38 protein-coding genes (1 of these 38 running past the window's edge) are annotated in these 57,671 nt (G+C 55.2%); 15 read left to right on the top strand and 23 right to left on the bottom strand.

The annotated features are described in order from the left end of the window. Together SFX18_08320 and cimA are read right to left on the bottom strand one after the other, a co-directional pair. Positions 1-2,226, bottom strand: the 5' portion of a protein-coding gene (locus SFX18_08320) for a valine--tRNA ligase (protein ID MDX1963144.1). The gene continues 951 nt to the left of window position 1, outside the view; the window shows 2,226 of its 3,177 coding nt (coding positions 1-2,226); the start codon lies at positions 2,224-2,226; its stop codon lies off the left edge, out of view. 265 nt (positions 2,227-2,491) lie between these two features. Then, a complete protein-coding gene (gene cimA / locus SFX18_08315) occupies positions 2,492-4,057 on the bottom strand; it encodes a citramalate synthase (protein ID MDX1963143.1) in 1,566 nt (521 codons plus the stop codon). Between the two features lie 1,045 nt (positions 4,058-5,102). Between cimA and SFX18_08310 the strand changes: the two genes are divergently transcribed. Beyond that, entirely contained in the window at positions 5,103-8,288 is a 3,186-nt protein-coding gene (locus tag SFX18_08310) for a DNA translocase FtsK (GenBank protein MDX1963142.1), read from the top strand. Between the two features lie 264 nt (positions 8,289-8,552). Here SFX18_08310 and SFX18_08305 read toward each other — a convergent pair whose 3' ends face one another. From SFX18_08305 to SFX18_08260, 10 genes are all read right to left on the bottom strand, one after another. Continuing rightward, complete coding sequence (locus tag SFX18_08305; protein ID MDX1963141.1) at positions 8,553-9,689, bottom strand: hypothetical protein; 1,137 nt, start codon at positions 9,687-9,689, stop codon at positions 8,553-8,555. 142 nt (positions 9,690-9,831) lie between these two features. Further along, positions 9,832-10,755, bottom strand: coding sequence for a tRNA pseudouridine(55) synthase TruB (gene truB / locus SFX18_08300; GenBank protein ID MDX1963140.1), 924 nt, complete (start codon positions 10,753-10,755; stop codon positions 9,832-9,834). A gap of 301 nt (positions 10,756-11,056) precedes the next feature. Continuing rightward, complete coding sequence (locus SFX18_08295; protein ID MDX1963139.1) at positions 11,057-12,466, bottom strand: MmgE/PrpD family protein; 1,410 nt, start codon at positions 12,464-12,466, stop codon at positions 11,057-11,059. 371 nt (positions 12,467-12,837) lie between these two features. Next, complete coding sequence (locus SFX18_08290) at positions 12,838-13,839, bottom strand: potassium channel protein (protein ID MDX1963138.1); 1,002 nt, start codon at positions 13,837-13,839, stop codon at positions 12,838-12,840. A gap of 177 nt (positions 13,840-14,016) precedes the next feature. Continuing rightward, positions 14,017-14,760, bottom strand: coding sequence for a PIG-L family deacetylase (locus tag SFX18_08285; protein ID MDX1963137.1), 744 nt, complete (start codon positions 14,758-14,760; stop codon positions 14,017-14,019). Positions 14,761-14,944: 184 nt separating this feature from the next. Beyond that, positions 14,945-17,560, bottom strand: a complete 2,616-nt coding sequence (locus SFX18_08280) for an ATP-dependent helicase C-terminal domain-containing protein (GenBank protein ID MDX1963136.1) — start codon at positions 17,558-17,560, stop codon at positions 14,945-14,947. 135 nt (positions 17,561-17,695) lie between these two features. Further along, entirely contained in the window at positions 17,696-19,660 is a 1,965-nt protein-coding gene (locus SFX18_08275; protein MDX1963135.1) for a SulP family inorganic anion transporter, read from the bottom strand. 163 nt (positions 19,661-19,823) lie between these two features. After that, the gene (locus SFX18_08270; GenBank protein ID MDX1963134.1) at positions 19,824-20,441 is read right to left on the bottom strand and encodes an LUD domain-containing protein; all 618 of its coding nucleotides are present in this window, start codon (positions 20,439-20,441) and stop codon (positions 19,824-19,826) included. Between the two features lies 1 nt (position 20,442). Then, on the bottom strand, positions 20,443-21,906 hold the full coding sequence (locus tag SFX18_08265) for a lactate utilization protein B (protein ID MDX1963133.1): 1,464 nt from the start codon (positions 21,904-21,906) through the stop codon (positions 20,443-20,445). A 52-nt stretch (positions 21,907-21,958) separates the two neighbouring features. Further along, positions 21,959-22,708 carry a (Fe-S)-binding protein gene (locus SFX18_08260; protein ID MDX1963132.1) on the bottom strand — a complete coding sequence of 250 codons (750 nt, stop codon included), beginning with the start codon at positions 22,706-22,708 and terminating at the stop codon, positions 21,959-21,961. A gap of 195 nt (positions 22,709-22,903) precedes the next feature. Here SFX18_08260 and SFX18_08255 point away from each other — a divergent pair, with 195 nt between their 5' ends. Further along, positions 22,904-23,749 (top strand): glucose 1-dehydrogenase, encoded by an 846-nt coding sequence (locus tag SFX18_08255; protein MDX1963131.1) that lies wholly within the window; start codon positions 22,904-22,906, stop codon positions 23,747-23,749. Between the two features lie 522 nt (positions 23,750-24,271). Here SFX18_08255 and SFX18_08250 read toward each other — a convergent pair. The 4 genes from SFX18_08250 to SFX18_08235 all read right to left on the bottom strand — a co-directional run bounded on the left by SFX18_08250 (position 24,272) and on the right by SFX18_08235 (position 29,361). Beyond that, a complete protein-coding gene (locus tag SFX18_08250; protein MDX1963130.1) occupies positions 24,272-26,044 on the bottom strand; it encodes an aspartate kinase in 1,773 nt (590 codons plus the stop codon). Between the two features lie 65 nt (positions 26,045-26,109). Further along, on the bottom strand, positions 26,110-26,481 hold the full coding sequence (locus tag SFX18_08245) for a four helix bundle protein (GenBank protein MDX1963129.1): 372 nt from the start codon (positions 26,479-26,481) through the stop codon (positions 26,110-26,112). Between the two features lie 82 nt (positions 26,482-26,563). After that, the gene (locus SFX18_08240) at positions 26,564-27,829 is read right to left on the bottom strand and encodes a cofactor-independent phosphoglycerate mutase (GenBank protein MDX1963128.1); all 1,266 of its coding nucleotides are present in this window, start codon (positions 27,827-27,829) and stop codon (positions 26,564-26,566) included. Between the two features lie 236 nt (positions 27,830-28,065). After that, on the bottom strand, positions 28,066-29,361 hold the full coding sequence (locus SFX18_08235) for a homoserine dehydrogenase (protein MDX1963127.1): 1,296 nt from the start codon (positions 29,359-29,361) through the stop codon (positions 28,066-28,068). 204 nt (positions 29,362-29,565) lie between these two features. Between SFX18_08235 and SFX18_08230 the strand changes: the two genes are divergently transcribed. Then, the gene (locus SFX18_08230) at positions 29,566-30,624 is read left to right on the top strand and encodes a M42 family metallopeptidase (protein MDX1963126.1); all 1,059 of its coding nucleotides are present in this window, start codon (positions 29,566-29,568) and stop codon (positions 30,622-30,624) included. 431 nt (positions 30,625-31,055) lie between these two features. On the opposite strand, the gene SFX18_08225 is transcribed toward SFX18_08230, so the two are convergent. Beyond that, positions 31,056-32,885 carry a hypothetical protein gene (locus tag SFX18_08225; protein MDX1963125.1) on the bottom strand — a complete coding sequence of 610 codons (1,830 nt, stop codon included), beginning with the start codon at positions 32,883-32,885 and terminating at the stop codon, positions 31,056-31,058. Between the two features lie 360 nt (positions 32,886-33,245). Here SFX18_08225 and groL (SFX18_08220) point away from each other — a divergent pair, with 360 nt between their 5' ends. From groL (SFX18_08220) to yacG, 7 genes are all read left to right on the top strand, one after another. Further along, a complete protein-coding gene (gene groL, locus SFX18_08220) occupies positions 33,246-34,931 on the top strand; it encodes a chaperonin GroEL (protein MDX1963124.1) in 1,686 nt (561 codons plus the stop codon). Positions 34,932-35,141: 210 nt separating this feature from the next. Then, entirely contained in the window at positions 35,142-35,441 is a 300-nt protein-coding gene (gene groES / locus SFX18_08215; GenBank protein ID MDX1963123.1) for a co-chaperone GroES, read from the top strand. Positions 35,442-35,506: 65 nt separating this feature from the next. After that, a complete protein-coding gene (groL, locus tag SFX18_08210) occupies positions 35,507-37,126 on the top strand; it encodes a chaperonin GroEL (GenBank protein MDX1963122.1) in 1,620 nt (539 codons plus the stop codon). 327 nt (positions 37,127-37,453) lie between these two features. Next, complete coding sequence (dnaJ, locus tag SFX18_08205) at positions 37,454-38,593, top strand: molecular chaperone DnaJ (GenBank protein ID MDX1963121.1); 1,140 nt, start codon at positions 37,454-37,456, stop codon at positions 38,591-38,593. A 77-nt stretch (positions 38,594-38,670) separates the two neighbouring features. After that, on the top strand, positions 38,671-39,192 hold the full coding sequence (grpE, locus tag SFX18_08200; GenBank protein MDX1963120.1) for a nucleotide exchange factor GrpE: 522 nt from the start codon (positions 38,671-38,673) through the stop codon (positions 39,190-39,192). Positions 39,193-39,195: 3 nt separating this feature from the next. Next, positions 39,196-39,636, top strand: a complete 441-nt coding sequence (locus tag SFX18_08195) for a zinc ribbon domain-containing protein (protein ID MDX1963119.1) — start codon at positions 39,196-39,198, stop codon at positions 39,634-39,636. 62 nt (positions 39,637-39,698) lie between these two features. Beyond that, the gene (yacG, locus tag SFX18_08190; GenBank protein MDX1963118.1) at positions 39,699-39,887 is read left to right on the top strand and encodes a DNA gyrase inhibitor YacG; all 189 of its coding nucleotides are present in this window, start codon (positions 39,699-39,701) and stop codon (positions 39,885-39,887) included. Positions 39,888-40,945: 1,058 nt separating this feature from the next. Here the strand turns inward: yacG and SFX18_08185 are convergent. Together SFX18_08185 and SFX18_08180 are read right to left on the bottom strand one after the other, a co-directional pair. Beyond that, on the bottom strand, positions 40,946-41,893 hold the full coding sequence (locus SFX18_08185; protein MDX1963117.1) for a hypothetical protein: 948 nt from the start codon (positions 41,891-41,893) through the stop codon (positions 40,946-40,948). Positions 41,894-41,914: 21 nt separating this feature from the next. Further along, positions 41,915-44,824, bottom strand: a complete 2,910-nt coding sequence (locus SFX18_08180; GenBank protein ID MDX1963116.1) for a zinc-dependent metalloprotease — start codon at positions 44,822-44,824, stop codon at positions 41,915-41,917. Between the two features lie 298 nt (positions 44,825-45,122). On the opposite strand from SFX18_08180, the gene SFX18_08175 reads away from it, so the two are divergent. From SFX18_08175 to SFX18_08160, 4 genes are all read left to right on the top strand, one after another. After that, positions 45,123-46,229 (top strand): phosphotransferase, encoded by a 1,107-nt coding sequence (locus SFX18_08175; GenBank protein MDX1963115.1) that lies wholly within the window; start codon positions 45,123-45,125, stop codon positions 46,227-46,229. A 173-nt stretch (positions 46,230-46,402) separates the two neighbouring features. Then, on the top strand, positions 46,403-48,490 hold the full coding sequence (locus SFX18_08170) for a cytochrome c biogenesis protein CcdA (GenBank protein ID MDX1963114.1): 2,088 nt from the start codon (positions 46,403-46,405) through the stop codon (positions 48,488-48,490). A 214-nt stretch (positions 48,491-48,704) separates the two neighbouring features. Next, positions 48,705-49,022 carry a P-II family nitrogen regulator gene (locus SFX18_08165; GenBank protein ID MDX1963113.1) on the top strand — a complete coding sequence of 106 codons (318 nt, stop codon included), beginning with the start codon at positions 48,705-48,707 and terminating at the stop codon, positions 49,020-49,022. A 204-nt stretch (positions 49,023-49,226) separates the two neighbouring features. Next, complete coding sequence (locus tag SFX18_08160) at positions 49,227-49,616, top strand: hypothetical protein (GenBank protein MDX1963112.1); 390 nt, start codon at positions 49,227-49,229, stop codon at positions 49,614-49,616. On the opposite strand, the gene SFX18_08155 is transcribed toward SFX18_08160, so the two are convergent. From SFX18_08155 to SFX18_08140, 4 genes are all read right to left on the bottom strand, one after another. Beyond that, positions 49,613-50,803, bottom strand: coding sequence for a hypothetical protein (locus SFX18_08155; GenBank protein ID MDX1963111.1), 1,191 nt, complete (start codon positions 50,801-50,803; stop codon positions 49,613-49,615). The two genes, SFX18_08160 and SFX18_08155, sit on opposite strands and share 4 nt — an antisense overlap. Positions 50,804-51,019: 216 nt before the next feature. Beyond that, positions 51,020-52,570: an undecaprenyl-phosphate glucose phosphotransferase gene (locus tag SFX18_08150; GenBank protein MDX1963110.1), complete on the bottom strand. Its 1,551-nt coding sequence runs from the start codon at positions 52,568-52,570 to the stop codon at positions 51,020-51,022. 319 nt (positions 52,571-52,889) lie between these two features. Further along, positions 52,890-55,001: a glycogen debranching protein GlgX gene (glgX, locus tag SFX18_08145; protein ID MDX1963109.1), complete on the bottom strand. Its 2,112-nt coding sequence runs from the start codon at positions 54,999-55,001 to the stop codon at positions 52,890-52,892. 279 nt (positions 55,002-55,280) lie between these two features. After that, a complete protein-coding gene (locus SFX18_08140; GenBank protein ID MDX1963108.1) occupies positions 55,281-56,018 on the bottom strand; it encodes a hypothetical protein in 738 nt (245 codons plus the stop codon). Between the two features lie 358 nt (positions 56,019-56,376). Here SFX18_08140 and purM point away from each other — a divergent pair, with 358 nt between their 5' ends. After that, positions 56,377-57,417, top strand: a complete 1,041-nt coding sequence (gene purM / locus SFX18_08135) for a phosphoribosylformylglycinamidine cyclo-ligase (GenBank protein MDX1963107.1) — start codon at positions 56,377-56,379, stop codon at positions 57,415-57,417. Positions 57,418-57,671 lie beyond the last annotated feature (254 nt).

Raw genomic sequence — 57,671 nt, 5'->3', positions numbered from 1 at the left:
GCGTGCAACGGAAAAACGCTCGCTGGTGACGGACCCCCGCGGCAAAAGCGCGGCGTCCCCCTTCGCCCATTGGGTGCTAAATTCCCGCTGGCAGTGGGGGCAGGCGAGCTGCGGCAAAGTCCGGTTTTTGCTGGTTTGCTCGGTCGTTTTGCCACAATGCGGACAGACTAATTCGACCGGCATCCGCACATCCTGCGTTTCCGTGGCCAAATATGCCAAGCCAAAGCGCAGCGCATCGGCCCCATACAGGGCGATGACATCCAGCGGGTCGACGCCGTTCCCCTTGGACTTGGACATGGTCTCGCCATAGCCATCCAGAATCTTGGGGTGAATATAAACATGGCGGAACGGAACCTGGCCCACGTTGTACAGGCCGGTCAGAACCATCCGCGCGACCCAAAGGGTGATAATGTCGCGGCTGGTGATGAGCAGGCTGGTGGGATAAAAATACGCGAGCTCCGGCGTCGGTTCGGGCCAACCGAGCGTGCTGTGGGGCCACAAGGCGGAGCTGAACCAAGTGTCGAGGACGTCGGGGTCCTGGGAATAAAATATGGCAACAGTACTCATTAATTCCTGTTCCATTTTCTTTACTGTATCAGAGTCGGCAAGCTCTTTGACGGGTGGTAAATCTTTTGAATACAAACCGCCAATAGAGGACTTCCCGTTTTTTCGGCATTCCATTTCTGAGATGTGTTGTTCAGCCAATTCCGTGCGCGCACACAAGCTAATTATTGTAGGGCTTGTTTCGCTTTGCTGGATCGCATAGTCATTTTCCAACCCCAATATGCTAAAGTATTTTTTCAAAGCAGTAGAAAATTCCTGTTTGACCTTTTTCAGGCTATCTTTGAGTGACAATTCACTGCTGTATTTATCCGCTTGCAAGGTGATTTGCCACACCGGGATTCGGTGTCCCCACCATAACTGGCGGCTGATGCACCAGTCGCGCTTTTCTCCCAGCCAGTCAAGATAGCTTTTGGCAAACCGCTCGGGAAAAATTTGCACCGCGCTTTGCTTGACCGCGTCCATGGCCAGTTGTGCCAGCCCTGGTTGCTCGTCGTCAAAGTCACCCATTTTGACAAACCACTGGTCGCTCAGGTACGGCTCGATCGGTGTTTTGCTCCGGTCGCTGTATTTCAGCGGAATAACGCGATCCTCGGTCCCCTCGTACAGGCCCAGTTCTTCCATTTTGGCAATGACGGCCTTGCGGGCGCGATATCGTTCCAGCCCGGCAAATTCCCCCCCATTTTCGTTAATCTTGCCATCGGGATGGAGAATATTGATGATGCCAAACTCTGTTGGCTGGCCCAATTGCCGCTGCCAGCAGGCGTAGTCGTTGGGATCATGCGCGGGGGTCACTTTGACGCAACCTGTCCCCAGCGTGGGATCGGCCAAGAGCGCGTCGGCAATGATGGGGATTTCGCGCGGGACCAGGGGGAGGCGAATCTTGCGGCCGATGAGCCGCTGATACCGCTCGTCCTGCGGATGAACGCAAACGGCGGTGTCGCCCAGCATCGTTTCGGGTCGGGTGGTGCTAAAACGAATAAACGTGTCGCTGAGCTGGCCGGCATCGTCCAGCACGGGATATTTAAAAGTCCAAAAGCCTCCTTTGGTGTCTTCCGTGTAGGTTTCGTCATCCGCAACGGATGTTTGCAGGTGCGTATCCCAATTAACCAACCGTTTGCCGCGATAAATATAGCCATCGCGAAACATGCGAAAAAATGTTTCCCGGACCGCCCGCGCGCATTGCTCGTCCAGTGTAAAGCGGGTCCGTTGCCAGTCGCAGCTACAACCCAGTTGCCGCAATTGGCCCAGGATGCGCTCTTCGTATTCTTCCTTCCAGGACCAAATCCGCCGCACCAATTCCACCCGGCCTAGATCGTGGCGGGATTTTTTTTCTTCTTCAAAAATCCGCTTTTCGACAACCGCCTGGGTGGCGATTCCCGCGTGGTCGGTGCCGGGCATGTAGAGCGCGTTGTACCCCTGCATCCGTTTTTGCCGGATGAGAATATCCTGCAGCGTGTTATTGAGCGCGTGTCCCAGGTGCAGCGCGCCCGTGACATTGGGGGGGGGAATGACAATCGTGAACGGCCCGGTGGGATATTTTTTTCCTCCGGGGTCGGGTATGGCATGGGCAAAGCCCCGCTCCTCCCACACCCGGGTCCAACGCTCTTGCGCGGAGGTATGTTCGTATTGCTTGGGCAGTTCGTGGGGGGTTGAGTCGGTCATCAGTTTATGGAAGGGAAATAGGACGCGGATAACGGAGGTGATTCAGGACGCAGGTAAATAGGACGCGGATGAAGCGAAAGACGCGGAATATTAGAACGCAGATAAAACAGATCATGCGGATTTACACAGATCAGAATAAGCATAACCGATGCGCATTTGTTAATTGGTTGGATTCGCTGTTTTTCTGGCATTGTCATTAATCATTCTGCGAAGTGCGGCGTTCTAGTCTGGACGTTAATCCGCGTGCTATTCTGAAAATACTCTACTATCCCTTGCACAGCATGTACTCAAAGGAGTCCGTTAAAGCCAGCCAGCTCGCCTCGATGACGTTTTCGCTCACGCCCACGGTACCCCAGACGTCGCTATGGTCGCGGCTTTCGATAACGACCCGCACGCCGGCCGCGGTCCCCGCCTCGGAGTTGATCACCCGCACTTTGTAATCGACCAGTTGCATCTGGGCCAGTTGGGGGTAATCGCGCAGCAGAGCCTTGCGGAGGGCGGCGTCGAGGGCGTTTACCGGGCCGTCCCCTTCGGCCACTTCATGGCGAATCTCATCGCCGATGCGCAGCTTGACGGTCGCCTCGGTCTGGACATTTCCGGCCTGGTCGGATTCCACATCGACATGATAACTCAATCGCTCAAAATGGGGCTGGAACAGGCCCGCGGCCTTACGCACGAGCAGATCAAACGTCGCCTCCGCCGCTTCAAACTGATAGCCGCGATTTTCCAGTTTGACCACTTGCTCAAGAATATTATCCATGAGCGCCTTGTCGTCGTGGATATTGTATCGCTGCGTCAGGGCCTGGATATTGCTGCGGCCGGAAAGCTCGCTGACTAAGATGCGCCGCTCATTACCAACCAATTCGGGCCGAATATGTTCGTAGCTTTCGGTGGCGCGGGCGATGGCGTGGACGTGCATCCCCCCCTTGTGGGCGAAGGCGCTTTGGCCGACGAAAGCCTGATTCGGGCGAAAATTCATATTGGCCGTTTCATATACAAAGCGCGAAAGTTCCGTCAGATGTTGGACGCCGCTATTTGATAAAACCTCGTAGCCGGGTTGTTTGATCGCCAGATTGGCCACGACCGAGATCAAATCCGCGTTGCCACAACGCTCGCCAATGCCATTAATCGTTCCCTGAACCTGCACCGCCCCCGCCGCGACCGCGGAGAGTGAATTTGCCACCGCCAGGTCGCAGTCATTGTGCGTGTGAATGCCAACCGGCACATTTGTGGGACTAAGGGCAGCCAGGGCCGCGCGTGTGAATTCGGCAATTTCCCCCGGCATGCTGCCGCCGTTGGTATCGCATAGCGCGATCAATTTTGCCCCCGCGCGGGCGGCGGTGACGATCGTCTGTTGAGCGTATTCGGGATTCAGTTTCCACCCGTCAAAAAAGTGCTCCGCGTCATAGATGACCTGCCGTCCCTGGTCGATCAAATACCGCAAAGTCTCGTCAATCATGGCCAGATTTTCCTCCAGCGTGACGCGTAGGACCTCTGTCACATGAAAGGCCGAGGTTTTGCCGACGATGGTGATCGTGCTGGCGTGTGAATCCAAAAGTGCCCGCATGCCGGGGTCCTCCGCCGGTTTGATCCCTTTTCGGCGGGTCATCCCAAAGGCGCAGACCGTCGCGTGTCGCAATGGCAATTCGCGGACCTTCTGAAAGTATTGAGCGTCTTTTTCATTAGATAGGGGATACCCCCCCTCCACATAGTCAAAGCCCAATTCATCCAGGCGACGGGTGATAGCCAGTTTATCCTGGAGGGAAAAGATGACCCCTTCCCCCTGGCTGCCGTCGCGGAGGGACGTGTCATAAATTTGAATGCGTCGCATGCTGCTGCCTAGGTGGGTTGGGGGGAGTCTGGAAATGAAAGTGTAGCGGAATTCGCTAAAATTCAGGGTTTGATTGAAGAGGTCATTTAATCGGAACGTTGGCAAGTTCCGCTACGGTATGAGGCAAAACATCAAATAAAAAACCCCGCGTCCACTGGGACCGCGGGGTGAAGGTATGTCAGTCAAGTAGCGTCGGCAAACTCCCCGCGATTAAGCTGGAATGATAATAATTCGAATATCCACTACCACCTGTTGCGTGGAATTTGGGTGTGGAGGATTACTCAGATCGGTGAATTTGCCAATGAGTTGCATGAAAAATTCCATAATGTTGAATCTTAAAAAAGCATACCTTGCTTTCGCAAAACTGTCAACGAGCCTGCAATTTACGGGGTTTTTGGTGGTGTACTCGGGATTTCCGTAGCTATGGACAACGTTGATATGGTCCAGGTTCGCACGAATAGCGGATGGACTTTGTAACGAACTTGTTCGGCATTCTGGCAAATGCCGCTACGTCCAGAAATGCTGTTCCGTAGCGGAACTTGCAAAAGTTCCGCATTACGTGGTACTGGCTTTAGCCCGCTTCCCAAGGGACGGCATCGTAGTGGAACTTGCAAAAGTTCCTCAGGTGCTAAAAGATTGTTGGTCGCAACGGATGAATCGGGCCTGTGGCCCTGACAATTTTACTTTGCATTAGACCTAGGGCGACGCTGCGCTTGCCCTAGGCTGGGATCGGTCGGGCCTATGGCCCGCAGTGGCATTCTGGCGAATGCCGCTACGTCTCCCTTGCTGACGTTGCGGGCTGATAACGCAGCGGGCTAAAACACAGACGGCGGACCGGAACATTCCGGCCCGCATCTTTTTTATAGTGCCAATCATCATTCATGCCGGATTAACCAAACCTTGCTAAAAAAACCGGTTAGCCAGCTTTAGCCAAAATAGTTCCGCCCACAACTGGCGTACGACGATAACTTTGGTTGACACCACGGAATTTGCCCTGGGCAGGGACGCGCCCCCACCAAATCTGGTAATTTATACAGCGCGACCCATGATTTCCCCACGCAATCCCAAGCGGGACCTCTTTGCCCTGGCGCTCCTGGTCGTTTGCATCTTCTTGGGCTTGGCCATCTTTAGCTACTCCCCCACTGACCCCCCCCAGACCGCCACCTTCCCCCAATCCGCACAAATTCACAACGCCTGTGGCTGGGTGGGGGCCTACGCGGCGGACCGGTTGTTTACCAACTTTGGCCTGGGCGTCTATTTTTTGCTGTTGTCGCTAGTGGTGCTGGATTTGTTCCTCTTGGCCCGTTACGAAATCACCGAACCGTGGCTGCGGGCGATTGGCTGGACGCTGGCCCTGGCGGGCATTTGCACGCTCAGCGCGCTGGTTTCTCCCGCGTGGAACGGACCGTTGATTGGGCCGGGGGGAATTTTGGGGGCTGCCGGACGGGGTTGGCTGGAAAGCCACTTTGCCAGTGTCGGTTCGTATCTGTTTACCCTCAGCATGATTATAGCCGGACTGCTACTGTGCACCGATTATGTGCTGGTCCGCCTGGCGGCATTGATCATGGGGCCACCGGCCAAGGGGCTAGCCGTGGTGGGGCGAAAATCGTTGCAAGTTTCGGGAAATTTGACCAGTCGGATGCTGGCTAACAGGCCGAAGCGCCCCGCGACCGATGTGGAGCTGGCCGCGGAAGAACTAGCCGCGGCGTCTGGCGAGGCCCCCCCGCCAAAGGTCAATCTCAAATCGAAACCCGCGCGGGAACTTGATCCCGCCGTAACTCGGGAAGAGACCGAAATATCCGATCCGGCAATCAAAATCCGCGGCAAAGCGGTCAAACAGTCCCCGCCCGCTGTAGCAGAATTGACGGAAGAAGTGGAAAGCGAGGAATTGGAAGAAACCGCCGAGGAGTCAACCGACGAAGTCGATTCTACGGTGGCGACCACCGCTATTGCTCCCGCGACGGCTGGCAACACGCCCAAACCCTCCGCCGCGCCGGTCCCGATAAAAAACCTCAAAAACGCCGACCGTGACCGGGTGATCCAAGAGTTGGAGGCCGCCAGCCGCCAGACCAACGCGACCGAGTATGAACTGCCATCGATCGAACTGCTCTTGCCCAACGAAGCCGTTTATAAGGAAGAGCACGAAAAAGAAGTCCGCGTCAAGGCCAAGCAAATCGAAAAGACGTTTGCCGACTTTGGTTTTAACGTCAAAGTGGTCGAAATCGAGACTGGGCCGGTCATCGCCCAGTACGAGGTCGAGTTGGAAGCCGGGTTGCGTCTAGCCAAGATTACCAACCTGGCGGATGACCTGGCGATTGCCCTGCGCGTTCCCAGCGTGCGGATTGTCGCGCCGATCCCCGGCAAAAACACCGTGGGGATCGAGGTCCCCAATAACGAGCGGCAGTTGGTCCGTCTGCGCGAGGTCATCGAGGAGACCAACGGCAAATCCAAAAAGATGAAAATCCCGATCTTTTTAGGAAAGGACGTTGCGGGCAATCCGCTGACGGTTGATTTGACGACGTTGCCGCATTTGCTGATCGCGGGACGGACAGGCACGGGAAAAAGCGTCTGCCTGAATTCGATTATCGTTTCGATGCTGATGACCCGCCGCCCCGACGAGGTCAAAATGCTGATGATCGACCCTAAAATGGTCGAGCTCAGCCCGTACAAAAAACTGCCGCATCTGATGCATCCCGTCGTCACCGACATGCGCAAAGCCGAGGCGATCTTGGCTTGGGCGGTCGAGAAAATGGAGGAACGCTACGCGCTCTTGGCCCGCGCGGGGGTGCGGCATATTTCGGTCTATAATCAACTGGGGGATGAAGAACTTCGCGACCGCTTGCGTCCCGAAAATGAAGAGGAATGGGCCAGCATTCCCCGGACGCTGCCGTTTATTGTCATTGTGGCGGACGAAATGGCGGACCTGATGATGACCGCCGGCAAGGAAGTCGAACAGCATATCATCCGGCTGGCCCAAAAAAGCCGGGCGGTCGGCATCCATTTGATCTTGGCCACGCAAAAGCCGACCGTGGATGTCATCACGGGGCTTATTAAATCGAACTTGCCCGCGCGGATCGCCTTTCAGGTCGCTAGCCGGACGGATAGCCGCGTGGTGCTGGACGAAATGGGGGCGGATAAACTTCTGGGCAATGGTGACTTGCTGTTTTTGTGGCCCGGCACCAGCAATTTGTTGCGCGGACAGGGGACGTACCTGAGCGATGACGAAATTAATCGCGTGGTGGACTTTGTCGGCACCAGCGAGCCAGAGTTTGTGAAGGAACTGGTCCAACTCAAAAGCAAGGATCAGCAAACCGGCGACGTCCGCGAGCGAATCAAAAGCCGCGACGACTTGTACGAGTCAGCGGTTGAAATTGTCATTCGCGAAGGGCGCGGCAGCGTGTCGCTGTTGCAACGGGCGCTGGGAATCGGCTATGGCCGCGCGGCCCGCATGGTCGACTTTATGGCCGAAGACGGGGTCGTGGGCGAGTACAACGGCTCCAACGCCCGCGAGGTGCTGCTAACGATCGAACAGTGGAATGAACTGATGGGGAATGAAACTGAAACCCCTGCCACGGTTGCCCCTTCGCCAGTTGCCAAAACCACCGCTAACCCTCCCAAAGCGAATCGAATCCTCCCGGAACGCTTTTCTAATGGCGGAGCGGGTGGAGGGGATCATCCAGCAGACGGACGGGGCCAGAATGGTGGCGAGGGGGGAGGTCCGCGGGGCCCCATCCGCCAGGCGACTGTCATGCCCTTGCCAGGTTCCGCGCCGCGAGAAAACGCGCTCCCCCACGCGCGGCCAATTTCTCCACCCCCCCGTGAAACGGTATCCAACAGCGCTCTTGCCGGACCGGGAGGACGGAAATTCCAAATTCATTCCTCCCATCAATCGGCCGCGAGCGAACCATTGGGCACGCCCAAAGTGGCCGAACTGGCGGCACAGCCACTGGGCAGTATCAGCACGCGTGACCTAAATTGTAGTCGGACTAGCTATCAGCCAACCCCCTGGGAAGAACTGGATCCCGCCGGAGATTCATCCTTCACTGAGGAAGATGAAATGTTAGCTGACGACCCAGCCACAGCGGAAATTGCGGAAGAAAACAGCACCGATTACTACGACGAGACTGACAGCGAAGAGGATGACGACGTGGCTGAACAGGATGAGGCCGAAGAATGGGAAGAGGAGGAAGATTGTGATGAGGAAGATCTGGAAGAAGATGAGGAGGTATAGCGGCGTCGCGGTATTCGCCAGTAATTTTAATCGTAGCCACATTCGCCAGTATGCCGAGTATTGCGATTTCAAAGCCCAGGGAATTATTGCAAATTCCGCTATTGGTCGAATCGCACGGAACTTTTTGCAACTTGCGCAAAGTTGTAGCGGAACTTTTGCAAGTTCCGCTACGGTTTTAAATCGTGGAACTTTTGCAAGTTCCGCTACGGAGCCATCATGGCATTCGCCAGAATGCCGCTGCGGGCCAAAGGCCCGATTCATCCACTACTTATCGCCGCTGGTGGAGCTCTCGGGCTGAGTAGCGTCACCGGAGTCGGCGGGAGGAGCGGAACTTGAATCTGGCGGGGGAATTTCATTTGATTTGAAATCGCCCGGAGGTCCAAAATCACCAGGCGGCCCAAAGTTGCCCGGTGGGGGTCCAAAGTCCCCTGGAGGGCCGTTATCCGGACCAGCCCCGCCACCCATCAGGGGACCGGCCATCATCATGGCTTGGAACATGGCACCCTGCAGCGCACCATCAAATTCTTCTTGGGTTTTTGCCTTGGCAAAGGAATCGACCAATTGATTGGCGGATTCGATTTGGGTTAAGGCCATTTTCTTTTGATCCGGCTCAATTTTGATAGAACTAATTTGTTGCTTGGCATCGGCCATGCTTTTGTCCCAGTCCTTCATCATCGATTCGGGAAGCCACTTGCTTTCCACCTTGATCCAGGTGGATGTGGAGGGTTCCTGGCCTTCTTGTTCCACGACCACAGTCGCTTTGTCGGCGGTTTTATCCTTTACTGAGATTTTGGCGTTTTTCATGGCGGCCAGGGGATCCGCTTTGCCAGCTTGCGTTTGCAACTTTTGGATATTGGCAAACGAGGTGGTCATCCCCTTGCCAAAGTCATTCAGGAACGCCTCGGGGTCGAGGGTCTTTAACCCGGCAACAGTCTTCAAATCGCTGGTGGTGATCGATTCCAGCATTCCGGTGATCGCATCAAAAGCGGCACTAGCGTCTTTGGGATCGATTTTCCCTTGCTTCAGCATCGAGCTATTCAGGATAAAGTCCTTTTTGTCCTTGGCCGTGGCAACCAATTTACCCACCAGCGCCATCCCCTTGTCGTACAATTCGGGATCGGCCTTGTCGGCAAACAATTTGATCACTTCCTTGACTTCCCCCTGGTGTTTGGCGGGGAGAGCCTGCCAAAAGACCTCTAGATCTCCATCAGCCGTGGAGTCCATCAGCAATTTGACGGTCCCTTCAGGTGAATCGGGAAAGCTAGCCTTTACCGGTGTTCCCCCGCCCCCCGCTTTACCACCACCGCCGCCACAACCCACGGCCAGCGTCATCACGCATCCGAGCGCCAGACTTACCAACCACGACTGACGCAACCATTGAATACCGTTGTTCTGTTTCATCACACACTCCTAATGAGGAATCAAAGTGTAAGCCACGCTTCCATGTGGTAGCGAAATTGATGGCGTTATGTTACCGCTAATTTCCCTTTTGATAACGCATCCCGCCCGCTTTGCCTAGGGAAAAGGGCTCTGCCGTGAAATTTTATTTTTCTCCCCTGGCCGACAGAGGCAGCATCTCGGCGGGGGGAAAAACCATTTTTACGGTGAAAATTCCACCCTCTTGTCGTAAAATTGCAAACAACCGCCCCTGGTCATCCTCCGCCATGATGGTCGCGGCGGGGGTTGGAGGTGTCAGCGAATTTTGTAATTGGCACAGCGATTGCCCATCCAAGATTTGTCGCATTTCCGCGGCTGTCAGTGTTACGCGTGGCGACTTTGGCAGGGCCGTTTGCGCTGGTAACAGGACTTGGTGAATGTTTTGGCAGGTTAAATTGTCAGGTAATATGCTGCCGCTCAGGTGGTAGGGGCCGATGGCCGACCGTATCAGCGCGGACATGACGGCCGAGGTTCCCGCCGCCGCCGCCAAGTCCCGGCCCAAGGCCCGCACATACGTGCCGGACCCGCACTGTATTTCCAATTGCAACCGCGGAAATTCATAATGCGTGATTCGTAGTTGATGAATCATGATGGGCCGCGCCGTCAATTTGACAACACGACCTTTGCGGGCGATTTTATAAGCGCGGCGGCCGTTCACTTTGATGGCGGAATATTGCGGCGGTGTTTGCAAAATTTCCCCCACAAACCGGGGCAGCAATTCCGCTAATTCCGCTGGCGTTGGCCGCGCGGCGTTTTCGAGCTTGGTCACCTGGGTCTCGATATCATCAGACTCGCTGTGACAGCCCAGCAAAAAGTCGGCCAGGTAGGTCTTGGGCATATTCTGCACCGCTTCGATCAGGCGCGTGGCCTGGCCGACACAAGCCACCAGCACGCCGGTGGCCAGGGGATCGAGCGTCCCCGCGTGGCCGACCTTGGCTGGCTGAAACAGCCGCGTCACACGATCCAGCGCCTGCCGCGAGGTCTGCCCCGCGGGCTTGTGTAAATTCAGAATGCCAAAAGGGGGAGACATGCTGGTGACTATCAGGTAATGGATTTCCAGTCACAATCTGGTTAAGCCACAAAGGCACTGAGGATGCGGAGGAATTCACAGACAAGAATAAGGTTGAACAACTCTACATAGTTTGTCCTATTAAATTCGAATAGTCATTCACACCTAAAATAAATCTCAATTCCCATAACTCAAATCTGGGATTTTAGATTTCAAATGACAATGAAAGTTCCTGGTTGATTTTAGCTCCCCGCGTGTATCTCTTGTATTCTCGGTGAAACCCTCTGTGGTCTTTGTGCCTCGGTGGCTTTGAACAGGCAGCTTACTCCATGCCATGAATGCGAAAGTCATACAGCGCCCGCACATCTGTCGAGGATTTTCCGGCGATGTTTCCCAGCCGCGCGATCAACTCTCCGGGCTGGCCGGATGCCATGCTGGCCAACGCGTGGAACTTGTAAGCCAACAAATCCGCCAGCGGCGCTGCGGTGTTCCGCGCATGGCCGGTCGGAAACATGACCAACTCGCTTTGCAGTGTTCCTAATAACCGATGCGCGATCGCCACTCGCGTGGGAATCCCTTCGGGATAGCGGCGGTCAAATTCTGCCCCGCCATGCTCCAGCTTGACGCGCTCCATCAACGCGCGGGTCACGGGGTGCCCTAGAGCCACGGTCGAGTAATCCTCTGGCAAGAGCATCAGGGTTTGCCAATCCGCCGTTCGCTGTTCCAGCGCTTTTCGCAGTAATGTGGCAATGATATACGGCAAGGAATGATCCGCGCTTTGCCGCGTGGCGGGACGCCATTTGTAGGGATCGCAAATAATGTGATAAGCGGGTTCGTAAATCGTCACGCAAATTTCGCTGATCGCGTCCGCGCTGTCCAGCAACCCTGGTTCCGCCGCCAACAGATCTAAGACTCCTTGAATCGCTCCCGCCGATTGGTGCTCGTACAGGCCCAGCTTAAAGTGCATGCCAGCGATGGCAAAATCGTCGCCGCTCAAGGCTAATTCCAAGTCAAACGGGCTTTCTCCCTGCCGCGCTGGCCGTTCAAACAGGCAAAAGATCGCCTCGGGATTACGAAAGATATCCGCCGGACCCACAAATCCCCGCTGCGCGCGGTGCACCGCCTGGATGGCCAATTCCGTGCTAATCGCCGCGGAGGCCCCCTTGCTGTCGGATAGCTGCTGGCCGTGGCGGATTGCCCGAAACGGGATCGCATGGGCGATAAACAGGCCCACCGCCGACTCTATCTGGTCCACGGTGCAACCCAAGGCCGCGCCATAGACCACGGCGGAGGCGATTGCCCCGTGGACCACATGGTCGATTTTATGGGATTTCAGGGAAAAAACCTCCGCGAGGCGGCCACGGATTTCATCCAGAGCCAGCATTCCCCGTAATAATTGAGGGCCGTTCCAGCCACATTGTTGGGCGGCAGCGACCACAACGGGATAAAAGTCATTATGACCAAATTCTCCCGCGGTATTTCCCCGCGCGGGGTCATAGCCAAAGTTAGTGCCATTGCTGTCCCATTCTCGCACGGCGGCACAGTTTGCCAGGACAGCCTTTTCTGGATGCACGAGGGTGCTAGAACCAAACAGGGTTGCCCCCCGCGCGGGATTGAGGGCGGGATAATCAAGAGCTTCGGCCCGCAAAATCGTGGGAGCATTGGTCCCCGCCGCCAAGGCCGACACACCGCACAGCAGACTGTCGAGGAAGAATTTTTCGACCAAGTCCAAGACACGGCGCGAAGGACCGTTGTCAGGAGAATCAGTTATTGAAAAAGAAGCGGGAGGCCCCTCACCCCGGCCCTCTCTTGGAGGGAGAGGGAGAGCTGTGGAACCCTCACCCCGGCCCACTCCCGGGGGGAGAGGGAGATGCAGAAAGTCTATGGCGTATTGGGCGAGGCCGCGTACCTGGTTGGTGTTACGCGGCAAGAAACGCGTTTGTGACATCGATTGACTCAATTCTATCTTTCTTGGAAACCTGCAAGCGTATAGGGGCCACGAATCAAAACCGCCCGGATTTCAAATCGCCGTGAAAATCAGCGCGTAGCAGAATCCACGACGGCAAAATCCCGCAATTGGCAAAGAAACGATTTTTGGAGGGACTAAATCAATTCCTGGCGAAATTTTTGGATATCCTCCGTCCGGCCCATGACAATCGCGACATCTTCCGGCTGAAATACATAATCAGAGTCCGGGTTAAAGATGAGCGCGCCGACTTTGCGTTTGACGGCAACCATGAGCAGGCCATACTGTCGGCGGGTGCCGGACTCTCCCAGCGTTTTTCCCACGAGCGGGCTATTGGGTGAGATGACAAATTCATCCAGTTCCACGTCCAGGACGCTGCGATCGGCGACTAACTCTAAAAACTCGACGGTCGAAGGGCGCGAGATCATCGCCGCCATGCGCTGAGCGCCGATGGTAGCTGGCATCACCACACGATTGGCCCCGGCTTGCAAGAGTTTTTTGTAGGTGGTTGGCTGTTCGGCGCGGGCGATAATTTGCAGGTCGCGGTTCAGATTGCGTGCGGTCAACGTGATAAACACGTTTTCCGCGTCATGCGGCAGGGCGGAAACCAGGCTTTTGGCCCGTTGCACGCCAGCCTGTAGCAGGATTTCCTCCAACGTGGCGTCCCCGGCGACGGTCAGACATTTGTGGCTGCGCAGTTCTTGCAACCGCTGGGGATCCCGGTCAATAACGACAAAATCGTCATCATGCCGGGCTAGCTCTTCCGCAAGCAGTTCCCCCACGCGACCACCGCCGCAAATGATCACATGTCCGTTGAGTTTTTGGAGTTCCCTCGTCATGCGCATGTGGCCCAAGGCCCGTTGAAGTTCCCCCGCGGTCACAATTTGGACAAAGCTGCCAAAGATGTACGCGACAGCGGTCACGCTGGTAAGTATGACCACGATAGTAAATAATTTTTCGGCGTCCGGGGCATCGCTATGTTCTCCATAACCGACTGTCCCGGCGGTGATCGCGACCATGTACAGGCAGTCGAGCCAGCTGTCGTCGGGGCGGAGCAATTTGTATCCGACGGTGGCGAAAAATAGCAAGACTGCCAGGGCAATCGCTCCGTTTCGCAAACGCCGCCAGGGATTTTTCATAGGGTGAATGGCAAAATTACGAAATACAATTACGAATTGTGACCACGTTCCGCTGAACGTTGCGGCTAACCAAAATTACCGCATCCCGCATCCTAGACCGCCGATACCATCGGCGGCTTTGTTATTCCTACACTCGTTCCCCACTCTCCTTCCCCCTAACCCCTCTCCCCTAACCCCTTACCCCTCCCCCTTGCTCCCGCCAAACAGCAGTCCCATCAGGTCATTGGTCGCCAGCATTCGCGGGCAGAGCAGTAATTCTCCGGCGGGTACGCCCGCGGTGTGTCCTTGCTGCACGGCATGGGCCCGGACCCGTTCGATAATTCCCGGCTTGTGCGAAAACTGCGTCTGATAGCACTGGATGGCCCGCAGTTTGGTATCCAGGGTGTCGGCAATATCCACGACAATTTGCCCCCCCGCGCCGACTAACGGGACCGTGCCAAAGGTCAGGGAATAATACATGTACGCCGGGACGTGAAAGACCGGCAGGCCGTCAAATGCCTCATCCCATTTGGACAGCCGCGAATAAAAAATCGCCGCGTCGGTGATTTGCACCGCCTGATAATGGTCGGGGGAGGCGAGCGGCGTCTTGTCAAACATCCCTAGGACCAGCCGGGGTTGATAACGGCGAAAAATCTTGGCCAATGCCACCCGCGCCTCAAAGCAGTCGAATAACCGACGATTAGGCAGGTTGAGTTGGATCCGCACCTGCACGCCTAGGGTCTCGGCGGCAATTTTGGCCTCCGCCAGACGGGCATCCGGCCCCGGCGAGTGCGGTGTCGGCTCGCCATCGGTCAAATCGACGATGCCCACGCGGTACCCTTGTAGGGCTAGTTTGGCCAGCGTGCCGCCGCAGGCAATCTCCACATCGTCGGGGTGCGCCCCCACGGCCAGGCAATCGAGCGGTGCATCCACGGGTGTCATAGGCAAATCCAAGTTGTGGGGGATGTTTTTATCATCCTACCGTTCGGCAAGAGTTGCGAAAAGGCAGGCTTAAAGTGTTTATGTAAAATGGTTTAGATAATGTTGCTGGAGTAGTAGGTCCCCGTCCGCCGGACGGGACAAGTAGTGTAGGTCCCCGTCCGCCGGACGAGGATGGCTGGGGTGTCTACCACCCCCGACCACCACCCTTGCGTTCTGGCGTCGCCGTCAGCGGATCATCGGGCCAGGAATGTTTGGGATAACGCCGCTTAAGCTCTTTTTTGACTTCGGGATACGTGTTTTTCCAAAAGCTGGCCAGATCGCCCGTCACCTGCTGGGGGCGAAAGTTTGGCCCTAACAGATGCAACAGCACCGGCAACCGCCCACCGGCGATGCGGGGAGTTTCCCGCAGGCCAAACAGTTCCTGAATGCGCACTGCTAAAATCGGGGGTTGTTCGGCGGAATATTCCAGTGTTATTCGGCTGCCGGAGGGGACCGTCAGTTTTTCCGGGGCTTCGCGGTCAAGCAGCACGCATTTATCATAACCCAAGTGCTGGCGTAAACGGTCCAAGAGGGGCAATTGGCGCAATTCCGCAAAGCTGCTCAGGCCCATGCATAGTTCCGGCAGCAGAATTTGCCAAAAAGAGTCGTCGATCGCGGGTAAATTCAGTTCCGGCATGGCCCGGCGCAAGGTTGCCAATCGCAGTTCAAACGTCGTCAGATTTTCCGTGGCGGCCAGGACTTGGCGGGGATCTAGTCGGGCCTGTGCTGCTAATAACTCGGACGCGGCAGGGCGCAATTCCTCTGGAATGCTAGTCGGGGCGGCGGCAAGCGGCAGGTCCAGGTAGCGGCGTTCCCGCAGCGCGATCACTCGTTCGCGGGTGGCATCAAAGGAGAGAATTGTTGACTCGCTCAAAAGAGAATTATCCAACCACGATTCTTCGATGGCCGAAGCTTGCCGCACGAGCGCTTCGCTGCCGCCGGTCTCTTGCATATCCACGCAGACAAAGAGCTCCGCATCTTGCACCGCGCTGCTGGAAAGTAATTTGACTCCCCGCCCGCCAACTAAAAGCGCGCGGCTGTCGCGGGGTCCGCGCCGCCGGGCGACACGGTCGGGAAACGCCGTCAAAATTAGCCGCAACAGCGCTTCTTCCTCATCCGTGACGGGTGCGCCCGTGGGCGTGTCGATTTCCGCTAGATCGTCTAGTTGCCGTTGTAATTGCTCGCTGGCGCGAATGATTGCTTTTGCCGCTTGGGGGTTGATTTGTCCTTGCCAAAAATCGCCGCCGGATTGACGTTGTGCCCAAGCCCGCAGTTCCTCATACCGGTCCAACACATCCGAGCGGGAAACATGGCCACTACGCGCGGGCTGGCGGAGTGGTCGGATGTTGGACTGCCCAGTTGTTTCTCCCGGACGGCCACTGTTCATGGCAAAGGGATCTCGCTCGGCCAACAATGCCGCCAATAATGCCGCGGGTTGATTCATTCCCCATTCTTTCCCGGCCAGGAGCAATCGCGCCAGACGGGGTTGCAGCGGCAAACGTGACATTTGCCAGCCCAGCGGCGTCAGCCGTTGCCCCATCTCGAGAGCGCCCAAAGCCCGTAAGAGTTGCAACGCTTGCTCTATTTTGGCCGCGGGTGGGGGGCTAAACCACGGAAAAGCCTGGGCGTCGTTTTCTCCCCAGGCCAAGACCTGCAGTACGGCCCCGCTCAGTTCCACACGCTCGATTTCCGGCGTGTCAAATTCGGCCAGCCCCCGTTGTTCGGATTCGCTCCACAGGCGGATACATACCCCTGGTCCGGTTCGACCGGCACGTCCAGCGCGTTGGGTGGCGGAGGCGGCGCTGATTCGTTCGAGCTGAAGTTGATTGATGCCGCTGGCGGGGTTTTGCCGCAGCACGCGCGCCAGGCCGCGGTCAATAACGGCGGTGACGCCATCGATCGTGAGCGAGGTTTCGGCCACATTGGTGGAAAGAATGATTTTTTGCCGGTCGGCGGGAGCCAAAACCGTCGCTTGTCGTTCCAGCGGCAAGTCGCCATACAATGGCAAAAGCAGGCGATTCTCCGCTTCCGCCCAGCTTCGCAGTTCGCGCTGGCAAGCTAGAATTTCCCCCACCCCAGGCAAAAACACCAGCACATGGCCAGGGGTCCGGACGGCGGTATCTCGGACCGTGGCACAAATCGCTGTTTGCCACTGGCGGGAATCGACTAAACGTTGGTGATGAATTTCCACGGGGAATGTCCGTCCCGCGGATTGGCGGATGGCGCAATTTGGCAAAAACGCCGCCACGGGCGCGACATCCAACGTGGCCGACATGACCACAATCCGCAGGTCGGGGCGATACTCGGCTTGGACGCGGCGGCACAGGGCTAAGGCCAGGTCGATATTCAGGCTGCGCTCGTGAAATTCGTCCAAGAGCACCGCGCCGACCCCTTCTAGCCAGGGATTGTCGGCCAGATACCGCAGGAACATTCCGTCCGTCTGCACGATGAGCCGCGTGGAGCGTTGCGCGCGGCGTTCAAAGCGCACGTGGTAGCCAACTTCCTCCCCCAGCCGCCATTGCTGTTCTGTGGCGATGCGATCGGCCAAACCCCGCGCGGCCAACCGCCGTGGTTGCAGAAGTAGCAGCTTATCAGTTGCATTGAGCACATGGTGGAGAATAGCTGGCGGGACGCGCGTGGACTTGCCGGCTCCGGGGGGAGCGGCCAGGGCCAGATTAGGGACACGCCGTAAATCCGCCAGGACATCCGGCAGGATGTCGTCAATCGGCAAAGGGAAAAGCGTGGTCGGCGTTGCGGACATGCACTTGTTATAGCAGACGCGGATTAATTTTTCTTTTTGGCTTTATGCAATTCTTAAAGTTCTTACGGCAAATCTATTTTTGCCTCTGCTGTTGCTTCTTAAAGTAAAACTGTCTTTGCAGCTTCTTGTGCTTCCTTAGCTAGCGTTGCCGTTGGGGATTGGCGCGCGGGGGGCAAAGTCCGCCGCCAGCCGGTCCCAATCCAACACCAGGTGCCCCCCCTGCCCCACATGCTGCTTATGCCAATTGATCAATAGTTCAAAGCAAGCATGATCAATCTCTGAGAGTCCATCAATATCGACATGCAAGGTTGTGTTCCCCGGCACTTTCTCCAAAATCGCCGCCAGTTGGGGCAACTTGAGAAACGTCGCCGCCCCGTGCAATTCCAGTTCCGCCGTGTGGTCGTCTAGCTGTCGATATTGGGGTGTAAACGAATTGAATTTTAGAAGTTGTTTGGTTGCGGACAATCCCATCCCCACCAAGACTCCCGTGAGCAAATCCACAAACACGACCAAGAGAACCGTGATAATATAAATCGCGACTTCTCCCCAGCCAAATTTGGCCAGTTCCTTAACGACCTTAAAGTTCATCAGCTTATAACCGGTGTAAACCAAGATCGCGGCCAGCGCGGATGTGGGAATCAATTGCAGCACGTTGCTCAGGAAAGCGACAAAGACCAAGATCCAAACCCCATGCAAAATCGCCGAAAAGCGCGTTTTACCCCCCGCCTGCACATTCGCCGCGCTGCGGACAATCACGCCCGTCATGGGCAAGGCCGATAACAGACCGCAGATGGTGTTCCCCACCCCCTGGGCCATCAGTTCGCGGTCATAGTTTGTCCGGGGGCCGGTATGCATTTGGTCGACGGCGGTGGCACAAAGCAACGTCTCGGCGCTGGCCACGATCGCAATGGTGATCGTCGCCTGAATCAATTCATAGCCATCCAGTTCCGTAAAGCCCGTCCAGTCGGGCAAGCGAATTCCCGCCAACATATTTTCAGGAATCGTGACATACTGGACGGGAAGTTGCCAGATGTACGCCACCGCCACCGCCGCCACCACCGAAATCAACTGCCCCGGGATGATCCCTAGCGGTGTCTTTTTTAATAGGCCCCAACCCAACATGATTAAAATGGTGAGCACGCCAATCTTTCCCGCCCAGGGGTGGTTCTTGAGGGATGCGGCGGTGCCGCGCAGCGCGGTCAGCGCGGCGTATTGGGTGCGTAAGAGGTCCTCCGGCACGGGCTGTGCCGCTGCCAGAGCCGCCTGGGACTCATGGGTGGCGGCCAGCGCGGCGGCAAGTTGTGTATTAAAGTCGGTTTTATCGGTTTGGGGGATGAATTTTTGTTCGGCGGCCAGATTTTGGATTTGCTCGAGCGGCTTGATCAGAGATTCTTGTCGTGCGCGCAACTCGGCTAGTTGCTCAGCTTGACGGGCCGGATCTTCAGCGGTATGAGAGGGAGATGTCAGAGCCGCCAGTCGGTCCTGCACTTGCTTTTCGACCAGGCGTAACAGTGTTTGTTGCTCATCACGCAGTTTGGCGACTTGTGACAAGATCGACGCCTGCAAGCGGGATTGGGCCGGATCCCCCGTGGTAGAGGGAAGGGACCACCCCTTAAGCACCGCCTGGGGAATGGCCAGCAAATTTTGCAGACCCGTGCCAGGGGGCGTATCATCAATCATCACATGGAATTGACTGGCAAATATAAGAATACCAATACCGGAGAGCATTCCCTGGATCACCGCCGGAGCAACCGCGCGGAACCATCGCCCGGTGCCTAAGACTCCCGCCACAATCTGCACCAGACCCGCGGCCAACACTGCAAAGGCCAACAGCTCTAGCCCGCTTTTTTGAATGATTTCGAGCACGATCACCGACAGCCCCGCGGCGGGGCCGCTCACTTGCAACGGCGATCCGGCCAGCGAACCAACCACAATTCCCCCCACGATGCCGGTGATCAGTCCCGCTTGAATCGGCGCGCCCGAGGCGATCGCAATCCCCATGCAGAGCGGGAGCGCAACTAAAAAGACGACCAGCGACGGCAGCAAATCACCCCGTAATTGCCGCCACAAGTTTTGAGCCGATACGTTCAATTCCGCCATAGAAATACGTCCGTCGATATCCGCAAAGTGTCAAAAAAATCTACCGTAGATGATAATTAACAGAATTTGGCATCTTTCACAACCTAAGAATAACCAAGTCGCGGACTCGCCAGCCTTCAACGCTATGGCCACGAAAATCTTTTCGCTGAAAGGCAACGCCGACTCAAACCAAAAAAACCGTCAATGATCGCGCGCCATGGGCCCCGATGACAAGGGATTGCTCGATATCGGCGGTCTTAGACGGACCGGCCAAAAATAGCCCAAATTCGGCCTGGCCCCATGCTAACCGCTCGTACGCTTGATGCATGTTATGCACGATTTGTTCCCGCGGAACAACCAGCGCCAAATGCTGGGTGATAAAGTACAACACTCGATGCCGCAAGTGACGGGTGACGCACCAGACGGCGCCGTTCTCGGCAACGGCAAATTCCCCCGGCATGATCGCCAAATCCACATCGACCAGATGATGGGGATCGGCAATTTCCTGTTCTTTTAAGAGGTGTTCGGCGGGCAAGTTCACATGTGGCACAAGATTGACGATCTGCCGGGCGGTTGTGAACGCGGGTAAATGCCGTAATTTCTCGTTCAGTTCCGCCGTATCGGCCACTGTTTCGCACGTACCGCCAATGCTGGCCAGTACGATGGCGAATTGTGCCGCGGGATCGGGATAAGTAATCCATTCCGACCGCTGCAACGGAGGCAACGGCGCGGGAGGAATATTAATCGCCCGGATCGCCCCCAAGATGGCGTTTTTAGCAGAATTCGTATCCGGCAGGCCCATGTCAATTTACTTTAGACGACGCGCTATAAACGCTGGGAGGGGAATGAGGAGACGGTTGGGGTGTTACGGAACCCCCGTTTGCTTGCTGTTTTTGCCGCTGGGCATACAGTTCGCGAAAGCTCTGGGGGGGCGCGGAGGGAAGTTCACGCTGCTTGCCCCAGGGGTTAAGACCATGATAGAGCATAAACCGGGGCATCCACGGCAAAGTCCACCGCGCCATTTTTCCCAGGGTGGAATACAACCAAGGATGCTGAAACACCCAGCCGGTGAGTTGCATCCCCAGCCGTTTAGACCATTTTAGTTGCTTTCGCGCGGCAATTTCCTTTCGCCAGGTAAGCAACTGCTGGTGAATGTCGATCTTGACCGGACAGACGTCGCTACACGATCCGCACAGACTGCAAGCATGGGGCAAGGTGGCGTACTTGGCCGAATCGCGCGCCGGGGCCAGGATCGAGCCGATCGGTCCCGGAACGGTGGCTTCGTAACTATGGCCCCCGCTGCGTCGATAAATGGGGCAGGTGTTCATGCACGCTCCACAGCGGATACAGTTGAGTGAGCGGCGAAAATCGGGATTGGCCGCGATATCCGTCCTCCCGTTGTCCACCAGGACAATGTGCAGTTCCCCCCCCGGCAGGGGGCCATGAAAATGCGAGCTGTAGGTGGTGATCGGCTGGCCGGTCGCGGACCGGGCCAACAATCGCAAAAACACGCCTAAATCCGCCGCGCGGGGGAGCAGTTTTTCGATCCCCAGGCAGGCGATATGCAGTTTTGGCAGGGAGACGCCCAGATCGGCGTTTCCCTCGTTGGTGCAGACGACAAAGCCGCCGGTCTCGGCTATGGCAAAGTTTACGCCGGTGATGCCCGCGTCCGCGCCGCAAAATTTTTCCCGCAGATGCTGGCGGGCCGCTTCCGCCAGGTATTTGGGGTCTTTGGCCCCTTTGTCTGTTCCCAGATGCTCGTGAAAGAGTTCGCCGATTTCTTCCTTTTTATAATGAATACAGGGGAGCACGATATGGCTGGGAGGCTCCTTGGCTAGTTGGACAATCCGCTCTCCCAGGTCGGTGTCGATTACCTCGATGCCGTGTCGTTCGAGGTAGGGATTGAGGTGGCATTCCTCGGTCAACATCGATTTGGATTTAACGATTTTTTGAGCGCCGCGGCTTTGCAAGATATTTAGCACGATGGCGTTATGCTCGGCCGCGTCGCGGGCCCAATGGACCACGGCCCCCAGCTTGGTCGCTTCGTTGGCGAATTGCTCTAAATAATCGGCCAGATTCGCCACGACATTGGCTTTGATTTGCGATGCCGTTTCGCGCAGCAGTTCCCATTCCGGCAGCGAAGCGGCTTGCTTGTCGCGCTTGATCCGCACGTACCAAAGTGATTGGTCATGCCAATGCGCGCGATCGATATCCGCCACAAACGCGGCGGCTTTCTTTGGATGATCGACGATGGCGAGCGATGTCATGCTGGAGGGGTAGGAGTGGAGTTTGGAGGAGTGGAGTAATGACAATTCGTAATTACACTGGTTGATATCCGGCCAGAATTTCCGCCACGTGCATGACATGCATGGGCTTTTTTTGCCGACGCAATAATCCCTGCAAATGCATGAGGCACGACATGTCCCCGGCGGTCAGCACCTCCGTCCCATGGCTGAGATGATCATGAAGTCGGTCGTTCCCCATCATGCAGCTCACGGCTTCCTCGCTGACGGCAAAGGTCCCCCCAAAGCCGCAACATTCATCCGGACGCTCTAACTGGGTAAAGCTGATCCCCGTCATGCCCGCCAGCAGTTGCCGGGCCTTGTTATAGGGGAGGCTCATGACTTCACTGGAAGATGACAACCGCAACTCGCGCTGGCCGTGACAACTGGAATGCAATCCCACTTGATAGGGAAAATTGCCCGGCAAGGACGTTATTCCCAGCACATCAACAAAAAATTCGCATAGTTCAAACGTTTTTTTCTTGATGGCTTCATACGCCGGGTCCCCCTGAAAATAGTCTTTGTAGTGATGCCGAACCATGGCCACGCAACTGCCCGATGGGCCGACCACGTAATCGTACGGTGAAAATATTTCGACAAATTTTTTGGCCAGGGGGGCGGCCGATTCAGTACAACCAGTGTTGGCCATCGGCTGGCCGCAACAGGTTTGTGCCGGGGGAAAATCCACGCTCAGGCCCTGTCGTTCTAACAATTCCAGGGTTGCCAGCCCCACCCGCGGGTAAAACTGGTCGATGTAACACGGTATAAACAACCCGACGCGCGGCATATACTTGGCGAAACAAGTGGGATGGGCACCAGCGGCAATGTCGACCTACTGACATTTGCCACGTTTCCTGCGAATTTAGTATAGTCCAGGGGGAAACAGATGGTACAGGGCATAGCCAAGGGATTCTGGCGGGATTAAAATGCGTCCCAGCGAAATAGCTAATTTATCCTCAAAGAATCATTTTTGTTGACAGACATGAGCACCGCGCAGTTTCCCGTTTTAGTACCCCAGCAACCCGCGCCCCCGATTTTGACCGGTCAAACGGCTATCGTGACTGGCGCCTCTTCGGGTGTGGGCCAGGGAATCGCCATCACCCTCGCCCAGGCCGGTGCGGATGTGGTGGTTAACTTTAATAGCAGCGAAAAAGGGGCCATTGCCACGGCGGAGGCCATTACCAAACTGGGGCGCCGAGCCGTCATTTGCCAGGCCAATGTCACGCAAGAGCCAGACGTGGAAAAATTATTTGCCAAGGCCCTGGCCGAGTTTGGCCGGCTGGATATTTTGGTCAATAACGCCGGCAAGCAAAACGACGCCATGCTGGACGAAATGACTCTTGCCCAGTGGAATGACGTCCTGGCCGTCAATTTGACCAGCATGTTTTTGTGCTCGCGGGAGGCGGTCAAAATCTTTAAACGCCAAGGGATTAATCCCGCTATTTCCGTGGCCGCCGGAAAAATTGTGTGTATTAGCAGCATTCACGACCTGATCCCCTGGGCGGGCCATGTGAATTATGCCGCCTCCAAAGGGGGAGCGCTGCTATTTTTAAAGAGCTTGGCCCAAGAGGTGGCGATCCACCGCATACGGGTGAACGGAATTTCGCCGGGGGCCATTCGCACGCCAATCAACACGCCCGCGTGGAGTACGCCCGCGGCCTATGATGAACTGAAAAAGCTGATACTTTACAAGCGCATCGGCGAACCGGAAGAAGTGGGGCGCTGCGCCGCGTGGCTGGCCAGTGATCAATCGGATTATTTGATCGGTCAAACGATCTATCTGGACGGAGGGATGGCGCTTTATCCCGGATTCGAATCGGGAGGGTAAAATTCAACTTATCGGTGTTATTGTGAACGCTGCTACGTCGTCGGCATCGTCCCGATGCCGCAACGCAATTCTAATTGATTTTTTAAGTCTTTTTGGCAGAGTCTGTGCTTACGGCAATGCATTTCCGCATGGGGACCATGCGGGCTACGATAAACCATGCGAGTAATGTCGTCGGCATCGTCCCGATGCCGGAACGCAGCTCTAACCGATCTCCTAAGTCATTTAGGCACAGGGGCAGTGCTGACTGCAAGGCGTTTCCGCATGGGGACCATGCGGGCTACGATAAACCATGCTGCTACGTCGTCGGCATCGTCCCGATGCCGCAACGCAGCTCTAATCGATTTGTTAAGTCTTTTTGGCAGAGTCTGTGCTTACGGCAATGCATTTCCGCATGGGGACCATGCGGGCTACAATAGACCATGCGGGCTACGATGCCAGTCGGACAGCGGTTCCTGGCCTTTCCGCTCTACCCATGCCGGCATGTTGTCAGAGGAGATATTTTAATAGCTGCGAGGATTAATATTACACCGCGTCAGCGAACGCTTTTTGCAGGGTCTCGAGCGCGCGGCGGCCGTTTGCGCCATCCACAACCACGTTTAGCCGCACTTCGCTGGTGCTGAGCATATCCAGGTTGATCCCCGCCTTAGCCAGCGATTCAAAGACCCGCATGGCCACGCTGGTGTTGGTCCGCACGCCAATCCCCAACACGGACAATTTTGCCAGTTTGGGGCTATTCGTCACGCCGCCGCACCCAAATTCGCGGGCCAGACGCTCCGCCACTTGCAGACTTTTTTCCAGATCGGACTGGGGCACGGTAAAGCTGATCGTGGCGGTCGCCGCCCCGCCAAAACTCTGCACGATCATATCCACAAAAATTCCCGCCGCCGCGATTTCCTCAAACAACCTGGCCGCGATGCCGGGCTTGTTGGGGACGGCGTTCACCGTCACGCGGGCTTGCGTGTCGTCTAACTCCACTTCGTCAATCGCCAGCCCCTCCATCGCCTGCAACCGCCGCACGACATCCTCGGCGGTGGTGCCGTTCCGTTTTTGTCTTCCCACCGATTCGGGATTGAGCGCCGGCGGGTCTTTTTCCAACTCAAACGCCGCATGGGCCACTCGCAACGCCGTTTGGGCCTGCTCGCGGGCGATGAGGGCCGAAATTTTGATCTCACTCGTCGTAATAGCCTGGATATTGACCCCGGCCGCGGCCAAGGCCGCAAAAAGTTTGGTTGCCACGCCGGTTTGGTTGGCCATCCCCAGGCCAACGACCGAGACTTTGGCCACGTTGTCATCGCTGGTGACTTGTTTGGCCCCCAGTTCGTCCGCCGCCGCCTGGGTGAGTGCCAGGGCGGATTTGAGTTCATCCTTGGGGACGGTAAAGCTGATCGTCGCGCGTCCCTCGGCGCCGATGTTTTGCACGATCATATCGACGGCAATCCGTTCCGCGGCGATTCGCTTAAAAATGGCCAGGCTGGCCCCGGGTCGGTCGGGTACGCCTTCCACCGTGATCCGCGCCTCGTCCTTGACCAAGGCCGCGCCGCAGACCGCTTGATTGGGGGATTCTGGATCGGCGACGATCATCGTGCCGGTAATGTCCGAAAAGCTGGTGCGTACATGGATCGGCACGCCAAATTTTTTGCCAAATTCGATGGAACGGCTATGCATCACCCCCGCCCCCAGACTGGCTAGTTCCAGCATTTCGTCATAGCTGATTTGCCGGACCCGACGGGCCTCGGGGAGCAGTCGGGGATCCGTGGTATAAACGCCATCCACATCGGTGTAAATTTCACATGAGTCGGCCTTGAGCACCGCCGCCAACGCGACCGCCGTGGTGTCGCTGCCGCCGCGGCCCAGAGTGGTGATGTTAAAATCCTCATCGATCCCTTGAAAACCCGCGGCAATGACGATATTCCCCTCGTTTAGCAGCCGCTGCATCCGTTCGGTGGAAATGCTTTGAATGCGGGCCTTGGTGTGGGTGCTGTCGGTCTTGATACCGATCTGGGCCCCGGTCAGGCTGATCGCCCGCGAACCGAGCGACTGAATGGCCATGGCCATCAGCGCCACGCTGACTTGCTCGCCGGTGGATAGCAGCATGTCCAGTTCCCGCGCGCTGGGTTGATCGGTGATTTGATGGGCTAGCTCCAACAGGTGGTCGGTCTCGTGCCCCATGGCGCTGACCACCATGACGACCTGGTGGCCCTGCTGCTGGGCGCGAATGGCCTTGCGGGCGGCGGCGAGAATCTTTTCCGTCGTGGCGACACTGGTGCCGCCGAATTTTTGCACGATGAGGGACATGGGCGAGGGGTTAGGGGGCAGGGGCGAGGGGTTAGGGGATACAGTCAGAAAGACAGAGGCGAAAACTAGTTTTTTCGCTGTAGGCTATTCCTTAATGCTGCCAGCATTTTGTCAACTTCTGTCAAAAGTTCACACAGATCATCGATGAGCCACGGCTGGGAATATTGCAACCTTTTTGCTAGCTCAAGCTGTGTTTCCAGCTCCGCCAACGAACCTTGTGCAATCGCCAAGAAATTGAGGTAGTCTTTGCTAGAAGCGCGGGCGTTCCCTTCCGCAATATTGGAAGGTATTGAAATAGCTGCCCGCCGGATCTGCGATGTTAAGCAATAGAGTTCATGATTCGGAAATTCCCTTGTAAGTTCATAAACCTTCACAACGGCGTCCATGCTTTTTTGCCAGACTATCAATTGTCGATAACTGCGAATGTCCGAAGCCATGTCTTGCTCCTAAGTCCAAAAAGTGAAATGTGCTCTTGTAAAAGCGGTTTATCAGTCTTCACTAACCCCTCTTCCCTGTCCCCTAACCCCTAGCTAAGAACCACCCCATCAACTCCCACCCGGCGGGAAATGCAAGGGGCGATTGGTCGGCGTTAGGCTCGCTATAGTGCTGATAATCATCCGGCGAAATTCCCGTCCCGCACGCCGCAAAGGGGACCGCCCCGTGGCTGTGTGTTTTTAACCGGATCGGCGTTGGATGATCCGGAGTGATGAGCAGGCGGTATGGCTGCCCGCTGGCCTTGAGCGCTGCATGCACGGGGGCGACAATATCCGCGTCTATCCGTTCCAGGGCCTCGATCTTGGCATCGGTTCGTCCTTCGTGGCTCGCCTCGTCGGTCGCCTCAATATGCACGCAGACGACGTCGTACTTCTTGAGTGCATCAATCGCATATCGCCCCTTGGCCGCATAGTCCGTATCCAAATACCCCGTCGCTCCCGGCACTTCGATCCGGTCCCACCCAATCAGCGCCGCCAACCCTCGCAATAAATCCACCGCCGTGATCATCGCCCCACTTTGCCCCCCGTATGCCTGGGCAAAAGGTGGCAGCGCGGGGGTCCGGCCCAACCCCCATAGCCAGACATTGGTCGCGGGGGGCTTGCCCGTGGCGAGCCGCGCGGCGTTGACCGGATGATTGGCAAAGACCTCGACACTGGCGCTCATCAGGTCGGTCAATACCCGGCTGCCGGGACCACGGGGAAAGTCATTTAAGACGCTTTTGTCAGTCAGATCGTGCGGCGGTGTCGTGCGGGTCTCCATGCTAAAGGGGGCTGGTTGCCGGTCGCCGCGATACAGCAGTAAATTACGATAACTCACCCCCGGCACAAATTCCCAGTCCGGCCCAAATTTATTGGCTTGCGCGGTATCGCTAGCCCCCGCGGGTTCCCCCGGCCCGGCGATTAAAGCCTTTTGTGCCGCTGCTAAAAGTTCGCGGGCCTCCTCGCTACTGATATGTCCCGCTGTAAAGCTTTGCATTGTTTGATCTTGCACCGTAACCAGATTGCACCGCACCGCCCAATCGTTTGGTCCGAGCTTGATTCCCTGGGCGGCGGCCTCCAGCGGCGCCCGTCCCGAAAAATAAACCAGCGGATCATAACCAAGGAGGCTCATGCAAGCGACGTCGGAACCGGCCGGGAGCGATGCGGGGACGTTGTTGGCACTGCCGACGACACCGCTGGCGGCGATGGCATCCATGGCCGGGATGCGGGCGGCCTGAAGTGGGGTTTGGCCATGGAGTTCGGGGCGCGGCTCATCGGCGGTGCCATCGGGAATGATAATGACGTATTTCATAGGGGAGTGATTTTAAAGGGATAAGATTTTGTCGCTATGACCTGTGATAAACCTATGAGGTATGGACTGAGCCACTAAGAGCACGGAGGAATTCACTGAGAAGAATGCTCAGAGTTGTAACCCAGGAATATTTATTTGAGCGTCTCCGCTATTGTTCTGCTTCTTTGGCTTTCTCTGTGAAACTCTCCACGTGCTCTGCGCCTCAGTGGCTTAGGTTCCACTTCTGGGCTTGGAATTCACACCAGCACGCGCATCCGCACAGGCTTGGCCTTGAGGCTGTTTAATTTACCGATCTCCGCGATCGCCGTGGAAATTGCCCCTTCGGTCGCCGTATGGGTCATGATGACCAACGGCACCACCCCCGCCGAGCCCGCGTCATGCTGGATGACACTGGCGATGGAAACTAGGTTTTTGCCCAAGATGGACGTAATTTCCGCCAAAACTCCCGGTTGGTCGGCCACGCTCAGCCGAATATAAAACCGTCCGGTCGCTTGGGCAAAGTCCACGGCCGAAATTGTCGCCTCTTGCTGCTTCCACAACTCCAACGTGTTAAACGTGATCTTGGCCCGGCCATTGACCATGTCGATCATATCGGCCAGGACCGCGCTCGCGGTCGGCATTTGTCCCGCCCCCAAACCATGAAATAACAGCCTTCCCACCGCGTCCCCTTCAACGGCGATGGCGTTATTAGCCCCGCGCACTTCAGCCAGCGGACTGCCAATTTTTACTAAGGTCGGCGAAACGTGAATTTCCAGCCGATTGCTGCGCAAATACGCCCCCGCCACCAGTTTGATCCGATATCCCAATTCGCGCGCGTAGGCCAGGTCCGCCACTTCCAGCGTATTAATGCCAGTCCGGGCGATTTTTCGCCAATCGATCCGTGCTCCGAACGCCAAATGCGCCAGGATAGCGATTTTTTGTGTGGCGTCGCTCCCATCCACATCCATCGTGGGGTCCGCCTCGGCAAAGCCCAGCTTTTGGGCCTCGGCCACGGCATCGGCATAGTTCGCGCCAGCTTCCTCCATTTGAGTCAGGATAAAATTGCTGGTGCCGTTGAGAATTCCCGTGAGGGACAGAATCTGATTCGCGCTTAGGCACTGGCTGACGTTGGTGATAATGGGGATTCCCCCCCCGACCGCCGCGTCAAAGGCGATCGACCGGCCCAACGCCCGGGCGCGGTCAAAAATTTCCGGCCCATGTTCGGCTAAAAGGGCTTTATTAGCGGTAACCACGTCTTTACCACTTTCAAGCAGCGCCAACATGATGGAACGCGCGGGTTCTAGGCCACCGACTAAATGCGCGACGACGGAGACCTCTGGATCGGCGGTGATTTTTTCCAGTTTTGTAGAAAGCACCCCCGCGGGCAAAGTGACGCTGCGGGGTTTTTCTCCATCGCTGACGACCACGTGCTTGAGCGTCAGTCGCTGGCCGGCGCGCTGGCCGATGCGCGGGGCTTCCTCGAGCAGCAATCGAGCCACGCCGCTGCCTACGGTTCCCATGCCCACCAGGGCCACAGCGGTCGACTTGGTCATGGCAAGTTGCTTACTGAAAAAGAGTTGCGGCAAAAATATGGATTCAATTGTCCCTATCCTAGTTTGCAGCGGCAAAATACGTCAAGGTGGCGGCATATTGGGCGTTTTTTGGGAAATGGGACGCAATTTTCAAAACCGTTCCCGACTGTTATGCTAAACCTGGTTGTCACTTTTCACGTACTTTTATTATTATTGCCAAGCCTTATGGATGCCGCCCCTTTCGAGTTTTTAGAACGCCTGCTGAACACGCCCAGCCCTTCGGGGTATGAGCAGCAAATACAAGCGGTGGTACGGGAGTATGCCCTTCCGTTTGCGGATGAAATTCGCACGGATTTGCATGGAAATGTCATTTTGGCCAAAAACCCCGCCGCGCCGCTGCGGGTGATGCTGGCGGGGCATTGCGACCAGATCGGCTTTTTGGTGCAGTATATTGATAACGAGGGTTACATTTACTTTCAGACCATTGGGGGCTGGGACCCGCAAAACCTGATCGGGCACCGCTTGACCATTTGGACCGAAAGCGGCCCTGTCCCGGGCATTATCGCCCGCAAAGCGATCCATTTGCTCACCGAGGAAGAACGCAAGCAAGTCGCCAAGCTTAAGGACTTGTGGATCGATATCGGGGCTAAGGACAAGGCCGAAACCGAATCCCTGGTTAAGGTCGGCGACCCCATCACCCTGCAACTGGGCCTGCAAAAAATGCGGGGAAACATCGCGAATTCTCCCGCAATGGATGATAAAACTGGCCTGTGGGTGGTGGTGGAAGCCCTCCGCCGGGCGGCCGCGCATCCGCTGAAAGTCGCGCTTTTTAGCGTGAGCACCGTGCAGGAGGAAATCGGCCTAAGGGGTGCGCAAACCGCCGCTTACAGCATCGACCCGCAGGTGGGGATTGCCGTGGATGTGACCCACGCGACAGACTGCCCCACGGTCGAGAAAAAGCAAGAAGGGGATGTGGCGATTGGCAAGGGACCGGTCGTGTTTCGCGGCCCCAACATGAATCATCAGGTGGTCCAGCGGCTGCTGGATGGCGCATTAAGGCGTGAAATTCCTATCCAGCGAGCGGGAATGGGGCGTGCTAGCCCGACCGACGCCAACGCGCTGCAAGTGAACAAAGCGGGCGTGGCGGCGGGGTTGGTCAGCATTCCCAACCGTTACATGCATAGCGCGGTTGAACTTGTATCGCTGGATGATCTGGACCGCGCGGCAGATTTGCTGGCGGAATTTGTACTGGGTCTGAACGGGGACGAGGATTTTACACCGTGACGTAGTTAATTACAAATTACGAATTGATAGAGAGCAGCAAGTAGGTCCTGCCAGCCTGGCAGGAATTCAATGTAGGTCCTGCCTGCCGTGCAGGACATGTTTGCATCCCCTCCGATCCCGCAGGGATCACAGCCCTTAGCCGGTGGTTGAGCGCAGCGATACCACCGGAAAGGGAGGAAAACTAACGTCAAACTAAATACTCTCCATCCTCTGCATCCCAGCGGGATGCTAGCCCTTAGCAGGTGGTTGAGCACGGTGATACCTCCGGATAGGGGAGAGGCGATTGATATTTTTTTAAGCGTGCTTTCCCCTCCGATCCCGCAGGGATCATAGCCCATAGCCGATGGTTGAGCGCAGCGATACCACCGGCTATGTGTTTGAATCCTTGCTGGATGAGATTCCAAGGCTTTAGATAATGGCAAAATCGCAATCTACTCATTTGCCCACACTTGATAGATACTGTGAGTAGACTCTACTTCTTGATTCCAGGCTTCACTCGTACCGGGCCAATCCTCGGGCTTTGAAGGCATTTCGCCATTCCCTTGACCATTGCGTCCCACACTCCAGATGATTCCTTCGTCAACTGAATACCCAAAAGGCCGATTGCTAAACGGATCGAGGGGAAGTTCCTTGAGTATTCCCATTTTAACCAATTCATCTAAGCGAATAGGACATCGCTTGAACCGCATGTCATGGATTTTGATCGCCGCGCGTAGAATCGCAACATTCAATTCTAACTCGGAATTGCGGATACCACCCCAAATAGGAACACTGAATTCCGCGGAATGAAATAAGATGAATTTACCTACCGCGTTGGGTACCTTGCCAATTTTTTGTATCAATTCCCTCGCTTTTTCCTCGGTCAAATTCGCTTGCAATTCGGGTTCTAATTGCAAGTAATTGTGTTTCGCTAGCACTTCAAGAATCTTATCGAGTGCGGTAATTTCGGTGCGCGGAGGCAAATCGAGGAACAAATCATATTCTTCAGGCCAGTCCAAGGCACCCGTATAATCTGGGGAGTGCTCCTGTTGCCATTGGTCGATAAGCATCCTGGTTAATTTGCAAGCCTCGCGCACTGTCGCGGGTTTATTGATGGGTGCCGCATGATTCTTAAAAAATTCCGCAAGCACCAGCAAATGTACGGCATAAGGCCGCATAAATTGGATCATTGATAATACCCTGTCATCGGATCGACTTTCATTATCCGACGGAGCGACAGGTACGCAACCAGTGTGGCTATTTGCAAAGGGGGAGTCTTTAATTGCCATCCTATACATCCCTAAGAGCGTGTCAGACACGTTATTGGAATGCGGTAGATATGCTATGAGACTGAGAATTGTCTCGCACAAGGTCTTCTTAAGATGGTTTATGGGCAGGGGAATTTTTGGCATTTCTAGCAATGATTTGAGTGCCCGTTCTAATTCTCTCAACGGTACTTCCGGTTGACGGACCAATACATGAATACCAGATATAGCGATCGTTCTCATACTGAGTGCTATCAAGTATTCTTCTCTCTTTCCTCCACCAGACAACATGAGTACCGAAAAATTTAAGCCGATTTCCCAAATTTCCCGGGCTTCCCGCCAACGATTTAAACGTACAGCCATTCGCAGGCGGCTACCTATTTTTAATATTGCCATTCGCAACTTAGAAAAAAAATCCATGTTCATTATGTTCTCAAAATCAACAAGATCGCAATGGTTAACATTCACATCAGAAATGTAGTCAGCGGTATTGATCGCCTCATTTAGACGAGTTAAAAATCGTTCGTTGGTAGACATCCATTCTTTGACAAGTGAAAAATCCTGATCATCCGGCCAAGGTAACGGTTCTAATTCCTGGGTTCCAAGGCGTTCATCTTCTTCCCATCCAAAATATTCACTGGATTCAGTTGGGGTAGACGTCTCAAATGCCGCTTTGATGCCATACCAACCATTTACTTTGGAGGCAGTGTGCGGCCAAACATATCGCAAATCCTCTGGCACCAGCTTTAGTAGCTCAACATACTCACGCTTGACCGCCACATAATCAATCTTGAGTGGGCATAACCCCAGTTTGCTTAGCTCGGGATGCGTTATGGAAATTGATTCCCCTGTTGTATCCGTTGTTGGCTTTAGGCCCGCCTGTTCCTCCCCAGGTTCTGAGGCCAGTAAGCCGCTCGCACCACCGATGATTGCCGCCCCGGCTGTGCAGCCAGCTTGGGCCAAAAACTCGCGACGGTCCCGTAGGTGATTGTCCGACCGGGACGGAGATTGCGACATGCTCGCCTCAAATGCCAAATGGTGTGCTGAAGTCTTCAAATACCGCTGTCACAAACATTTTAAAGGAAATCACCATTTGTCAGGAGTTGTAATTTGACTCAATTGACTCCCCCTGCCAAAACGGCACCCCGCCTGAATCAACCAGTTTTCCACAACGCGATATGCATTATTTAAAATGCATTAAACCATTACAGTCAATAGCCTTACATAATTTCATGGTTTCTTCGGCACATCGTTTGCACATTTAGCCCTCAAACACAGAAATGCTGCCAGTTTGACGGTCTACACCGACTTTCAAACAACTTTTTCGATACACCTGTCTCTTACGCCTTTCCTGGAGGATTGATCGTGGCGAAACAAATGGTTTTTGATGATGAGGCCCGCCTGCCGCTGCTTGCCGGGGCTTCCAAACTGGCCCGCGCTGTCCGCAGCACTCTTGGTCCCCGGGGCCGCAACGCCGTTCTGGACAAAGGTTGGGGCTCACCCAAGGTGACAAAGGATGGTGTCACCGTGGCAGAGGATATCGAACTGTCCGACCCGTATGAAAATCTGGGGGCACAGCTGATCAAGGAAGCTGCCAGTAAGACCAATGATGTCGCCGGTGATGGCACCACCACGGCTACCGTTTTGGCCGAGGCCATTTTTCGCGAAGGACTAAAAATGATCGCCGCCGGGGCCGACCCGATGGCTCTACAGCGCGGCATTACCAAGGCCGTGGTCGCTGTCAGTGAAGCCGTACTGAAAATGGCGACTCCAATCGATGATAAAAGCAAAAAAGAGATCATGCAGGTTGCCACAATTGCCGGCAACAACGACCCCACCATTGGCGAAGTTCTGGCCGACGCCTTCTTAAAGGTGGGCAAGGATGGCGTGATCACGATCGAAGAAGGCAAGCAAGCCGAAACGACCGTGGAAATCGTGGAAGGGATGCAGTTTGATCGCGGCTACCTCTCTCCCCACTTTGTGACCAACCAGGACGAACAGACTGTTGAACTGGAAAACGCCTACGTTTTGATTTACGAAGAAAAAATTTCCAATGCCAAGGCCCTGGTGCCCTTGCTGGAGGCCATCAGCAAATCCGGCAAGCCGCTGCTGATCATTGCCGAAGATGTCGAAGGGGAAGCTCTGGCGACACTGGTCGTTAATAAACTGCGCGGGATTCTGCAGGTCTGCGCCGTTAAGGCTCCCGGCTACGGCGACCGCCGCAAGGCTATCCTGGGCGATCTGGCCGTGCTAACCGGCGCGACCGCCATTTATAAGGACCTGGGCATTCAACTGGAATCAGTCAAGCTGACCGACCTGGGCCGGGCCAAAAAGTTCCATATCACCAGCGAAAACACCACTGTCATCAGCGGTGCTGGCAAAAAGGACGACATCGATGGGCGTGCCCAACAGATTCGCCAGGAAATCGAGAAGACCGACAGCGACTATGATCGCGAAAAGCTGCAGGAACGATTGGCCAAATTGGCCGGTGGTGTCGCCCAAATCAATTGCGGCGCGGCGACCGAGACCGAAATGAAGGAACGCAAGTACCTGCTGGAAGACGCCAAGTCCGCCACGCAGGCCGCGCTAGAGGAAGGGATTGTTCCTGGTGGCGGCGTGGCGCTCATTCGCTGCGAAAAGTCTCTCGACAAATTGAATCTGGAAGGGGATGAAGCCCACGGAGCCAAGATCATCCGCAATGTGCTGGACATGCCTCTGCGATGCATCGCCGACAATGCCGGCGTGGATGGCGCTGTGGTCGTGAACCGAGTGCGTCAGTTAAAGGACAAGAATGAAGGTTATGACGCCGACAAAGACGCCTACACCGACCTGATCAAGGCTGGCGTCATCGACCCCGCCAAGGTAGTTCGCACGGCCCTGCAAAACGCCGCTAGCGTCGCGGGACTTTTGCTCACCACCGAATCCCTGATTACCGAAGTCCCCTCCGAAGACAAAGGGGGTGGCGACCATGACCATCATGACCACGGCATGGGCGGAATGGGGGGCGGCATGGGAGGAATGGGTGGCATGGGCGGGATGGGTGGCATGGGCGGCATGATGTAAAGAAGGGATTAGGGGGCAGGGGTTAGGGAATAGAGAAGGCGCGAGTCCACGGTTTATACAACTCGGAAGGTAACGCCAGTCTGCACGGATAATACGACAAAATCAGCCGCCGGGATGCTAGCCACGGTTGATGCTGCTGAACCGGACGCTAGTGCGTATCGGTTTGTTACCAACATTTACAATTCACTTAACTTAACAGGAGAGTTTCACATGGCCAATTTGCGTTTACGTCCCCTTGATGATCGCGTTGTGGTCCAACCCATCGAAGCGGAAGAACGGACCGCGGGGGGCATCGTTCTGCCCGAGACCGCCAAGGAAAAGCCCCAGCGTGGCAAAGTGTTGTCCATCGGTCCCGGCAAACTGACCGACAGCGGCGACCGCGGCGCTCTTTCGGTGGCCGTGGGGGATGAGGTGATCTTTGGCAAGTATTCCGGCAGTGATGTCGAGATCGACGGCCAAGAAGTTAAAATCCTGCGCGAGACCGACATCCTGGCCAAGGTTTTGGCCTAATTAACTGGCTGTAATGGTCATTTTTCCACAAAATTCATAACTCCATTTCCATTAAGGACATACCCGTGCCGAAGCAGTTGTTATTTGATGATTCCGCCCGCGCTAAAATGCTCAAGGGCGTCGAAAAGCTGGCCCAGGCGGTCGCGGTGACGATGGGCCCGACTGGCCGCAACGTGATCATTTCCAAGTCTTTCGGCGGGCCGACCGTAACCAAGGACGGCGTAACCGTAAGCAAGGAAATTGAATTGGAAGACCGCTTTGAAAACATGGGGGCCAAGCTGGTCAACGAAGTCGCCAGCAAGACTAGCGATATCGCTGGCGATGGCACAACCACCGCGACCGTGCTGGCCCGCGCGATTTTTAAGGAAGGGACGCGGATGATTGCCGCTGGCTCAAATCCCATGGCGGTGCGGCGCGGCATCGAAAAGGCCGTGGATGCCGCCGTCGAAGCGCTCCAAAGCATGTCCAAGCCCGTTTCCAGTAAAGGGGAAATCAGCCAGGTCGGCGCGATCAGTGCCAATAGCGACAAGGCTATCGGCGACCTCTTGGCCGATGCCATGGAAAAAGTTGGCAAGGATGGCGTCATTACCGTCGAAGAAGGCAAAACGACCGAAACCACGCTGGAATTTGTCGAAGGGATGCAATTTGACAAAGGCTTTATCTCGCCGTACTTCATCAACAAGCCGGCCGAGATGGAATGCCAATTGGAAGACGCCTACATTTTGATCTTCGAAAAGAAAATCGCCAACCTCCGAGAATTGATTCCCATCCTGGAGCAAGTGGCCCAGACCGGCAAGCCGCTGCTCATCATTGCCGAGGATGTCGAGGGCGAAGCTCTCACCGCGCTCGTGGTGAATAAGCTGCGCGGCGTATTGAATATTTGTGCGGTCAAAGCGCCCGGCTTTGGCGATCGCCGCAAGGCCATGCTGGGGGATATCGCCACGCTGACCGGCGGCACGCTTATTAGCGAGGACCTGGGGATTCAACTGGAAAGCCTGACCGTCTCGCACCTGGGCCGGGCCAAGCAAATCATGGTTAACAAGAATGACACCACGATTGTCCAGGGTGCCGGCAAATCGGCCGACATCCAGGCCCGTATTCAGCAGATTCGCAATCAGATCGAACAGACCGACAGCGAATACGACAAGGAAAAGTACCAGGAACGCCTGGCCAAGTTGACCGGTGGCGTGGCCATTATCAAGGTTGGCGCCAGCAGCGAAGCCGACATGAAGCAAAAGAAAGCCCGCGTGGAAGACGCCCTCCATGCCACCCGCGCCGCCGTGGAAGAAGGCATTTTGCCCGGAGGGGGCGTGGCCCTGCTCCGATGCAACGAAGCCGTGACCAAGCTGCGCGATAAGCTCAAAGGGGACGAACGCGTGGGTGCGGACATCATCCTGCACGCGTTGGACGCCCCGATTTGCCAGATCGCTGATAACTGCGGCATTGATGGCAGCGTGATCGCCGACGAGGTCAGCCGCAAACCCACCAATACCGGCTATGACGCCTACGCGGGCGAGTATGTCGATATGTACAAGGCGGGCATTATCGATCCGGTCAAGGTCGTCCGTAGCGCCCTCAGCAATGCCGCCAGCATTAGCGCGCTCATGCTGACAACCGAGGCCCTGGTCACCAATATCGAGGATGAGGACAAGCATAAGCCCGGTGTCGAAGGCTCGGTCCGCTAAGTTCCCATCCTTAACAACTTGCCACAAGCCCAGGAGTACGTTGCTACTGCTGGGCTTGATTGGCATAATTAGCATAGTCCGTTGTCACAGTTATAGAGTACAGTTGCAAAGATCAGGTTTTTCCGCTTTAACAATAGGTTAAAGCGCTACTGTTATTTTTAAACTAAGTTTTAATCGAGCACTTGTTTAGCTTTACCGCAAGTTTGACATTGGCAGGGCGACAGTTGGCTGGGAGGACATGGAGTAGCGTGGGCTGGGCGAGGGGTTTGCCGTTAAACCACTTTGCGCCATGACACGCGGGTTTACAGGCGTGGTGAGCGCGAAATGATGCAGACCAAACGATGTTACTACGAAGTGCTGCAAGTCTCGCGCACGGCTAGCGTGGCCGAGATCACGGCATCTTACCGTAAGCTGGCCATCAAATATCACCCGGATAAAAATCCAGGCAACGAAGAGGCCGTGTTGCGCTTTAAGGAAGCCGCCGAAGCCTTTGAGATTCTTAGCGATGAACAAAAGCGGGCGCGGTATGACCGACACGGCCATGCGGGCGTCGAGGGGCAATCGCATCAGTTTCATGATATTAACGAAATCTTTTCCGCCTTTGGGGAGTTGTTTGGCGGCGGGGGATTTGGGGATTTATTTGGCGGTCGGGGGGGGCGGCGGGTGCGCAAGGGGGGGGATATCGGGACGGAAGTCACGATTGACCTCTTGGAAGCGGCCAAAGGATGCAAAAAGACATTACGTTTTGAACGGCACCAAAAGTGCGAAACCTGTGCCGGCAGCGGGGCCAAGGACGCCAGCAAAAAGCAGCAATGCCAATACTGCGGCGGCCGGGGCCAGGTGGTCCAGGCGACGGGCATTTTTCGCGTGCAGACCACTTGTCCGGTCTGTACCGGCAGCGGCAGCGTGATCAAGGACCCCTGTAATAAGTGCCGGGGAAATGGCTACGTCCCCCGCACGGTGGAACTGGACCTGGATATTCCCCCGGGTATCGACGATGGCATGCGGATGCGCCTCAGTGGAGAAGGCGAACCTAGTCCCGAGGGAGGGCCGCCCGGCGACTGCTATTGTCTGGTGCATGTGACGGAGCATCCGCTCTTTCAGCGTGATGGTCAAACACTGATTTGCCAGGTGCCTATTACCTATTCACAGGCCGCGCTGGGGTCAACGATCCAGGTTCCCACCCTGGATGGCCCCCACGAGCTCGAAATACCCGCCGGCACCCAGCCGGGCGATGTGTTTAAACTACGGGGCAAGGGTCTGCGTGACCCGCGTGGCCGCGGGGCGGGAGACCAACTAGTGCAGGTCATCCTGGAAGTCCCTAAAAAACTGAACGCCAAAACGCGGCAACTGCTAGAGCAACTAGCCGCCGAGGATCATGTGAATGTCAGTCCCAAGCGCAAAACGTTTTTTCAGCAATTGACGGAGTTTTTTGTGCCGATCGAGAATCCTCCCGCCGGAGAATAGCTTGCTTGCTTTTCGCTGGATGATCGACGGCAGTAATCCCTCCCACGATATAATTATTTTCACCTGCGAGACGCGCGATGTCTGAACCTGCCTCCCCTACGCAACATCCCGTTGATATTGACGATCTCTCCGCCGAATTGCTGAATGATCCGGCGCAATTGGCCGATCAACTGCGGCAAATGCGGGATCGCTGGTTACGCTCCCAGGCCGAACTGGACAATTATCGCAAACGCGTCGAACGCGAACGCGCCGACGAGTATCGCTACCGCGAAGTTCCCCTGCTAATGGACCTCTTGCCGGTGCTGGACAACGCCGAACGGGCCATTGACGCCGCCGCAAAGACCAGCGACGCGGCCAGCCTGCTCACCGGCTACCAAATGCTGCGCCAGCAGTTGCATTCCGTCCTGCAAAAGCATGGGTGTGAAAGCATCGCCGCGGCGGGGGAGCCGTTTGACCCAAATTTTCATCAGGCGATCATGCAGCAGCCTAGCGGCGACGTTCCCGAAAACACGGTCCTGCAAGTGGCTCAGGCGGGGTACAAGGTGCATGACCGCGTGATTCGTCCGGTTCAGGTGATTGTTTCTAAAAATCCCGAATAACTTATGCCCACCTACGATTACGTTTGCGACGCGTGCGAGCACGCCTTTGAGCATTTCCAGGGGATTAACGACCCGCTCTTGACCAAGTGCCCCGAATGCGGCAAGAAAAAGCTGCGGCGGCTATTTGGCACGGGGGCCGCGCTCATGTTCAAAGGCTCTGGCTTTTACATTACCGACTATCGCAGCGACAGTTACAAGGCTGGAGCCGCGAACGAAAAAAAGCAAAGCGAGAGCGGATCCAGCGAGAAAAGTTCTGGCGAAAAAGGGACGACTGATAAAGGTGGTAGTGAAAAGGGGGGCACTGACAAAAGCAGCTCTGAAAAAAGCGGTTCTGAAAAATCCTCCGGCGGCGCAACAAAACGCGGCGCTAGCGGCGGTGAGAGCACTGGCGGAGGCTCCCGCGGGGATTCTTCCGGCGGAAAATCGGGCAAAGCCAAAAAGTGATCCCGTTGAAAGCGTATTACCCCGGATTACTCTTCTAGCTGTATCTTTGGCGGGCGGAAATCATGATATGCCCCACCTGCGAACACGAATTTGCTCCACCCACCGAGGTAGCGGCCCAAGCGGTGCTGCCGTTTTGCTCGCTAAGGTGTAAACAAGCGGACCTGGGCCGATGGCTGGGTGAGCGGCACGCCGTCCCGGCAAAAAAATCCGCGGACACTGATGAAGAATCGTACGAGGAACAGGCTGAATGATTGTAGGAGGCAACTCCGTTGCCGATTTGATATTTGGTTGCTGGTTTTTTTGTAAGCCGCGAAGCGCGGGTGGCCAAAAGACGTATGAATGTATTTAGCACGGAGTCACGGAGGAGAGGCGGAGGTTCACGGAGCCGAACAGGTAATTGGCTGATAGAATTTGGTAGACGCTAGGCATGCACAAAGCCGCCGATGGTATCGGCGGTATGCAGGCGTGGAGAGTGGATGTTTACTCCTAAAGTGGCTTCTTGTATTTGTAGTTTGTCGCGACGCGCAGCGGAGCGCTGTGCCTAAAGAAGTACATTTATCGCGGAGGGATGGAGAAGACCTGGTGCGGGCTTCAGCCCTCAACCCAAGGGACTGGCGGATGGTTTGTTTTCGGCCGAAGCGGATGAGTCGGGCCTTTGGCCCTTCCATTTTAGAATTCCCATTTTCCTAGGGCGACGCTGCGCTTGCCCTAGGCTGGGATAGGTTGGGCCTTTGGCCCACAAAGGTTTAACCGCCTTGGCCCACACAGGCCTGGGCAACAAAAAATCTTCGCATTTTGCGTAACATAAAAGAGGTTATTAGTACAGTGCTTTACTGAGAAGACAATCTGTAGGAGGCAACTCCGTTGCCGATTTGGCATTTGGTTGCTGATTTTTGGTATTTGGTTAATTCGCCCTCCTACCGCGCAACGATTGCAACACTTAGCCCTGAATTGGATCGCAGCGACTACCCGGGGGATAACCCCCTTTCCCATCTAGCCGCGCAGCGGCGGCAGGATTCTAGCCGGGGGTGCAAACCCCCGGTTTACAATGGATTTGATGCCTAGCCGAGTAGCGGCGATGTTCTTGTGGAATTAGACGATGGGCACTATTTGTAATCCCACCTTCACTGTTTGACTTAACGTTTTGGCAAACACTGTCGGAACGACAGTGGCACCCAAGCTAGTTGATAATTGAAGCATTTGGGTGCAAGGAACTGGAATCGGCAAAAGTAGGGTTAAACCACTTGAAAATAAAAGCTACGATAACGCTAGGCCGCTGTCACCGGCAGGCCCCACCCCGCTAATTGCGTCACTCCTCCTGCGCCACGTACTCTATTCTAGGGACTTTATCAAAAAAGAGGCCCACTCCATCATTTTCAAGGCGACTTTTGAGTTTACCGCTGCAAATGACCTTGTTGATGTCCCGAATGTAAAGAATTTGGCACTGGAGGCGGCTAATATCCACGCACATCTCGTTTGGCAACACCGTGCCACGAAAGCTTGTGACATCCACTTCACCCGCTCGGCCTTGAATTTGGATATTGGCTTTGTGATACGCTTCATCAAGATTAACCGCCAAATGGTTGTATGTCCCAGTCACTTTAATCAGGCAATTGTTTGAACAACCGCCTAAAAGCAAATAAAGTTTTTCGCGGCCATAAATTGTTAGTTTTGGTTGATTCGTAACGATAGATGATTGAATGTATGCACCGACAGGGAGCGTAATCTTGTTACCCTTGCCAAATACTAATTGACAGTCTCTTATGTCGAGTTTACTCGTGCCATGCAGGTTAGGAGAGTAATCATCCATGTTAATTCTGAATGACTTTATGCTCAATTCGTTTACTTTAAACGTTATTCCCTTTAGCAGTAAGTCTCTTGAGCTAGTCTTGTTTGAAGCTAGCTGGCTACTAGTGTCACACAAAATACTCAAACTACCGATCTCGCCTATACCTGATATTTTATGGTAAATTTGCAGCAGGTCCGCATCACTAATGTTTTCCGGAACTTCTATATTAATACTTACGATATCCGTGTAAAGCTTATCATAAAAGAAATCAAGAAGCAGTGCTTGGTTTCTAGCGGAATCCATACTTGCATAGCAGCGTTTTACATATTTGCTCTTTTCCAACCAGTGGATTGCGTTATGCCTATTAATCGGCGGCAAATAGTAGAAGTTTAATATTGCTGCTACTCCTATAAAGAGTAGCAGCATCGTGCGTAGTGAATATCGCTGGAAAAAGGATGGAAATCGCATGTAAATTTCCCTCCTTACCCCTTACTCCCCTTCCTTGCCCAGCAGCAGATGAAACAACCCCCCGCCCCCACCGCCGCCGCTGTTAAGCTGCACATTGGCGTTCAGCACCTTGCCAATGTACGACTGCACCTCGGTCAGGTGGGCCAGCGTGTAAGAGTCCAGCTTGGGATTGGCCGCCAGATTTTTGGTCAGTCGCTCGTTCAGGTTCTTTAGCTCGAGCTGGGCCAGGCTGCGGCAATCGTTGGGGGCGTCGGTCTGGCCGAGCGCGATCTTGGTCAGCCGGTCCAGGTACTGCCGTTGTAGGTTCCGCCGCAGGCTGCTAATGGCGGGCTTGCGGTCGGTAAATTCGCCATCGGGAAGCTTGTCGACTTCACTAAAGATCGAGCTTGTCAGCTTTTTCAGCAGTTCCGCCACGGTGAAGGCGTCTTCGTCCCGCGAAATTCGCAATTCCGAATCATACAGCCGTTCCAGCGTTAAGGGCGATAGCAACTGGCTAAGGATCCGTTCTTGCCACATCGCCACCGTGTCATGGATGGCCAGTTCGGTCCGTAGCGGCGTGGACGTGCCCCAGTGGCTCCAGCGGGTAGAGGCCAAGTAGTTATAAAGCACCGGGGGGAACGAGAACGGCTTGTCGCTAAAGACCTGCTCGTCCAGCATTTTTAGCGTTTCCCGCTGCTTGTTGGCATCCACCACCACAAATGGCGCGGGGGCGTCTTTGTCACCCTTGTGGCCGCGGTGCACGTACAACCCGCCGATATTGCGGCTGGCCATGAACATCGCCATGCCATATTTTGACAGCAACATCCCGAATGTTTGCCGCGCTTTTTGGTACCCCTCACCTTCAGGGACCATCCGTTCGACGACCCCTTCCCACAAGCCGCTGATTAATTTGGCCTGGTTTTGGGCGTATTCCAACGGGTCCTTCCCCAGGTCAAACCGGTTGCTGAGCGGATCGGGATCGACGCCGCGGGTGTCTTCATCGGTGGAATAGGCCAGTGCTGGCTCGCCACTGCGGGCGGCGATCTTTTTTAACTCCGGCAGTTCCCCCTCGGGCGAGTTACCACTGACCGGCTTGTAGCCATATTCAATCGCCCACATGTCGTAGGGCCCGATGGTCGTGGAGTAAAAATCCCCTTGCTTGGCGTCCTTTTGGGCGATGTTGACCGGGGCATAATCCATGACGGAGGCGGTTAGGCCGGTCTCGCTGGTCTTGGACGTGTCGTGCAAATCGGCCAGCGAATAAACGGTGCTGGATTTAAAGTTGTGCCGCAAGCCGAGTGTATGGCCGACTTCGTGCATGGTGATTTCCTTAATCCCTTGCATCATCAGCTTTTCCTTTTCGGCTTCGGCCAGGGCAGGATCCTTGGCAAAGAGCATCGCCCCGCCAAAAGCCATATCCATTCCGCGGCCATAACTCAGTTGGCAATCCTGGCAGTTGCTCAGATGATCTAGCCCCTTGCGCTGCTTCATGAACAATTGATAGCCCCGCAGGTCATTCGGGCCGCCGGTCATGGCGGCGATGGATTCGGGCGTAAAGGTTTCGTATTCGCGCTTCCACGATTGCAAAAAGTCCGCGTCAAAGATGATGTCCGCATCCAGGATTTGTCCCGTTAGCGGATTGACCCGAGAGGGACCCATGGCAAAGCCATTGCTCGAGGTGATCCAGCGGAAGGTGTTGTAGTTGATATCCTCTGGCTCCCAATCGGCATTGTCGGGTTGCTGGCGAACCTCGACCGCGTTATAAAAGCCCGCTTTTTCAAAGGCTTTGTTCCATTCCAAAATGCCGTCGCGGATTGGCTTGCGAAACTTATAAGGGATGGTCTTTTCCAGCCAAAAGATGATCGGCTTTTTAGGTGGAGAAATGTCCGCCCCAGGGTCGGCTTTTTGCAGGTCCCAGCGATTCACATAGCGGATAAATCGATCTTCCTCATTCTTGTGCGAGTAATCCTTTTGCACGGTAAGGAAGTAGCCCACGCGGTCATCGGCCAGGCGGGGGCGATAACCTGTACTGGGAAGGACGCTAATCGAATAATGCACATGGATCGTCACGCCGCGGCTGTCGGCGACAGTATCGATTTCTTGGTTTCCGCCGGAGGCATACGTGGCTGCAACCTGCAATTCCACATTATCGGGGTAACTTTTGACGAGTGCCCAATTGGATTTATTCGCGGCAAAGGCAAATCCCGGTAGAACCATGCTGATCTGGGGGAAATCGCTCATAAAGACGGGCGTCAGGTCGACCACGGGCGCTCCCGAAGGGGCCATCGTGGCGATGGGCAGGCTAAACAGCACGCTATCAGTATAGGCATGGCCGACGGCGTTTTTCTCGGGACTGTTGGCATCCGCGGTAAAGCGGACATTCCGCCGAATGATGCGGATCGTGTCGTCCACCTTGCGAAATTGCAAAACCGAATCATCACCAAAGCTCCAACTCATCCCGCCGAGAAGCGGTTGCTGGCCGATCCCTTTGGCAATGGAGATGACCATGATCAGGTCTTTGTTAAGCATACCGCCGGGAATTTCGGCAAAGAGTTGGTTCTCCCGTTTGTACAGCGTGAGGAGCCCGCTGATTTTCTTGGCGTCTTTGATAACATTGCCAAAGGGGGGATATTTGGGCTTGTCACCGTCTCCGTCGCTTCCTTTGGCATCATCGCTGGAATCATCATCCCCCGCTTTGATCGTGTTTAGATCGGGCTTGGCAGTGGTGGCAGGGGATGTCGGCGGGGTGGCGGGTGAAACCGCAGGGGCGGGAGCTGGCGAAGGATTGTCCGCCACGGCATAAGTGGCCGGCAAAATGCCTGCAAGACCAAAGATCAATGCCCCTACCGCCAGCGTGGACCGCCAGCGAAAATTTTGCGATGGGGCGAAATTGCCCCAGGTGTTGAAAACGTTCTGGCCCTGCTGCCAAGATTGCCACAAGCGAAAGTCCATATCGTATCCGTGTGCAAAAAAGTGGGATGAAAGTTCGAAAGAGGTGTTACCAGGACCCAATACCAAAAATGTATGCTCACATCCAGGAAATCCACTAAGCCGCGTCGCAAGCCTAAAATCTAGTTTACCTTGTCCAAGTTAACAAAAGTGGACCTGAAAGGAGGTTTGTCCCCTGGGTGGGGGAAAATGTTCAATTCTCCAGGCTTTTTTCACCATAGGCGGTTTATTCCCTATAATCAATATAGGGGACCTCCGGGTAGTGTTCATCACCCCGGACTAAAGTGAGGCAAATTTTTTCATGAAAAGCCCCGGATTAGCGCAGTTTTTGCATATTTGGCCGGAATACGGCCTGACAGCACGGGAAGGCGATGCCGTTCCTCTGACACCAATTCTAGGGGGCCTAAGCGGGGCCCAAATCTGGCATGTGGAATTCGGCAGCCAGACTTATGCCCTGAGAGTGACCGTTAATACGCATGTTACAGATGTTCCATGGTTAGAGTGGCGTCATGCCATTTTAGCTCAAATTCAACAGCAAGCAAATATTCCTATCTGCTTGCCATTAAAGACGTTATCACAAAAAACATGGCTGGCAAGCGAGGGCCATTGTTACGAGTTGTTCCCTTGGATCAGCGGGGCTGCCGTTGCTGATTGGCACCGGCAACCGGAACTGCGACGTCAAATTGTCCAGGCCATCGCTAAATGGCACGTAGTGGCTGGATTGGGTCAATTTCCTCCAGAACCAAGTGGAGAGCCAAATCCACGAGATGACGTGAAAATTACTGCATCCACCCCTTATGGATTGAAATTACGGAGGGAAATGCTAGCTCACGCCTGGATAATGGAACGGCAGGAAATCGAACAGGCACTTACGCTAAAATTACCGGAATTTTGGCGTGAATATGGGCACCATTTACTAGGGTTGCTGGCCACTTGTCATTTACGGGTAAGCGAAATAGTGGCAGCGGCAGCCCACCTGGAAGTGCCGCAATTTCCCTGCATCCGCGATGTTCGTGGGGAACATTACTTATTTCAAAATCAAAGTTTGGCGGGGATTGTTGATTTTGCCGCTTTGCGGGTCGATAGCCCCATGGCCGATTTGACAAGGTTGCTCATGGAGGTTCCGCTCGACCAAGCGGAAGCCCGCGCGGCAATCTGGACAACCTATGAAGAACTCCGCGCTTTAACCACAAATGAGCGGCAAGTCTTTATTGCGTATGATTTTGCGTCGCGACTTCTAACGCCGCTTAACTGGTTTCGGTGGATTGTCATCGAAGCGCGTGATTTTGGGCCAGTCGATCGAGTACAATCATTTGCCAAGCGGGCCCTCGCTAGAGGCAGGGAGTTACCAGAACTATTAGCATATCGCCAGCCTACCCAAACTAACTCCGTGCTGGAGTTTCGCTAGCTGGATATGAGGAGCAAGCTCTTGACGGGGGGCCAGGAAACAAGCCCACAACGGTCGATGGGGGGAACGTTTCACGTCGTAACTCACCTTTTCTCCCCGGCATCAAACTCCGATAATGGGCAATGCCACGTGTCTTTGAGAATCTTAGTGAACCTTTGAGGGATATTTTTTGTATGAATGCTCCACATGCGACTATGACCTCGGGCAGTAGCGTCCAAGACTGGCGGCTCCCCCAAACGGTCTGGCAGTCCGGAACACGGTTGATGGGCTGGCTCATGTTAGCCACAACGGTTCTAGCGTATTGTGTCGGCACGCCTGCTTTATTTGCGGCAGAGCCGCAGGCCAAATTTGTCACGAGCCAAAATTCCGGGACAATCACCGGTAAATTGGTCCCCGCGACCGTTGCCCCGGGTGAAACGGCAGAATTGCAACTGCTCATTACTCCGGATGCCCTTAACAATTGGTACTTTTATTATTTCTCACCCACGGGAGAACGCACGACACGTCTGGGGATTGGTTTTCCCACGATAGTCTGGGTTGATCCGCATCAGCAAATCGAAACTGGGCCTGTCAAACCCAGTGTGGAACCGATTGTTGACGACCACAATAATCATGTCTTTCCAGAACCACTGCAATTGACGATCCCCGTGAAAGTCAAGGGGGATGCCGCAACGGGCAAGATCACGGTCACAGGCTCGATAGGTCTGCAGATTTGCCAAGTGGACGGCCAATGCCTACAAGAAGCGGCGACATTCAGTGTGGAGTTGCAGGTCGCCGAAATGCGCGGCACAGATCAGGGCGAAGTGCGGTTTTTGCCATCCCGTTACAATGTGCCGGCGAATTTACTCAAAGCACAACGCACTTCAAAAAACCAGCCACCGCAAATCCCTCCACCGGATACAACCGCCACGACCCCTCTCCCCAGTCCCCAGAATACAGAACCACCGGCTCCTACGGGCGTGCTGACCCTGCCCAACTTTCAACCACTCTATTTTGATTCCGGCTTAGAAGGGGGCGTGCAGTCACTAGGGTACGCGCTCATTTGGGGGTTTTTAGGCGGGATTTTACTCAACCTGATGCCCTGCGTGCTGCCGGTCATTGGGCTCAAGGTGATGTCGTTTGTCAATCAAGCGGGACATCATCGGGGAAGAATTTTTCTGTTGAATTTGGCCTATACAATGGGCATTTTGTTGGTCTTTTTGGCGCTAGCGCTAGCCGCGGTTTTTTTAGGGTTGGGTTGGGGGGATCAATTTCAAAGCCAGGCCTTTAACGTGGCGATGATTTCCATCGTGTTTGCCATGTCACTGAGCTTTTTGGGGGTGTGGGAAATCCCTATTCCCGGCTTTGCCGCAAGTGGCACATTAGCCGAGGCCAGCACCCAGGAAGGCTACTTGGGGGCTGTCATGAAGGGAGTGTTGACGACACTGCTAGCCACTCCCTGCAGCGGGCCGTTTTTGGGATCGGTCTTTGCCTATGCGCTCAAAAATGCCAATACCCAGCCGTGGCAGCCTATTGGCATCTTTATGAGCATTGGATTGGGTCTGGCATTTCCCTATTTGATGATTGGCGTCTTCCCCGGCTTGGTCAAGCTATTACCAAAGCCGGGGGCTTGGATGGACACCTTTAAACAAATTATGGGCTTTGTGTTATTGGGGACGGTGGTGCTGCTCTTTAGCAATCTTAAAAGCGAATATTTTTTGCCGACACTGTCGCTGCAGTTTGCGATTTGGTTTGCGCTATGGTGGGTGGGACAAGTTCCGATATACGCGGATTTATCGCGGCGGTTGTTTGCTTGGTTGACCGGCGGAGCGGTGGCGGCGGTGATCGGTTGGGGGGCGTTCGCATGGTTTTTAAACACCCACACGATCCTGGAATGGCGAAAATACACGCACGCGGAGTTGTTGGCCGCGGCGCAGAACCGGCAAACCGTGATGGTGGACTTTACGGCGGAATGGTGTCAAACATGCAAGGTCAACCTGCTGACGGCGATTGACACCAATTCCGTTAATCAACTGGTCAAAGAATACCAGATAGTGCCGCTGAAGGCAGACAAGACCGATGAAGTACCGGAAATCGAGGAGCTGCTTAGTAAACTTGATCGGACGGGGATTCCCCTCTTGGCCATTTTTCCCGCCAATGATCCCACGCGGCCGATCGTGATTGATGGTTTACTCACACAGCAGCAAGTGCTGGATGCGTTGCGAAAAGCGGGGCCTTCGCAAACACCGCTGGTGGCGGTGGGTCAACAAAGCCGCCGATAGTATCGGCGGAAGAGGATGATAGGCGAGGGTAAAGCGGCAGAGGCAATTGCGCCCGTGGCTGCGACGAATGTGCCTCTGGCAGCGGGAAATCCGGCAAGAGTACCTGATTCCGCGGCAGTGGGAAATGCAACAGCGAAGAAGATGGGAAAACGCGGAACATAACGGCAGCGGGACGCTGCCTACTACTTTGAATTTTTTTTCAAGCAGGCACATCGTGCAATTTTTGTTGGCACTTATTCAACCGCCCAAACTGCAATCCCTATTGGCAACACTCGAAAGCTGGGGCCCGCAGCGGCTGACCATTACCGAGACCCAAGGTTATGGCCGCCAGCGGGGGCAGGTGGAACTGTACCGGGGTCACGAATATCAAACGCGGTTGTTGCGTAAAATAGCGATAGAGACCGCGCTCAACCGCGAGTCGATGCCCGCGCTGGTTGACCAGATTGTGCAAGTCGCCCGCACGGGACCCACGGGCAACTTTGGCGATGGAAAGGTGTTTTTGTTACCTTGTGAGCGGGCGATTGAGTTTTGAGTTGTACTCTTCACAGTCCCCTGTGAAGAATTCAGCCCGCAGCGTAAGCAAGGGTTCTGTATAGCAGAGTTATCCCTGGCTGAGGCGGCGAGCTGAGCCCTCGTCCCTGACCCCTGTTCCCTGGCTAACGCGGCGGGCTGAGGTGTTGTTCCCTGGCTGAGGCAGTGGCTCAACTCACAGAATCTACCCCTTATCAAGTATGTTATGAGCGCGATCTTTCTATCCGGCGATTTGATGTTTGGTTCACGAGTCACTGCGGCGGCACAGGCGACTGGCCAAACCGTGCACACGGCCCTTTCGGCTCCTCGGGCACTCGCGCTACTGCGGGAACATCCGGCACGGTTGCTCATCGTTGATTTGCACGCCCCGGGGGTAACGATTGAAGAATTGGTCCCCGCCGCGCGAACTATTGTGACTGATCAATCCGTTGACGATCCAGCCGCAGTTAGCAATACCAGCAAGCTACGGATTATCGCCTATGCCCCGCATGTGCATACCGAATTGTTGGCGCGGGCGGCGGCGGCGGGCTGTGACGAGGTGCTCTCCCAGGGGGAATTCTCGCGCAGCTTGCCCCGTTTGTTCGCCACGGGTTAAGGAGTTGGGGGTTGATCCCCCACGGCAGGCACGCCAGCGGCGTCGGTTGTCAGGGGGGGCAAGCCAAACTCGTTTCCCTGGTCCTCGATGTAGATTTCCTCGATCTCGGCCCCATCCTCGGCTTGCCGCAAGAGCAAGTAAATTAGCGTGCTCGAGGTCCAAAAGTAGCTTGCCATGAATCCGCCCATGACCAGCCGCACCAGCCAGTTCCACCCCTGGATGCTCCACGCCGCAAAGCCCAGCATGGTTCGATTGGTGGCGGTGGCGGGGTTGGCCAATTCACCCAGACGCTCCCGTCCGGCGCCCCAACTCAGCGACCATTCGGCCAGTGAAATAGTGCTTTCCACGAACAAATTGACAATCAAAAGGCCCACCGAACCCAACAGCAGTGCCACCCCGGCAAAAAAGAGATACCGCAAAAACCGGTGATAGGTGTAAGAATACGCCCTGCTGATCGCGTCAAAAGGCTCCGTGCCTTCCACGCTAATGACCGGCCACATGAGCGGCCAGCCAAAGAGCAACCCCAACAGCACCAGGGACAAAATCAATCCCACGCCCAACAGTAGCGGCCAGAGGATACCGACAATCGCCGCGCCAAAATCCAGCCGGGTGATCAACGAAGGCAAAAATAAGATCGCCGCAAAAAAAACTCCTGATAAGAGCGGCAATACCGGACCGCCAAAGTACGCTGTCCAGCGTTGCATGCCATATCTTAACGCCGTAAGCGGGCCTACCTTGACCCCGACGGTTAAGGAGAGCGCCGCCATCCGCGTCAGCGCCGCGCCAAATAACGACCAAACCAAGAGCGCCCACAAGCCGCAGAGCAAAGCAAAAAACCAGGTTCCAAGCGAGACCGCGGGATTAAACAAGGTCTGGATCGGCGCTAAAATTCGGACGGGAAAATCCAAAATCGCCGACAACATTGGCAATAAACTAGCATCTGGCGCCAGCTTGGCTTCTCCGGGCCAAATCGTCAATTGTCGAATCAGTGCCTCGGTCGCGGGATTTTCTGAACTGGCAAAGAAGCGAGCAATCAATTGCCAGCCGGCCAACATCGCCAAAAATCCAAACGTCCCCAGCAGGAGCGCGCCAAACCGCAGCGACATCCGCAGGCAGTCGGCCAGTCGCAGCCAGGGAAAAACTTCCAGCCAGGCAATTTCATGCACGCGCGTCCGTTGTTCCGACATTCGTCAGGCTCTGGTAAAATGGGAAAGACAGGCAATTAGCTGAGAGCATTATAAACTTGTGTGGCGATCCCGCAATGCGGAACTTTTGCATGTTCCGCTACGCTAGGCATGGAACTTTTGGCAAGTTCCGCTACGCGCCTCGTAGCAGAATTCGCCAGAATTCTGAGCTTATTGAATCCCCCCGTCTCCCGGAACTTTGGCAAGTTCCGCTACGCTTTAATAAGCGTTTTCACGCCGAAAGACCGTGAATATCGTCTGAAATAATATTTGCAGGTCCAGCCAGGGGGACCATTCGCGGATGTACTTGTGGTCAAATTCCACCCGTTTTTCCATTTTATACGGCGTGTCGGTTTCCCCCCGCCAACCATTCACCTGGGCCAGACCCGTGATTCCCGGCTTGACCTTGTGTCGCAGCATATAGCCGGGGATCAATTTGCGATATTGCTCATTATGGGCAGTGGCGTGGGGTCGCGGTCCAACCAGGGACATGCTCCCCTCCAGGACGTTGATCAGTTGCGGCAACTCATCCAGCGAGGTTTTTCGCAGGAACGCCCCCAGCGGCGTGACGCGACTGTCGTTCTTGGTCGCTTGGGTAACGACGGGGCCGTCCTCGCAGACAGTCATGGTGCGAAATTTCCAAACGCGGATTTCCTTGCCATCCAGGCCATAGCGCTTCTGGCGAAAGAACACCGGTCCGGGCGAGGTAAACTTAATCGCCAGCGCGATCAGCGACATGGGAATTGCCAGGATGATGGCAATGAGCGTTCCCAAAACGACATCAATGGCCCGTTTGCACGCGCCGTCGACGCCATAAAAGGGATTTTCAAATACACTGACCGCGGGCAAGCCGCCAATTTGCGTCCACCTGGAATGAAGCAGCTCAAACACAAAAAAGTCCGGCACGACATACACATTGGCCGTGGTATCGCTAAGTCGAGCCAAAACTTTATTCAAGCGTTCCTCGGCGCGCATGGGAAAAGTCAGATAAATTTGCTGCACGCTTCCTTGACGCGCTAATTCGACCAATTGATCCAAATCGCCGCATTGTTGGCCAATCTCGGCGGGAATGATCGGCAGGCGGTCTTCCTCGCGATCGTCAAAAAAGCCCACCAGTTTCAGGCCCAGGTCCCAGGATTGATCAATATTCTTGGCCAGTTGAAAGGCCAGTTCATTCACGCCCACAATCGCATACGATTTGGTGTTGATGCCCTGGGCCCGCAAGAGGTATTGCCCCCAGCGCAAAACAATCCGCGTGGCGCATAGCGCGCCGACGCTAACAGTACTCCAGCGGAACAATTCCGCGCGGGTGATCGGCAATTGGTAGTTTACAACCAGTGCGATCCCCGCCAGCAGACACATCGCGCACAACCAGGTGACCAATAGGGTGCCAATTTCGACCTGTGTCGGCGCGCCGCGCCAATTGCGATACAGACCGGTCATTTCCGCGATAAACGAAAACACAATCACGGTCGCCGCGGCAATGAGCCACAGCTCGGCGGCGGGATAAATTCCCAGCACGCCCAGCCACAATCCCCCTGTTAGACAAATCGCGTCCAAGGCGCGATAGATCAACGTTAACCAGGACCAATGCTGGTGAATTTGTAATTGGGCGGCGGGCATAATGGCGTAAAATTCCAATTTTCTGTAAACAAGTTGCCGGGCAATCCGCCAGTCGCTGGCGAAATGGCCAGACAGCCAATAGCTGCACAAATTTAGGTTAAAAAAACCTCCCCGGCGGATAGCGTGGGGGGAGGAAATCGCATGCATAAGCGTTAGAGATGATACATCCGACCAGGAATCGCGGTAGGATGCTGAGCAAGGCGGACGCGGGGCATATCCGTGGCGATATCGGCGGTAGCAGGGAATCCGTCGACCACGGATCCGACGCTATCCTTTGGCCCCGCCAGTTATTGATATAAAAAATAAGCCGGCCTGAAGTTGTTCAGGCCGGCTATCGCCGCACTTGGCTGTGGGTCAGTCCGTGCAGTTGGTTTCGTTGGCGGCAGAACAGAGATGCCGCGGTAATTTGTCCCGCCAGCTATCATCTAGCGTAGGTTATGCCCCGGCATTTGCCAGGAAATATGCGCTAACCGGGATGTTTTTCCGCCGAGATGTAACAGACGAGCGAACGATCGGACAACGGCACGATCCCCTTTGCGGGCAAGTATGGCCCGTCCAAATCGGGGTATATATCGGCGGGAGTGGGGGCCGCCGTGTTGAGCATCAATCGCCAGGAAATCCCCCGCACTTGTTCCGGGACCACAAAATCCCTGGGCAATATCCCGGAATGCATCATGATCATGACATGCCGCGGTTCCTCGCCATAAAAATTGCGATTTGCCGTCGCTTCGGGCATGCCAAAGACGCAAGTCAAGCTGCAATCGGCGGTTTCCCAATTCATGGGTTTGCCAGCGGCATTATACCAACTGACATCCGGCAGCATGTCCGGGCCATGGGGCGTACCATTTAAAAATTCTGTCCGCCGCAGCGTGGGATTGGACTTGCGCACACTGATCAGCCCCTGCACAAAGCGAAGCAGATCGGCGTTTTTCTCTAGTGTTTTCCAGTTAAACCAACTGATGTTGTTATCCTGGCAATACGCGTTGTTGTTGCCGCGCTGCGTGCGGCGCGCTTCATCGCCTGATAGCAGCATGGGGACCCCTTGGCTTAACAACAAAGTGGCCAAAAAGTTCTTGATCTGCCGCAGTCGCAGGGATTCGATATTTTTGCGGCGCGTGGGACCTTCGACGCCATAATTGCAACTCAGATTATGATTATCCCCGTCGCGATTTCCCTCGCCGTTGTCCTCATTATGTTTTTGCTCATAACTGACCAGGTCATTCAGCGTAAAGCCATCATGCGAGGTCATAAAGTTGATTGAATGGTACGGCGACCGCCCGCCGGGCTGATACAAATCGCTCGAGCCGGTCAACCGCGTCGCCATGGCGCCGGTCAGGCCCTGGTCTCCGCGCCAGTAACGGCGAATATCGTCCCGATAACGGCCATTCCATTCGGCCCAACGGATGTGGCTAAAGGAGCCCACCTGATACGCCCCGGCGGCGTCCCAGGCCTCGGCGATGATTTTGGTATCGCCCAGCAGTGGATCCTCGGCGATGAGTTCCACCACGGGAGGATTGCTCAGCACTTCGCCGTTCCGGTCGCGCGATAAAATCGACGCCAGATCAAACCGAAAGCCGTCAATATGATAATTCAGCACCCAATGCCGCAGGCACAAGAAGATCATCTCGCGGACGATCGGGTGGTTGCCATTGATGGTGTTGCCGCAGCCGGTGTAGTTTTTATAGTAACTGCCGCCATTGCCCAGCATGTAGTAAACGCGATTTTCCAAACCTTTTAAACTGAGCGTGGGTCCGAGTTCGTTACCCTCGGCCGTGTGATTAAAAACCACGTCCAAGATTACCTCAATCCCGGCTTGATGAAGCGCGCGGACCATTTGCTTGAACTCGCGAACCTGCGAGCCTGGCTCTGACCCGGCCGCATAACCCCGGTGCGGAGCAAAAAACGCCAGCGGGTCGTAGCCCCAGTAGTTGGGTCGCTCTAGCTTTTGGCCAAAGGGACTTTCCATGGGAAATTCGTGCACGGGCATTAACTCGACCGCCGTAACCCCCAACGATTTGAGGTACGGGATTTTTTCAATAACGCCTAAATACGTGCCCGGGGCGTCCACGCCGCTGCTGGGGTCGCGGGTAAAGCCGCGAACATGCATTTCATAAATGATGGTGTCGCTCAGGCTGCGTTTAATATGACGATCGCCCCCCCAGTCAAACCGATCATCCACCACCACGCATTTGGGGGGCCGGACCAAGCCGTCGTCGCTGGGCAAAAATTTCCCCGCCAACGCACGGGCGTACGGATCGATCAGGCGGGCCTTGCCGTCAAAACGGTGCCCATGCTCGGGATCAAAGGGGCCGTCCGCCTGAAAATGATATAATTGCCCGGCACCCAGCCCGGGGACGTAGACGCTCCAGACATCGCCCCAACGGTCATTCTCGCGGTCAAAGGCGATGATTTCGCTTGGTTCGCGATCTTCCACGCGATCATACAGCAACAGCCGCATGGCCGTGGCGGAACGGCTAAACACAACAAACTGAACCCCGCCTTCATGCAGAATCGCTCCATACGGCAAAGCGGTCGAAAACTGCAGCGCGGGGTGGGCGTGGGCAATCTTACGCAGCATTGGTTCCTTCCGGGGAGACATCGAAATGATGGACATCAGCGATGAGTACCTAGAACAATAGCACTTGGAACAGGGGTAAAGCGGAGTTTTGCCGCGAAAATCGGCCAAAAATCACTCATCAGAGCGCCGCCTATGACAAGTGGGAAAAAAAGTCTAGCTGGGAATAATAGGAGTGCGGGGTAGCGCACCATTGTTCCAGCCGCACAATTAAAAAATTTTACCGCCGTAATTAGCACAAACGGCACACCCGCGCGGTATCGCCCGATTAATCGGGGCCGGCTACTTTTGCGGCACAAACTTTTGATGACAGTCATGGCACGCGCGGTTCACGCGGTCCATGGCTTGTTGAGCCTCGGACAGGTTTTCCGCCGCGATCGCTTGATGCAATTGACCGGCGGCTGCGGTAAATTCAGCCGAATATTCTCCCCACGCAGGCAAATCCGTCGGATTTTTCACTTCATGGGTGTCCGCCGCCGTTACCAAGGCGATTGCCGCCAAAGTCAGGCTTTGCCGATTGGACGCCTCGCGGGTTTTGGCAAATCTTTCCGCCGTCAGGGACCGTTTGAGGGTTGTTTGTAACTCATTTACCCGCTTCATCTGGGCACCCAATCCAGGGACCGCTTGCCATGGAAGCAACGCGGGGGAACTGGGATCGGCGTTTCGTGCCGACTGTAACTTTTTCAGGGCAGCCGCTGATTGGGCATGGTCCTTATGATGTCGGGATAACTCGACCGCCGCGGTAAAAATTCCCGCCGCCCGAGCTTTGAGGGGATGCTCGCGCTGGTGTTGGGCCAAGGTCATCGCCAAACTGGCAATAGATAACGCATGCTTTTTTAGTCGCTCTTGTTGCGCCTCTTCAAAGTCGGATGGATTTGCCAAAAGCTCCGAAGCCTGTGCCACATAATCGTCTAGTGCCAGGGGAACGTGGTTAACCTCCACAAAGTCCGTTAGCGATACTGTAGCGGCGGGGGCCGATGTCGGCTTATCTCCCCTCCCTTCATGCAAAACCCATACCACGGATGGTAAGAGCAAACAAAGCGAAAAGTTTGAAAGAGACCGAAAAAGGATATTGGATCGCATCGCTGATACAAAACACGTGCTGAGAGTAAAGAAGCATATTTCCGCATGTTTCGGATTAGCTGTCATTATTACTCAGATAGCGCGCCAAACAAGCAAATAATTGGTCTAGCTGGCATAAATTTACATTCAGAGTGAACGGCAACGGATTTACGCGAGACTTTTGCCTAGTTGTCGGGCGGGTCTGCCCCAAATCTTGGCAACACCGCTCCTAGAGGTTTTGCGTGAAATTTGTTAAAAAACAGTTTTCACAGCGTGGATTTGTAAAATTAGCAGTTCAATAGCCCCAACGACGGCCATGGCCAAAGTAACTTATAAAGACGCCGGTGTCGACCTAGAGATTTACCGGCAAAGCATGGCGCGTCTGCCCCGATTATTGCATCGGACCTATTGCCCGCGGGTGCTCCCGTTGGACGGGGGATTTGCAGGATTATTTCAATTGGATTTTGCTGATAAATTATTCGCGCGAAAGTATCAGCAACCGGTGTTGGTCTCTTGCACGGATGGCGTGGGAACAAAATTAAAAGTCGCCCAATTAGCCGGAAAACACGACACCGTGGGGATCGACCTTGTGGCCATGAGCGTCAATGACGCCCTGTGTTGCGGGGCCGAACCCCTGTTTTTTTTAGATTATGTCGCGATGTCCCATGATGATCCCGCGCTATTGGAACAAATTGTCAGCGGCATTACGGCGGGGTGTCTGGACGCGGACTGCGCGCTCTTGGGGGGAGAAACAGCCATCATGCCCGACCTATATCGCCGCGGAGATTATGATCTGGCGGGCTTTGTCGTGGGAGTGGTTGAGCGCCACAAAGTGATAGACGGACGGGCGATTGTCCCGGGGGATGTGCTGATCGGCGTGGCGTCCAGCGGCTTGCATTCCAATGGCTACAGCTTGGCGCGAAAGATCGCCTTTGAAGTCGGCGGGCATGATGTGGGAGAGTTGATTCCCGAACTGGGGGAAACAGTCGGCGCCGCCCTTTTAAGGCCAACAAGAATCTACGCCAAACCTCTCCGCTCCATTCACAACCATTATTCAAAAAAGAACGTCCTGCATGGCATCGCCCATATTACCGGAGGGGGGCTACGGGAAAATCTCGAACGTATCCTGCCTCGGGGCTGCGCCGCGGATATTGAAATAGGCTCTTGGGTGGTTCCCCCCGTTTTTTCCTGGTTGCAAAGGTTGGGAGAAGTTCCCGCGGCGGAAATGGAGCAGGTCTTTAATATGGGGATCGGCCTGGTGTTGGTCGTGAGTGAATATTATGCGGGGAGTATATGCGATCAACTGCGAGACGCGGGCGAACAGGCCACGGTGATTGGCAAAATCACGCTGGCCTAGCCGAAATATTCCGCTCCGCCGGGCTTGGGCTTTTTCCGGGGCGGGCCCCCCCGCCCCCCCCCCCCCCCCCCCCCCCCACCCCCCCCCACAACACCCCACCCCCCAACAAACACCACAACAAACAAAAAGACAAAAAAACCACCACAACCAAAAAAAAAAAAAAAAACAAAAAAAAAAAAACAAACAAAAAAACAAAAAAAAAAAAAAAAAAAAAAATGGAAAATAAAAAGTAACACCGGAATTTGCATCAATTA

It is taken from the genome of Pirellulales bacterium (assembly GCA_033762255.1).
GTDB lineage: Bacteria > Planctomycetota > Planctomycetia > Pirellulales > JALHPA01 > JANRLT01.
This window is presented reverse-complemented; position numbering and strand designations above follow the sequence as displayed.

Excerpts from the sequence above, each read along its gene's own strand:
- SFX18_08185 (MDX1963117.1), bottom strand. The coding sequence starts at position 41,893 with ATGCGATTTCCATCCTTTTTCCAGCGATATTCACTACGCACGATGCTG.
- SFX18_08265 (MDX1963133.1), bottom strand. The coding sequence starts at position 21,906 with ATGACATCGCTCGCCATCGTCGATCATCCAAAGAAAGCCGCCGCGTTT.
- SFX18_08290 (MDX1963138.1), bottom strand. The coding sequence starts at position 13,839 with ATGAAAAATCCCTGGCGGCGTTTGCGAAACGGAGCGATTGCCCTGGCA.
- glgX (MDX1963109.1), bottom strand. The coding sequence starts at position 55,001 with ATGCTGCGTAAGATTGCCCACGCCCACCCCGCGCTGCAGTTTTCGACC.
- SFX18_08280 (MDX1963136.1), bottom strand. The coding sequence starts at position 17,560 with ATGTCCGCAACGCCGACCACGCTTTTCCCTTTGCCGATTGACGACATC.
- purM (MDX1963107.1), top strand. The coding sequence starts at position 56,377 with ATGGCCAAAGTAACTTATAAAGACGCCGGTGTCGACCTAGAGATTTAC.
- SFX18_08240 (MDX1963128.1), bottom strand. The coding sequence starts at position 27,829 with ATGAAATACGTCATTATCATTCCCGATGGCACCGCCGATGAGCCGCGC.
- SFX18_08160 (MDX1963112.1), top strand. The coding sequence starts at position 49,227 with ATGAGCGCGATCTTTCTATCCGGCGATTTGATGTTTGGTTCACGAGTC.
- cimA (MDX1963143.1), bottom strand. The coding sequence starts at position 4,057 with ATGCGACGCATTCAAATTTATGACACGTCCCTCCGCGACGGCAGCCAG.
- dnaJ (MDX1963121.1), top strand. The coding sequence starts at position 37,454 with ATGCAGACCAAACGATGTTACTACGAAGTGCTGCAAGTCTCGCGCACG.
- SFX18_08310 (MDX1963142.1), top strand. The coding sequence starts at position 5,103 with ATGATTTCCCCACGCAATCCCAAGCGGGACCTCTTTGCCCTGGCGCTC.
- SFX18_08235 (MDX1963127.1), bottom strand. The coding sequence starts at position 29,361 with ATGACCAAGTCGACCGCTGTGGCCCTGGTGGGCATGGGAACCGTAGGC.
- SFX18_08170 (MDX1963114.1), top strand. The coding sequence starts at position 46,403 with ATGAATGCTCCACATGCGACTATGACCTCGGGCAGTAGCGTCCAAGAC.
- SFX18_08270 (MDX1963134.1), bottom strand. The coding sequence starts at position 20,441 with ATGGGCCTGCCGGATACGAATTCTGCTAAAAACGCCATCTTGGGGGCG.
- SFX18_08155 (MDX1963111.1), bottom strand. The coding sequence starts at position 50,803 with ATGTCGGAACAACGGACGCGCGTGCATGAAATTGCCTGGCTGGAAGTT.
- SFX18_08195 (MDX1963119.1), top strand. The coding sequence starts at position 39,196 with ATGCCCACCTACGATTACGTTTGCGACGCGTGCGAGCACGCCTTTGAG.
- truB (MDX1963140.1), bottom strand. The coding sequence starts at position 10,755 with ATGTCTCCCCCTTTTGGCATTCTGAATTTACACAAGCCCGCGGGGCAG.
- SFX18_08150 (MDX1963110.1), bottom strand. The coding sequence starts at position 52,570 with ATGCATGCGATTTCCTCCCCCCACGCTATCCGCCGGGGAGGTTTTTTT.
- groES (MDX1963123.1), top strand. The coding sequence starts at position 35,142 with ATGGCCAATTTGCGTTTACGTCCCCTTGATGATCGCGTTGTGGTCCAA.
- SFX18_08245 (MDX1963129.1), bottom strand. The coding sequence starts at position 26,481 with ATGGCTTCGGACATTCGCAGTTATCGACAATTGATAGTCTGGCAAAAA.
- SFX18_08305 (MDX1963141.1), bottom strand. The coding sequence starts at position 9,689 with ATGAAACAGAACAACGGTATTCAATGGTTGCGTCAGTCGTGGTTGGTA.
- SFX18_08250 (MDX1963130.1), bottom strand. The coding sequence starts at position 26,044 with ATGTCCCTCATCGTGCAAAAATTCGGCGGCACCAGTGTCGCCACGACG.
- SFX18_08255 (MDX1963131.1), top strand. The coding sequence starts at position 22,904 with ATGAGCACCGCGCAGTTTCCCGTTTTAGTACCCCAGCAACCCGCGCCC.
- SFX18_08285 (MDX1963137.1), bottom strand. The coding sequence starts at position 14,760 with ATGACACCCGTGGATGCACCGCTCGATTGCCTGGCCGTGGGGGCGCAC.
- grpE (MDX1963120.1), top strand. The coding sequence starts at position 38,671 with ATGTCTGAACCTGCCTCCCCTACGCAACATCCCGTTGATATTGACGAT.
- SFX18_08175 (MDX1963115.1), top strand. The coding sequence starts at position 45,123 with ATGAAAAGCCCCGGATTAGCGCAGTTTTTGCATATTTGGCCGGAATAC.
- SFX18_08260 (MDX1963132.1), bottom strand. The coding sequence starts at position 22,708 with ATGCCGCGCGTCGGGTTGTTTATACCGTGTTACATCGACCAGTTTTAC.
- yacG (MDX1963118.1), top strand. The coding sequence starts at position 39,699 with ATGATATGCCCCACCTGCGAACACGAATTTGCTCCACCCACCGAGGTA.
- groL (MDX1963124.1), top strand. The coding sequence starts at position 33,246 with ATGGTTTTTGATGATGAGGCCCGCCTGCCGCTGCTTGCCGGGGCTTCC.
- SFX18_08275 (MDX1963135.1), bottom strand. The coding sequence starts at position 19,660 with ATGGCGGAATTGAACGTATCGGCTCAAAACTTGTGGCGGCAATTACGG.
- SFX18_08230 (MDX1963126.1), top strand. The coding sequence starts at position 29,566 with ATGGATGCCGCCCCTTTCGAGTTTTTAGAACGCCTGCTGAACACGCCC.
- SFX18_08180 (MDX1963116.1), bottom strand. The coding sequence starts at position 44,824 with ATGGACTTTCGCTTGTGGCAATCTTGGCAGCAGGGCCAGAACGTTTTC.
- SFX18_08225 (MDX1963125.1), bottom strand. The coding sequence starts at position 32,885 with ATGTCGCAATCTCCGTCCCGGTCGGACAATCACCTACGGGACCGTCGC.